Source organism: Arthrobacter sp. JZ12 (genome assembly GCF_035189165.1).
GTDB lineage: Bacteria > Actinomycetota > Actinomycetes > Actinomycetales > Micrococcaceae > Arthrobacter_D.
Genome location: NZ_CP045246.1, coordinates 396,657 through 454,327, shown reverse-complemented (window position 1 = coordinate 454,327; position 57,671 = coordinate 396,657). Strand labels below are relative to the sequence as shown.

Below are 57,671 nucleotides of genomic sequence, written 5' to 3'. Positions count from 1 at the left end.
GAATGGGACCGGGCGTTTCCCCCACGCTATGACCGCCGTAACCCTGTTACCCGCCCCCGAACACGTGTTGGTGTGTGGGGTGGGAAGTCTTGTGGTTACAACTTCGTGGTTATGACTAACCTGTATTCAGTTGTGTGTGGTTCCCCAACTACCTGGGGGTTGTTGGTTGGGAACCGCATAGTGGACGCGTAGCACCCCGTGTTCCCACCAGTGGTGGGGGGGTTTGTGTGGTGTCAAGTTATCGGCGTATTAGTACCGGTCAGCTTCACGAGTCGTTAGTCCTCGCTTCCACATCCGGCCTATCAACCCAGTGGTCTAGCTGGGGGCCTCTCACACCAAATGGTGTATGGAAATCTCATCTTGAAGCAGGCTTCCCGCTTAGATGCTTTCAGCGGTTATCCCATCCGAACGTAGCTAATCAGCGGTGCACTTGGCAGTACAACTGACACACCAGAGGTTCGTCCGTCCCGGTCCTCTCGTACTAAGGACAGCCCTTCTCAAATTTCCTACGCGCGCAGCGGATAGGGACCGAACTGTCTCACGACGTTCTAAACCCAGCTCGCGTACCGCTTTAATGGGCGAACAGCCCAACCCTTGGGACCTACTCCAGCCCCAGGATGCGACGAGCCGACATCGAGGTGCCAAACCATGCCGTCGATATGGACTCTTGGGCAAGATCAGCCTGTTATCCCCGAGGTACCTTTTATCCGTTGAGCGACGGCCATTCCACAATGTGCCGCCGGATCACTAGTCCCGACTTTCGTCCCTGCTTGAGATGTCTCTCTCACAGTCAAGCTCCCTTGTGCACTTACACTCGACACCTGATTGCCAACCAGGCTGAGGGAACCTTTGGGCGCCTCCGTTACTTTTTGGGAGGCAACCGCCCCAGTTAAACTACCCATCAGGCACTGTCCCTGACCCGGATTACGGGCCGAAGTTAGATATCCAGAGTGACCAGAGTGGTATTTCAACGATGACTCCACCCGAACTGGCGTCCGGGCTTCACAGTCTCCCACCTATCCTACACAAGCCACACCGAACACCAATACCAAACTATAGTGAAGGTCTCGGGGTCTTTCCGTCCTGCTGCGCGTAACGAGCATCTTTACTCGTAGTGCAATTTCGCCGAGTTTATGGTTGAGACAGCGGGGAAGTCGTTACTCCATTCGTGCAGGTCGGAACTTACCCGACAAGGAATTTCGCTACCTTAGGATGGTTATAGTTACCACCGCCGTTTACTGGGGCTTAAATTCCCAGCTTCGCCCACAAGGGGCTAACCGGTCCTCTTAACCTTCCAGCACCGGGCAGGAGTCAGTCCGTATACATCGTCTTGCGACTTCGCACGGACCTGTGTTTTTAGTAAACAGTCGCTTCCCCCTGGTCTCTGCGGCCCCGATCCGCCTCCGGACAGCAAGTGTCCATCACGGTTGGGGCCCCCCTTCTCCCGAAGTTACGGGGGCATTTTGCCGAGTTCCTTAACCATAATTCTCTCGATCGCCTTAGTATTCTCTACCTGATCACCTGTGTCGGTTTGGGGTACGGGCAGTTGGAACCTCACGCCGATGCTTTTCTAGGCAGCATAGGATCACCGGATCCCCACCCATGGTGGGGCCCATCGGATCTCAGAGTCGGTATCAAAACCAGGACCACGGATTTGCCTATGATCCCTCCTACATCCTTAGACCGGGACAACCATCGCCCGGCCCGGCTACCTTCCTGCGTCACACCTGTTAATACGTTTACCTCCCAAGATCAGGTCCCACGCTCCCCACCAACACTGGGTCCGAAGACCACTCGATGGTGGTTTGGGTGGTTAGTATCCCTTGTTCAGTAGGGGCGGTTCTTCACCGGTACGGGAATATCAACCCGTTGTCCATCGACTACGCCTGTCGGCCTCGCCTTAGGTCCCGACTTACCCAGGGCAGATTAGCTTGACCCTGGAACCCTTGATCATTCGGCGGACGGGTTTCCCACCCGTCTTTCGCTACTCATGCCTGCATTCTCACTCGTGTAGGCTCCACCACTGGTTTACACCGCAGCTTCACCGCCCACACGACGCTCCCCTACCCATCCACACTCCTGAACCACGAAGGCTAGGAACAAATGTGAATGCCACAACTTCGGCGGTGTACTTGAGCCCCGCTACATTGTCGGCGCGGAATCACTTGACCAGTGAGCTATTACGCACTCTTTCAAGGGTGGCTGCTTCTAAGCCAACCTCCTGGTTGTCTGAGCAACTCCACATCCTTTCCCACTTAGCACACGCTTAGGGGCCTTAGTTGGTGGTCTGGGCTGTTTCCCTCTCGACTATGAAGCTTATCCCCCACAGTCTCACTGCTGCGCTCTGACTTACCGGCATTCGGAGTTTGGCTGACGTCAGTAACCTTGTAGGGCCCATCGGCCATCCAGTAGCTCTACCTCCGGCAAGAAACACGCAACGCTGCACCTAAATGCATTTCGGGGAGAACCAGCTATCACGAAGTTTGATTGGCCTTTCACCCCTACCCACAGCTCATCCCCTCCATTTTCAACTGAAGTGGGTTCGGTCCTCCACGACGTCTTACCGTCGCTTCAACCTGGCCATGGGTAGATCACTTCGCTTCGGGTCTAGATCACGCCACTCACTCGCCCTATTCAGACTCGCTTTCGCTACGGCTACCCCACACGGGTTAACCTCGCGACGTAACACTAACTCGCAGGCTCATTCTTCAAAAGGCACGCCATCACCGGAACAAAGCCGGCTCTGACGGATTGTAGGCACACGGTTTCAGGTACTATTTCACTCCCCTCCCGGGGTACTTTTCACCTTTCCCTCACGGTACTGGTCCGCTATCGGTCATCAGGGAGTATTTAGGCTTACCAGGTGGTCCTGGCAGATTCGCACGGGATTCCTCGGGCCCCGTACTACTTGGGATACATTCCAAGCGGCAGCACGCATTCCGGCTACGGGACTCTCACCCACTCCGGTCGGGCCTTCAAACCCATTCACCTATACGCCTGCACTCACTTCACCAGCCCGGCAGAACTGGCACGGAACGTCCCGCAACCCCAGTGATGCAACGCCCGCCGGCTATCACACACCACTGGTTTAGCCTCATCCGCGTTCGCTCGCCACTACTAACGGAATCACTATTGTTTTCTCTTCCTGTGGGTACTGAGATGTTTCACTTCCCCACGTTCCCTCCACGCACCCTATGTGTTCAGGTACGGGTCACTCAGTCACTCGCACGCTGAGCGGGGTTTCCCCATTCGGACATCCTGGGATCACCGTTCGGTTATCAACTCCCCCAGGCTTATCGCAGATTCCCACGTCCTTCTTCGGCTCCTGATGCCAAGGCATCCACCGTGTGCCCTTAAAAACTTGACGATCACACACAACCAACACACCAACCCCAAAAGGCCGGCACATCAATCGCGTGCACACAAAAATTTAAGATGCTCGCGTCCACTATGCAGTTCTCAAACAACAACCCCAACACACACCCCCACCACCCCAACCAGGGCAACAGGAAGTCATGCGCAGGAAACCAGAAACACCAGAAAAACCACACCCAACCCCACCACAAAAAAGCAGGACCAAAGCATGGGCTCCTGTTGCCTCAGGACCCAACAGTGTGCCAAAAGGAACCCAACCAACACCACCAACACTTTCCACGCACCCACCCCACAAAAAGGGACAGGAACCGTACTCACGCCAACAGCACCAACCAGGCACCAAATCCGTTGATATTCCACCCATGAGCACCCACCGCAGAACAAACGCCTGCGCAATGGGCTTACTCCTGACAACCCCCACCCAACACATAGGAAGGACAGAAAGCTGTAGGCGCTCCTTAGAAAGGAGGTGATCCAGCCGCACCTTCCGGTACGGCTACCTTGTTACGACTTAGTCCCAATCGCCGGTCCCACCTTCGACGGCTCCCTCCCACAAGGGGTTAGGCCACCGGCTTCGGGTGTTACCAACTTTCGTGACTTGACGGGCGGTGTGTACAAGGCCCGGGAACGTATTCACCGCAGCGTTGCTGATCTGCGATTACTAGCGACTCCGACTTCATGAGGTCGAGTTGCAGACCTCAATCCGAACTGAGACCGGCTTTTTGGGATTAGCTCCACCTCACAGCATCGCAACCCTTTGTACCGGCCATTGTAGCATGCGTGAAGCCCAAGACATAAGGGGCATGATGATTTGACGTCGTCCCCACCTTCCTCCGAGTTGACCCCGGCAGTCTCCCATGAGTCCCCGGCATAACCCGCTGGCAACATGGAACGAGGGTTGCGCTCGTTGCGGGACTTAACCCAACATCTCACGACACGAGCTGACGACAACCATGCACCACCTGTAAACCGGCCACAAGTGGCCGACACATCTCTGCGCCGTTCCGGTTCATGTCAAGCCTTGGTAAGGTTCTTCGCGTTGCATCGAATTAATCCGCATGCTCCGCCGCTTGTGCGGGCCCCCGTCAATTCCTTTGAGTTTTAGCCTTGCGGCCGTACTCCCCAGGCGGGGCACTTAATGCGTTAGCTACGGCGCGGAAAACGTGGAATGTCCCCCACACCTAGTGCCCAACGTTTACGGCATGGACTACCAGGGTATCTAATCCTGTTCGCTCCCCATGCTTTCGCTCCTCAGCGTCAGTTAATGCCCAGAGACCTGCCTTCGCCATCGGTGTTCCTCCTGATATCTGCGCATTTCACCGCTACACCAGGAATTCCAGTCTCCCCTACATCACTCAAGTCTGCCCGTACCCACCGCAGATCCGGAGTTAAGCCCCGGACTTTCACGGCAGACGCGACAAACCGCCTACGAGCTCTTTACGCCCAATAATTCCGGATAACGCTTGCGCCCTACGTATTACCGCGGCTGCTGGCACGTAGTTAGCCGGCGCTTCTTCTGCAGGTACCGTCACTTTCGCTTCTTCCCTACTGAAAGAGGTTTACAACCCGAAGGCCTTCATCCCTCACGCGGCGTCGCTGCATCAGGCTTGCGCCCATTGTGCAATATTCCCCACTGCTGCCTCCCGTAGGAGTCTGGGCCGTGTCTCAGTCCCAGTGTGGCCGTCCACCCTCTCAGGCCGGCTACCCGTCGTCGCCTTGGTAGGCCATTACCCCACCAACAAGCTGATAGGCCGCGAGTCCATCCAAAACCACAAAAGCTTTCCACCAACATGGCATGCGCCAGAAGGTCGTATCCAGTATTAGACCCAGTTTCCCAGGCTTATCCCAGAGTCAAGGGCAGGTTACTCACGTGTTACTCACCCGTTCGCCACTAATCCCCCAGCAAGCTGGGGATCATCGTTCGACTTGCATGTGTTAAGCACGCCGCCAGCGTTCATCCTGAGCCAGGATCAAACTCTCCGTAAAAAATACAGACACAACACAAACCCCCGGAAAAAGAAGGCCCATGCTGCACAAAATTCGAAACCAGCTAAAAACCAGCCACCCCACAGGGGCAGGATGACCAGCAATCAACCAATCAAAAAATCGGTATCAACAAACATGGCACACTATTGAGTTCTCAAACAACAGAAGCACCCGGCACCAAACACAACCCTCAAGGCCGCATCATCGCTCCGGAGCAACTTTTCTAACTTACCCGCCAAACCCCACCCCGTCAAATCCGCCCTGCGGCGCTTGCGGTGTGGAACCGGCGATCCCAACCTCATCCAGGCGCAGTCCATGACGGATCAGATCCTGATTTTTGGAGGGAGTGTGTCGCTCAAGCGGAGGCTTTCGGAACCCGGTTGTTTACCTTTGAGTTCCTGTCCCGTCCGCGGCGACTCGAAGAACATTACACGCCTCCCAGCGGCCACGCAAATCGGCCCCCTCCGGGCAGGAAAACCCCCGCAGTTACCGGCCGGCGCGGCCCTGGGAAGGGCCGCTCGAGCACTCCAGGGCCGACCCCACCACACAAGCGATACTGTGATCGTCACCATAGATACACCCACAGATACATCCACCACCAACCCCCGGCACCGGGCCTGCCCCAGGACAAGCCCGGTGCCCAGCGCACCCGGAAAGTGCGGGATGAGTCAGAACGGGCGTCGGATACCCGGCAACCACCCTGTGGTTAATCTCGCACCCTGCTCCACCACGCCGGCAACAACCTTTCAGCGAAGTAGACCCTCCGGATGAGCCTGGAGGCAGCTGCCCCTGTCGCCGGCATCTACCACGCACCAGCCGACAGCGACTCGAACCCACCCCCCTTACGGCCAGGACCGCCTACGCCACCCGAGAACCACGCGCCGCCCGGATGAAACCCTTCCGGCCGACACCAAACCACACCCACCCCACCGGCCACCTCACCGGCACAACCAGGCAAACAACACCAGGCAAACAACCGGGCAGACAACCGGGCAGACAACCAAGCAGACAACCGGGCAGGCAGCACCGGGCAGGCAGCACCGGCTGGAACCACCGGCTGGAACCACCGCAACGCAATCGCAGTACCGGACCGTACCCCCGCCTCCCCGTCGTCCAACCACGCACACCCAGATCAACCCACGCAAACCACACAGTACGAGCAACGACCGAAGGCACCACTCCGCAGCCGGCGAACCCGCGGCTGACCGGTACTGATGGCCCGTGTTGGTGGTGTGGTGGTTAAAGCGGAAAGGGCCTCACCATCATGGTGAGGCCCTTTCCTGTAAATGTTGTCCGGCGGTGTCCTACTCTCCCACACTCTCTCGGGTGCAGTACCATCGGCGCTGTGGGTCTTAGCTTCCGGGTTCGGAATGGGACCGGGCGTTTCCCCCACGCTATGACCGCCGTAACCCTGTTACCCGCCCCTCGAACACGTGTTGGTGTGTGGGGTGGGAAGTCTTGTGGTTACAACTTCGTGGTTATGACTAACCTGTATTCAGTTGTGTGGTTCCCGTGAACCCCTTTTGGGGGCGGTTGTTGGTTGGGAACCGCATAGTGGACGCGTAGCACCCCGTGTTTCCCACCAGGGGTGGGGGGGTTTGTGTGGTGTCAAGTTATCGGCGTATTAGTACCGGTCAGCTTCACGAGTCGTTAGTCCTCGCTTCCACATCCGGCCTATCAACCCAGTGGTCTAGCTGGGGGCCTCTCACACCAAATGGTGTATGGAAATCTCATCTTGAAGCAGGCTTCCCGCTTAGATGCTTTCAGCGGTTATCCCATCCGAACGTAGCTAATCAGCGGTGCACTTGGCAGTACAACTGACACACCAGAGGTTCGTCCGTCCCGGTCCTCTCGTACTAAGGACAGCCCTTCTCAAATTTCCTACGCGCGCAGCGGATAGGGACCGAACTGTCTCACGACGTTCTAAACCCAGCTCGCGTACCGCTTTAATGGGCGAACAGCCCAACCCTTGGGACCTACTCCAGCCCCAGGATGCGACGAGCCGACATCGAGGTGCCAAACCATGCCGTCGATATGGACTCTTGGGCAAGATCAGCCTGTTATCCCCGAGGTACCTTTTATCCGTTGAGCGACGGCCATTCCACAATGTGCCGCCGGATCACTAGTCCCGACTTTCGTCCCTGCTTGAGATGTCTCTCTCACAGTCAAGCTCCCTTGTGCACTTACACTCGACACCTGATTGCCAACCAGGCTGAGGGAACCTTTGGGCGCCTCCGTTACTTTTTGGGAGGCAACCGCCCCAGTTAAACTACCCATCAGGCACTGTCCCTGACCCGGATTACGGGCCGAAGTTAGATATCCAGAGTGACCAGAGTGGTATTTCAACGATGACTCCACCCGAACTGGCGTCCGGGCTTCACAGTCTCCCACCTATCCTACACAAGCCACACCGAACACCAATACCAAACTATAGTGAAGGTCTCGGGGTCTTTCCGTCCTGCTGCGCGTAACGAGCATCTTTACTCGTAGTGCAATTTCGCCGAGTTTATGGTTGAGACAGCGGGGAAGTCGTTACTCCATTCGTGCAGGTCGGAACTTACCCGACAAGGAATTTCGCTACCTTAGGATGGTTATAGTTACCACCGCCGTTTACTGGGGCTTAAATTCCCAGCTTCGCCCACAAGGGGCTAACCGGTCCTCTTAACCTTCCAGCACCGGGCAGGAGTCAGTCCGTATACATCGTCTTGCGACTTCGCACGGACCTGTGTTTTTAGTAAACAGTCGCTTCCCCCTGGTCTCTGCGGCCCCGATCCGCCTCCGGACAGCAAGTGTCCATCACGGTTGGGGCCCCCCTTCTCCCGAAGTTACGGGGGCATTTTGCCGAGTTCCTTAACCATAATTCTCTCGATCGCCTTAGTATTCTCTACCTGATCACCTGTGTCGGTTTGGGGTACGGGCAGTTGGAACCTCACGCCGATGCTTTTCTAGGCAGCATAGGATCACCGGATCCCCACCCATGGTGGGGCCCATCGGATCTCAGAGTCGGTATCAAAACCAGGACCACGGATTTGCCTATGATCCCTCCTACATCCTTAGACCGGGACAACCATCGCCCGGCCCGGCTACCTTCCTGCGTCACACCTGTTAATACGTTTACCTCCCAAGATCAGGTCCCACGCTCCCCACCAACACTGGGTCCGAAGACCACTCGATGGTGGTTTGGGTGGTTAGTATCCCTTGTTCAGTAGGGGCGGTTCTTCACCGGTACGGGAATATCAACCCGTTGTCCATCGACTACGCCTGTCGGCCTCGCCTTAGGTCCCGACTTACCCAGGGCAGATTAGCTTGACCCTGGAACCCTTGATCATTCGGCGGACGGGTTTCCCACCCGTCTTTCGCTACTCATGCCTGCATTCTCACTCGTGTAGGCTCCACCACTGGTTTACACCGCAGCTTCACCGCCCACACGACGCTCCCCTACCCATCCACACTCCTGAACCACGAAGGCTAGGAACAAATGTGAATGCCACAACTTCGGCGGTGTACTTGAGCCCCGCTACATTGTCGGCGCGGAATCACTTGACCAGTGAGCTATTACGCACTCTTTCAAGGGTGGCTGCTTCTAAGCCAACCTCCTGGTTGTCTGAGCAACTCCACATCCTTTCCCACTTAGCACACGCTTAGGGGCCTTAGTTGGTGGTCTGGGCTGTTTCCCTCTCGACTATGAAGCTTATCCCCCACAGTCTCACTGCTGCGCTCTGACTTACCGGCATTCGGAGTTTGGCTGACGTCAGTAACCTTGTAGGGCCCATCGGCCATCCAGTAGCTCTACCTCCGGCAAGAAACACGCAACGCTGCACCTAAATGCATTTCGGGGAGAACCAGCTATCACGAAGTTTGATTGGCCTTTCACCCCTACCCACAGCTCATCCCCTCCATTTTCAACTGAAGTGGGTTCGGTCCTCCACGACGTCTTACCGTCGCTTCAACCTGGCCATGGGTAGATCACTTCGCTTCGGGTCTAGATCACGCCACTCACTCGCCCTATTCAGACTCGCTTTCGCTACGGCTACCCCACACGGGTTAACCTCGCGACGTAACACTAACTCGCAGGCTCATTCTTCAAAAGGCACGCCATCACCGGAACAAAGCCGGCTCTGACGGATTGTAGGCACACGGTTTCAGGTACTATTTCACTCCCCTCCCGGGGTACTTTTCACCTTTCCCTCACGGTACTGGTCCGCTATCGGTCATCAGGGAGTATTTAGGCTTACCAGGTGGTCCTGGCAGATTCGCACGGGATTCCTCGGGCCCCGTACTACTTGGGATACATTCCAAGCGGCAGCACGCATTCCGGCTACGGGACTCTCACCCACTCCGGTCGGGCCTTCAAACCCATTCACCTATACGCCTGCACTCACTTCACCAGCCCGGCAGAACTGGCACGGAACGTCCCGCAACCCCAGTGATGCAACGCCCGCCGGCTATCACACACCACTGGTTTAGCCTCATCCGCGTTCGCTCGCCACTACTAACGGAATCACTATTGTTTTCTCTTCCTGTGGGTACTGAGATGTTTCACTTCCCCACGTTCCCTCCACGCACCCTATGTGTTCAGGTACGGGTCACTCAGTCACTCGCACGCTGAGCGGGGTTTCCCCATTCGGACATCCTGGGATCACCGTTCGGTTATCAACTCCCCCAGGCTTATCGCAGATTCCCACGTCCTTCTTCGGCTCCTGATGCCAAGGCATCCACCGTGTGCCCTTAAAAACTTGACGATCACACACAACCAACACACCAACCCCAAAAGGCCGGCACATCAATCGCGTGCACACAAAAATTTAAGATGCTCGCGTCCACTATGCAGTTCTCAAACAACAACCCCAACACACACCCCCACCACCCCAACCAGGGCAACAGGAAGTCATGCGCAGGAAACCAGAAACACCAGAAAAACCACACCCAACCCCACCACAAAAAAGCAGGACCAAAGCATGGGCTCCTGTTGCCTCAGGACCCAACAGTGTGCCAAAAGGAACCCAACCAACACCACCAACACTTTCCACGCACCCACCCCACAAAAAGGGACAGGAACCGTACTCACGCCAACAGCACCAACCAGGCACCAAATCCGTTGATATTCCACCCATGAGCACCCACCGCAGAACAAACGCCTGCGCAATGGGCTTACTCCTGACAACCCCCACCCAACACATAGGAAGGACAGAAAGCTGTAGGCGCTCCTTAGAAAGGAGGTGATCCAGCCGCACCTTCCGGTACGGCTACCTTGTTACGACTTAGTCCCAATCGCCGGTCCCACCTTCGACGGCTCCCTCCCACAAGGGGTTAGGCCACCGGCTTCGGGTGTTACCAACTTTCGTGACTTGACGGGCGGTGTGTACAAGGCCCGGGAACGTATTCACCGCAGCGTTGCTGATCTGCGATTACTAGCGACTCCGACTTCATGAGGTCGAGTTGCAGACCTCAATCCGAACTGAGACCGGCTTTTTGGGATTAGCTCCACCTCACAGCATCGCAACCCTTTGTACCGGCCATTGTAGCATGCGTGAAGCCCAAGACATAAGGGGCATGATGATTTGACGTCGTCCCCACCTTCCTCCGAGTTGACCCCGGCAGTCTCCCATGAGTCCCCGGCATAACCCGCTGGCAACATGGAACGAGGGTTGCGCTCGTTGCGGGACTTAACCCAACATCTCACGACACGAGCTGACGACAACCATGCACCACCTGTAAACCGGCCACAAGTGGCCGACACATCTCTGCGCCGTTCCGGTTCATGTCAAGCCTTGGTAAGGTTCTTCGCGTTGCATCGAATTAATCCGCATGCTCCGCCGCTTGTGCGGGCCCCCGTCAATTCCTTTGAGTTTTAGCCTTGCGGCCGTACTCCCCAGGCGGGGCACTTAATGCGTTAGCTACGGCGCGGAAAACGTGGAATGTCCCCCACACCTAGTGCCCAACGTTTACGGCATGGACTACCAGGGTATCTAATCCTGTTCGCTCCCCATGCTTTCGCTCCTCAGCGTCAGTTAATGCCCAGAGACCTGCCTTCGCCATCGGTGTTCCTCCTGATATCTGCGCATTTCACCGCTACACCAGGAATTCCAGTCTCCCCTACATCACTCAAGTCTGCCCGTACCCACCGCAGATCCGGAGTTAAGCCCCGGACTTTCACGGCAGACGCGACAAACCGCCTACGAGCTCTTTACGCCCAATAATTCCGGATAACGCTTGCGCCCTACGTATTACCGCGGCTGCTGGCACGTAGTTAGCCGGCGCTTCTTCTGCAGGTACCGTCACTTTCGCTTCTTCCCTACTGAAAGAGGTTTACAACCCGAAGGCCTTCATCCCTCACGCGGCGTCGCTGCATCAGGCTTGCGCCCATTGTGCAATATTCCCCACTGCTGCCTCCCGTAGGAGTCTGGGCCGTGTCTCAGTCCCAGTGTGGCCGTCCACCCTCTCAGGCCGGCTACCCGTCGTCGCCTTGGTAGGCCATTACCCCACCAACAAGCTGATAGGCCGCGAGTCCATCCAAAACCACAAAAGCTTTCCACCAACATGGCATGCGCCAGAAGGTCGTATCCAGTATTAGACCCAGTTTCCCAGGCTTATCCCAGAGTCAAGGGCAGGTTACTCACGTGTTACTCACCCGTTCGCCACTAATCCCCCCAGCAAGCTGGGGATCATCGTTCGACTTGCATGTGTTAAGCACGCCGCCAGCGTTCATCCTGAGCCAGGATCAAACTCTCCGTAAAAAATACAGACACAACACAAACCCCCGGAAAAAGAAGGCCCATGCTGCACAAAATTCGAAACCAGCTAAAAACCAGCCACCCCACAGGGGCAGGATGACCAGCAATCAACCAATCAAAAAATCGGTATCAACAAACATGGCACACTATTGAGTTCTCAAACAACAGAAGCACCCGGCACCAAACACAACCCTCAAGGCCGCATCATCGCTCCGGAGCAACTTTTCTAACTTACCCGCCAAACCCCACCCCGTCAAATCCGCCCTGCGGCGCTTGCGGTGTGGAACCGGCGATCCCAACCTCATCCAGGCGCAGTCCATGACGGATCAGATCCTGATTTTTGGAGGGAGTGTGTCGCTCAAGCGGAGGCTTTCGGAACCCGGTTGTTTACCTTTGAGTTCCTGTCCCGTCCGCGGCGACTCGAAGAACATTACACGCCTCCCAGCGGCCACGCAAATCGGCCCCCTCCGGGCAGGAAAACCCCCGCAGTTACCGGCCGGCGCGGCCCTGGGAAGGGCCGCTCGAGCACTCCAGGGCCGACCCCACCACACAAGCGATACTGTGATCGTCACCATAGATACACCCACAGATACATCCACCACCAACCCCCGGCACCGGGCCTGCCCCAGGACAAGCCCGGTGCCCAGCGCACCCGGAAAGTGCGGGATGAGTCAGAACGGGCGTCGGATACCCGGCAACCACCCTGTGGTTAATCTCGCACCCTGCTCCACCACGCCGGCAACAACCTTTCAGCGAAGTAGACCCTCCGGATGAGCCTGGAGGCAGCTGCCCCTGTCGCCGGCATCTACCACGCACCAGCCGACAGCGACTCGAACCCACCCCCCTTACGGCCAGGACCGCCTACGCCACCCGAGAACCACGCGCCGCCCGGATGAAACCCTTCCGGCCGACACCAAACCACACCCACCCCCACCGGCCACCTCACCGGCACAACCAGGCAAACAACACCAGGCAAACAACCGGGCAGACAACCGGGCAGACAACCAAGCAGACAACCGGGCAGGCAGCACCGGGCAGGCAGCACCGGCTGGAACCACCGGCTGGAACCACCGCAACGCAATCGCAGTACCGGACCGTACCCCCGCCTCCCCGTCGTCCAACCACGCACACCCAGATCAACCCACGCAAACCACACAGTACGAGCAACGACCGAAGGCACCACTCCGCAGCCGGCGAACCCGCGGCTGACCGGTACTGATGGCCCGTGTTGGTGGTGTGGTGGTTAAAGCGGAAAGGGCCTCACCATCATGGTGAGGCCCTTTCCTGTAAATGTTGTCCGGCGGTGTCCTACTCTCCCACACTCTCTCGGGTGCAGTACCATCGGCGCTGTGGGTCTTAGCTTCCGGGTTCGGAATGGGACCGGGCGTTTCCCCCACGCTATGACCGCCGTAACCCTGTTACCCGCCCCTCGAACACGTGTTGGTGTGTGGGGTGGGAAGTCTTGTGGTTACAACTTCGTGGTTATGACTAACCTGTATTCAGTTGTGTGGTTCCCGTGAACCCCTTTTGGGGCGGTTGTTGGTTGGGAACCGCATAGTGGACGCGTAGCACCCCGTGTTTCCCACCAGGGGTGGGGGGGTTTGTGTGGTGTCAAGTTATCGGCGTATTAGTACCGGTCAGCTTCACGAGTCGTTAGTCCTCGCTTCCACATCCGGCCTATCAACCCAGTGGTCTAGCTGGGGGCCTCTCACACCAAATGGTGTATGGAAATCTCATCTTGAAGCAGGCTTCCCGCTTAGATGCTTTCAGCGGTTATCCCATCCGAACGTAGCTAATCAGCGGTGCACTTGGCAGTACAACTGACACACCAGAGGTTCGTCCGTCCCGGTCCTCTCGTACTAAGGACAGCCCTTCTCAAATTTCCTACGCGCGCAGCGGATAGGGACCGAACTGTCTCACGACGTTCTAAACCCAGCTCGCGTACCGCTTTAATGGGCGAACAGCCCAACCCTTGGGACCTACTCCAGCCCCAGGATGCGACGAGCCGACATCGAGGTGCCAAACCATGCCGTCGATATGGACTCTTGGGCAAGATCAGCCTGTTATCCCCGAGGTACCTTTTATCCGTTGAGCGACGGCCATTCCACAATGTGCCGCCGGATCACTAGTCCCGACTTTCGTCCCTGCTTGAGATGTCTCTCTCACAGTCAAGCTCCCTTGTGCACTTACACTCGACACCTGATTGCCAACCAGGCTGAGGGAACCTTTGGGCGCCTCCGTTACTTTTTGGGAGGCAACCGCCCCAGTTAAACTACCCATCAGGCACTGTCCCTGACCCGGATTACGGGCCGAAGTTAGATATCCAGAGTGACCAGAGTGGTATTTCAACGATGACTCCACCCGAACTGGCGTCCGGGCTTCACAGTCTCCCACCTATCCTACACAAGCCACACCGAACACCAATACCAAACTATAGTGAAGGTCTCGGGGTCTTTCCGTCCTGCTGCGCGTAACGAGCATCTTTACTCGTAGTGCAATTTCGCCGAGTTTATGGTTGAGACAGCGGGGAAGTCGTTACTCCATTCGTGCAGGTCGGAACTTACCCGACAAGGAATTTCGCTACCTTAGGATGGTTATAGTTACCACCGCCGTTTACTGGGGCTTAAATTCCCAGCTTCGCCCACAAGGGGCTAACCGGTCCTCTTAACCTTCCAGCACCGGGCAGGAGTCAGTCCGTATACATCGTCTTGCGACTTCGCACGGACCTGTGTTTTTAGTAAACAGTCGCTTCCCCCTGGTCTCTGCGGCCCCGATCCGCCTCCGGACAGCAAGTGTCCATCACGGTTGGGGCCCCCCTTCTCCCGAAGTTACGGGGGCATTTTGCCGAGTTCCTTAACCATAATTCTCTCGATCGCCTTAGTATTCTCTACCTGATCACCTGTGTCGGTTTGGGGTACGGGCAGTTGGAACCTCACGCCGATGCTTTTCTAGGCAGCATAGGATCACCGGATCCCCACCCATGGTGGGGCCCATCGGATCTCAGAGTCGGTATCAAAACCAGGACCACGGATTTGCCTATGATCCCTCCTACATCCTTAGACCGGGACAACCATCGCCCGGCCCGGCTACCTTCCTGCGTCACACCTGTTAATACGTTTACCTCCCAAGATCAGGTCCCACGCTCCCCACCAACACTGGGTCCGAAGACCACTCGATGGTGGTTTGGGTGGTTAGTATCCCTTGTTCAGTAGGGGCGGTTCTTCACCGGTACGGGAATATCAACCCGTTGTCCATCGACTACGCCTGTCGGCCTCGCCTTAGGTCCCGACTTACCCAGGGCAGATTAGCTTGACCCTGGAACCCTTGATCATTCGGCGGACGGGTTTCCCACCCGTCTTTCGCTACTCATGCCTGCATTCTCACTCGTGTAGGCTCCACCACTGGTTTACACCGCAGCTTCACCGCCCACACGACGCTCCCCTACCCATCCACACTCCTGAACCACGAAGGCTAGGAACAAATGTGAATGCCACAACTTCGGCGGTGTACTTGAGCCCCGCTACATTGTCGGCGCGGAATCACTTGACCAGTGAGCTATTACGCACTCTTTCAAGGGTGGCTGCTTCTAAGCCAACCTCCTGGTTGTCTGAGCAACTCCACATCCTTTCCCACTTAGCACACGCTTAGGGGCCTTAGTTGGTGGTCTGGGCTGTTTCCCTCTCGACTATGAAGCTTATCCCCCACAGTCTCACTGCTGCGCTCTGACTTACCGGCATTCGGAGTTTGGCTGACGTCAGTAACCTTGTAGGGCCCATCGGCCATCCAGTAGCTCTACCTCCGGCAAGAAACACGCAACGCTGCACCTAAATGCATTTCGGGGAGAACCAGCTATCACGAAGTTTGATTGGCCTTTCACCCCTACCCACAGCTCATCCCCTCCATTTTCAACTGAAGTGGGTTCGGTCCTCCACGACGTCTTACCGTCGCTTCAACCTGGCCATGGGTAGATCACTTCGCTTCGGGTCTAGATCACGCCACTCACTCGCCCTATTCAGACTCGCTTTCGCTACGGCTACCCCACACGGGTTAACCTCGCGACGTAACACTAACTCGCAGGCTCATTCTTCAAAAGGCACGCCATCACCGGAACAAAGCCGGCTCTGACGGATTGTAGGCACACGGTTTCAGGTACTATTTCACTCCCCTCCCGGGGTACTTTTCACCTTTCCCTCACGGTACTGGTCCGCTATCGGTCATCAGGGAGTATTTAGGCTTACCAGGTGGTCCTGGCAGATTCGCACGGGATTCCTCGGGCCCCGTACTACTTGGGATACATTCCAAGCGGCAGCACGCATTCCGGCTACGGGACTCTCACCCACTCCGGTCGGGCCTTCAAACCCATTCACCTATACGCCTGCACTCACTTCACCAGCCCGGCAGAACTGGCACGGAACGTCCCGCAACCCCAGTGATGCAACGCCCGCCGGCTATCACACACCACTGGTTTAGCCTCATCCGCGTTCGCTCGCCACTACTAACGGAATCACTATTGTTTTCTCTTCCTGTGGGTACTGAGATGTTTCACTTCCCCACGTTCCCTCCACGCACCCTATGTGTTCAGGTACGGGTCACTCAGTCACTCGCACGCTGAGCGGGGTTTCCCCATTCGGACATCCTGGGATCACCGTTCGGTTATCAACTCCCCCAGGCTTATCGCAGATTCCCACGTCCTTCTTCGGCTCCTGATGCCAAGGCATCCACCGTGTGCCCTTAAAAACTTGACGATCACACACAACCAACACACCAACCCCAAAAGGCCGGCACATCAATCGCGTGCACACAAAAATTTAAGATGCTCGCGTCCACTATGCAGTTCTCAAACAACAACCCCAACACACACCCCCACCACCCCAACCAGGGCAACAGGAAGTCATGCGCAGGAAACCAGAAACACCAGAAAAACCACACCCAACCCCACCACAAAAAAGCAGGACCAAAGCATGGGCTCCTGTTGCCTCAGGACCCAACAGTGTGCCAAAAGGAACCCAACCAACACCACCAACACTTTCCACGCACCCACCCCACAAAAAGGGACAGGAACCGTACTCACGCCAACAGCACCAACCAGGCACCAAATCCGTTGATATTCCACCCATGAGCACCCACCGCAGAACAAACGCCTGCGCAATGGGCTTACTCCTGACAACCCCCACCCAACACATAGGAAGGACAGAAAGCTGTAGGCGCTCCTTAGAAAGGAGGTGATCCAGCCGCACCTTCCGGTACGGCTACCTTGTTACGACTTAGTCCCAATCGCCGGTCCCACCTTCGACGGCTCCCTCCCACAAGGGGTTAGGCCACCGGCTTCGGGTGTTACCAACTTTCGTGACTTGACGGGCGGTGTGTACAAGGCCCGGGAACGTATTCACCGCAGCGTTGCTGATCTGCGATTACTAGCGACTCCGACTTCATGAGGTCGAGTTGCAGACCTCAATCCGAACTGAGACCGGCTTTTTGGGATTAGCTCCACCTCACAGCATCGCAACCCTTTGTACCGGCCATTGTAGCATGCGTGAAGCCCAAGACATAAGGGGCATGATGATTTGACGTCGTCCCCACCTTCCTCCGAGTTGACCCCGGCAGTCTCCCATGAGTCCCCGGCATAACCCGCTGGCAACATGGAACGAGGGTTGCGCTCGTTGCGGGACTTAACCCAACATCTCACGACACGAGCTGACGACAACCATGCACCACCTGTAAACCGGCCACAAGTGGCCGACACATCTCTGCGCCGTTCCGGTTCATGTCAAGCCTTGGTAAGGTTCTTCGCGTTGCATCGAATTAATCCGCATGCTCCGCCGCTTGTGCGGGCCCCCGTCAATTCCTTTGAGTTTTAGCCTTGCGGCCGTACTCCCCAGGCGGGGCACTTAATGCGTTAGCTACGGCGCGGAAAACGTGGAATGTCCCCCACACCTAGTGCCCAACGTTTACGGCATGGACTACCAGGGTATCTAATCCTGTTCGCTCCCCATGCTTTCGCTCCTCAGCGTCAGTTAATGCCCAGAGACCTGCCTTCGCCATCGGTGTTCCTCCTGATATCTGCGCATTTCACCGCTACACCAGGAATTCCAGTCTCCCCTACATCACTCAAGTCTGCCCGTACCCACCGCAGATCCGGAGTTAAGCCCCGGACTTTCACGGCAGACGCGACAAACCGCCTACGAGCTCTTTACGCCCAATAATTCCGGATAACGCTTGCGCCCTACGTATTACCGCGGCTGCTGGCACGTAGTTAGCCGGCGCTTCTTCTGCAGGTACCGTCACTTTCGCTTCTTCCCTACTGAAAGAGGTTTACAACCCGAAGGCCTTCATCCCTCACGCGGCGTCGCTGCATCAGGCTTGCGCCCATTGTGCAATATTCCCCACTGCTGCCTCCCGTAGGAGTCTGGGCCGTGTCTCAGTCCCAGTGTGGCCGTCCACCCTCTCAGGCCGGCTACCCGTCGTCGCCTTGGTAGGCCATTACCCCACCAACAAGCTGATAGGCCGCGAGTCCATCCAAAACCACAAAAGCTTTCCACCAACATGGCATGCGCCAGAAGGTCGTATCCAGTATTAGACCCAGTTTCCCAGGCTTATCCCAGAGTCAAGGGCAGGTTACTCACGTGTTACTCACCCGTTCGCCACTAATCCCCCCAGCAAGCTGGGGATCATCGTTCGACTTGCATGTGTTAAGCACGCCGCCAGCGTTCATCCTGAGCCAGGATCAAACTCTCCGTAAAAAATACAGACACAACACAAACCCCCGGAAAAAGAAGGCCCATGCTGCACAAAATTCGAAACCAGCTAAAAACCAGCCACCCCACAGGGGCAGGATGACCAGCAATCAACCAATCAAAAAATCGGTATCAACAAACATGGCACACTATTGAGTTCTCAAACAACAGAAGCACCCGGCACCAAACACAACCCTCAAGGCCGCATCATCGCTCCGGAGCAACTTCTCTAACTTACCCACCAAACCCCACCCCGTCAAATCCGCCCTTCTTCACACAGATCGCGGCGCTCAGAATCACTCTGGCTTCGCGTGTTGTGAATGTCGGCCGGACACAAGGTCTTCGTTGGCGCGGGAATAAACTCTAGCACCCCGACGGCGGATTTGTAAATCCACCGCCGGGGACAGCTTTGCTACCGTCCGGCGCGAGCCGGAACACTCACCCCTGGGCTGGTGTCAGGTACAGGACACCAAGCGGCGGCACCCGCAGGTCGGCATAGGCCGGCAGACCGTTTTGCGCCCCCTCGATAGCCTCAATGGTGCCCACGTTCGCTACCCCTGAACCGCCATACTCCTCGGCGTCGGTGTTGAGCAGTTCCGTCCACTGACCGGCCCAGGGCATCCCAACCCGGTACCCCTCATGAGGCGCCCCCGAGAAGTTAGCGATACAAACAACGGGGTTGCCCTGGGTGTCCCAACGAATGAAGGACAGCGTGTTGCGGGCGCCGTCGTTTTCGTTGATCCATTGGAAACCTGAGGGATCGTTGTCGCGGACGTACAGCGCCGGCGTATTGCGATAAACCGTGTTGAGCTTCCGAACGAGTTCCTGCACTCCCTTGTGAGGGATGGTCTCGGCAACCCACCAGTCCAGGCCGCGTTGTTCGGACCATTCTGATTCCTGGGCGAACTCTGAGCCCATGAAAATCAGCTGCTTGCCGGGGTGCGCCCACTGGAATGCCAGGTAAGCGCGGACGTTCGCAAGCTGTTGCCAACGGTCCCCTGGCATCTTGCGAAGCAGGGAGCCCTTGCCGTGAACAACCTCGTCATGACTGATCGGCAACATGAAGTTCTCGGTATACGCGTACACCATCGAGAACGTGGCTTTGCCGTGGTGGTACATCCGGTTGATCGGGTCTTCGGAGATGTACTGAAGCGAGTCATGCATCCAGCCCATATTCCACTTGATCCCGAAACCCAGGCCACCGTGCGACGTGGGGCGCGTGACGCCGTCGAACGCTGTTGACTCCTCAGCGATCATCACAATCCCAGGCACGCGCTTGTAAGCCGTCGCGTTGACTTCCTGGAGAAATGAGATGGCTTCAAGGTTCTCCCGTCCGCCGTAGCGGTTCGGCTGCCACTGGCCGTCCTGACGTGAGTAGTCGAGGTACAGCATCGATGCCACTGCGTCGACACGCAGGCCGTCGATGTGGAACTCCTCCAACCAGTAGAGGGCGTTGGCAACTAGGAAGTTCCGTACCTCGCGTCGACCGAAATCAAAGATCAGCGTGCCCCAGTCCGGGTGCTCGCCGAGCTGGGGATTACCGTGCTCGTACAGGGTTTCGCCGTCGAAACGGGCCAGCGCCCACTCGTCCTTCGGGAAGTGCGCGGGGACCCAGTCCATGATGACGCCGATGCCGGCCTGGTGCAGCTTGTCCACCAGATACTTGAAATCGTCCGGATGGCCGAAGCGTGACGTTGGTGCGAAGTAGGACGTCACCTGATAACCCCAGGAGCCGCCGAAAGGGTGCTCCGCAACGGGCATGAGTTCGACGTGGGTAAAGCCCTGCCAGGTCACGTACTCCACCAGTTGCTCGGCGAGCTGCCTGTAATTCAGCCCTAGCCGCCAGGAGCCGAGGTGGACCTCGTAGACACTCATCGGCCCGTTGTGCGGGTCCTTTGTCTTGCGCTCCTGCATCCAGGTGTCGTCACCGAAGGAGTAGCGCGACTCAACCACGCGCGACCCTGTGAGCGGCGGAACCTCTGTTCCCCGAGCCATGGGGTCGGCTTTCTCCCGCCATTGCCCATCCCTGCCAAGGATTTCAAACTTGTAGCAGGCTCCTGCTTCGGCGCCGGGCACGAACAGCTCCCAAATACCGGAGCTACCCAGCGAGCGCATGGCATGGACGGAGCCATCCCAGCCGTTGAAATCGGCCTTCACACGCACCGCCTGGGCATTGGGTGCCCATACTGCGAAACTGACGCCCGACACCTCGCCAAGGGCGGAGGCATAACGCCGCACGTGCGCCCCGAGAGCAGTCCACAGCGTCTCGTGCCGGCCTTCGGCGATAAGGTGCATGTCGATTTCGCCGAGCGTTGGCAGGAATCGATACGGGTCGTCCGCTGTCTGCGGCTCGCCCCCGTACGTAACCTCAAGACGGTAGTCGGGTACGTGACCAGCCCGCTCAGCCTCGAGGACTCCCACCCAGACACCGTTGTGTTCATGATTCAACCGCACGCGACCGTTGCCCGTTACGACCGTCACGCTATCGGCGAGCTTGCGGAGAGTACGGATGGTGACGTGGCCATGCTGATCCAGATGCGCACCTAGGACGGCGTGTGGCTGGTAGTACCTGCCCTCGGATACCTGGTGCAGGATGTCATGGTCGACAGGAATCGGGTTGTCCAGCGACTCTCGTGTCTCTTGCTGCTGTGCAGAATCCACGGTTGTTCCTTTCGTCCCGATGGATTGGGCTGACGTGTGCCCCGGCTCTGATCCTCCACCCTTCAGCATCCGGCGGACTGCCGCAACCGGCACGTCCACCCAATCCGGGCGGTTTCTGAGCTCGTACACAACCTCGTAGAGCGCCTTATCGAGCCAGAGAGCGCGGAAGAGTGCACCGTCCCGGTCCACCGCTGTTGCGGCCTCGTTGGAGTACCCCTTGAGGAACGCATCGACCGCTTCGACGGACCATGTCTGCGCGGCTTCTGCGGAAACAGTGGACTCATGCACTCCGATCCCGGCCGCGTACTCCAGCGAACGCACAAGCCCCACTACGTCCCGGATGGGAACGTCCGGGACGCTCCGTTCGGCGGCCGGCCGCAGCGGTTCGCCCTCGAAATCGAGGACCAGCCAGCCGCCGTCGCGCGTTGCAAGAATCTGTCCGAGATGCAGGTCAGCGTGGATCCGCTGCAGTTCAGGGAGGTTATCCAGCCCTTTCACCTCGGTGAGGATTGCGTCGATCTGTCCGTCGTAAGGCCCGACGACGGATCCTGCTTCCCGCCAGGCCCATTCGATACGACCCGCCAGGGAATCCCGGAATTCATCGGTTTCAGAGGCAGTTGCACTGCGGCTGCCGAAGGCCTTGGCCAACTGGAGGTGGATCCGCGCGATAACGCGGCCAAGTTCCGACGCCTCGCCTGTGAAGCTACGACCGGCTTCCAGGGCGCTGACTGCATTTCGCCACGCGTCCCTGCTTCCCGGAATGAACTCGCGGAGGACACTAAGGTGCCCGGTGGTTCGTTCGCTCTGCGACTGCGCGTCACGCCAAGAGCCCATTACCCATCCAAAAGTGTTCGGCACGTCCTTGGAGCCCGCTGCCGTCAGCTTGGCACTGACCTGGACATCCGGGCTCTCTCCCGCTGCCAACACCCGGAAGAACTTCAGGATCATCGGGGTGCCGCCGGCATCGATCACCACCGAAGTGTTCGACTGTTCGCCGCCCAGCACCGAGATGTCGGCCGCGGGCTGCACCGGCGCAGTTGAGCCGAAATCGCCGAGGGCAGTGCCCTCAGCGCCGCCGTCGGCCGTTTTGCCCCCAGTGCGGATGAGCTCGGTCCATGCAGCGATGAACACGGGATCATGGGTGCCGTCGTAGACGTAGCAGGTTCCGAGGTCCGGATGGTTCGCCTCCCCCACGAGCCCTGCCTCTGCTCCCGCCAGCGGCACAGTCCGGAAGGTCAGCGGCACGTTGACGACATCCGTTCGCCGCCCCGATTCAACGGCGACGAGGTAAACCTCCAGACCAACCTCGCCCGCGGGGTCTTCCAGGCTGAATCCGCCGACCTGGCTGATTGTGAGGTCTCTGCCCTTGGCGGGGAACCAGCGCTGAGTGGACATCCAGCCTGTCAGGAGTTCAGAAAGGGATGGCGTCAATGTGCCCATTACTGTACTGCCTCCGAAATCTGTATTACGGGAAGGGCTTCGGTGTGCGGGGACGCAACGTTCGAACTGGCGGACCGCAGCCTCAACCAGTAGAAGTCATGGCTGCCCAGGGTCAGCGTCAGGTCGCCTTCCTCGCCGAAGGCCGGGAACGGAGTTCCGCCGAAGAGATCCCGCAGACCCCGGCCCGAATACTCGGGCAGGTGCAGCCGTGCCGCGACGGGATGCTGGGACAGGTTGAACACGCACAGAATCACTTCGGGCTGTTCACCCTCGGCGTTGCCCTCCGCTACTTCCCGGATGAATGCGAGTACCGGCTCGGCCTCGGTGGGAACGTTGCGGTAGGAACCAAGCCCGAAGGCAGGGTGGGAACGACGGACGGCCAGCATCTGCCGCATCCAGTGGAGCAGCGAACTGGAACTGGCGAGCTGCGCCTCAACGTTCACGTGGTTGTAGTGGTAGACCAGCGACTGGACCACGGGCAGGTACAGCTTTCCGGGGTCTGCTGTTGAAAAACCGGCGTTCCTGTCAGGGTTCCACTGCATGGGGGTTCGCGACGCGTCACGGTCCTCAAGCCAGATGTTGTCGCCCATGCCGATCTCGTCGCCGTAATACAGGAACGGGCTTCCCGGCAGGGACAACAGCAGCGCATGAATGAGCTCGACCTCCGCCCGCGAGTTATCCAGGAGGGGCGACAGGCGACGGCGAATACCGATATTCGCCCGCATCCTCGAGTCCGGCGCGTACCAGCCGAGCATCGCTTCGCGCTCCTCGTTGGTGACCATTTCCAGGGTGAGTTCGTCATGGTTCCGAAGGAACGTGCCCCACTGGGCGCCGGCCGGAATATCCGGAGTTTCGGCCATCGTCTCGATGATAGGTGCGGCCTTCTGGTCGCGCAGGGCATAGAAGAGCCGGGGCATGATCGGGAAGTGGAAGCACATGTGGCATTCCGCGCCGTCTTCGTCACCGAAGTACTCGACGACGTCGTTCGGCATCTGGTTTGCCTCGGCGATGATGACCCTGCCGGGGTAATTCTCGTCCACCATGGCACGCAGGTCCTTCAGGAAATGGTGGGTAGCGGGCAGGTTCTCGCAGTTGGTCCCTTCCTCCTCGAAGAGGTACGGGATGGCGTCGGCGCGGAAGCCGTCAATGCCCTGATCAAGCCAGAACCGAACCACGTCGAAGAGCGCCTCGATCACCTTCGGATTTTCGAAGTTCAGGTCCGGCTGATGGCTGAAGAAGCGGTGCCAGAAGAACTGCCGGCGCACAGGATCGAATGTCCAGTTGGACTCTTCCGTGTCCACGAAGATGATTCGGGCGTCCTGGTACTTCTCGTCAGTGTCGCTCCAGACGTAGAAGTCGCCGTACGGCCCTTCCGGGTCGGTCCGTGACTCCTCGAACCACTGATGCTTGTCGGAGGTGTGGTTCAGCGGAAGGTCGATGATGACCCGTACGCCACGGGCGTGGGCTTCCGCGACCAGCCGCTTGAAGTCGCTTAGGCTGCCGAACTCGTCCAGGACGTCGTAATAGTCCGAGATGTCGTACCCGCCATCGCGCAGCGGGGACTTGAAGAACGGAGGAAGCCAGAGGCAGTCCACACCAAGCCACTGCAGGTAGTCGAGCTTGTCGATGAGCCCGGTGAAGTCGCCGGAGCCGTCACCGTTTGCGTCCGCGAAACCTCGCACCAACACCTCATAGAACACCGCCTTGCGGTACCAGTGAGGGTCGTGTGCAAGGCCTGGAGCATGCAGCTGAAACGGGTTTGCCACTAACGCGTCCTCCTGATGGAAAGGATGTGTGCCGGTTCCACGTGGGCATCCAGCCTTACATAGTTGTGTTCCCCCCATTGCCAGCTCTGGCCGGAGATGAGGTCATCGACCCAGTAGGTGCCGTCCTCATTCCAGTCGCCCTCCCCGAGCCCTAGAGCCTCAAGGTCCAGTGAGACCGTTCCCTCACGGGCACTGTGCGGATCGACGTTTACGACGACGATCAGCGTGTCCTTGCCCTGGCCATCCTCGCCGAGGCCCTCCTTGTGCTTGGAGAAGACGATGGTGGCCGGGTCGGTACACCGATGGATCGTGAGGTTCTCCAGGTCGCCCAGGGCGGGATGGGAGCGACGGATCTCGTTGAGCCGGGTAAGGAACGGAGCAAGGCTGCGGCCCTGCGCTTCCGCGGCCTCGTAGTCCCGCGGCCGGTACTCGAACTTCTCGTTGTCGATGTACTCCTCGGCGCCCGGGCGCGCGACGTGCTCGTACAGTTCATAACCCGAATAGACGCCCCAGAGCGGACTCGCCATAGCGGCGAGTACGGCGCGGATCTTGAACGCTGCGGGTCCGCCGTACTGCAGGTACTCCGTGAGGATGTCAGGTGTGTTCACGAAGAAGTTGGGACGGAAGAACGCGGCCGTCTCATGGCTGACCTCCGTAAAGTACTGCTCCAGCTCTTCCTTGGTGTTTCGCCAGGTGAAGTAGGTGTAGGACTGCTGGAAGCCTGCCCGACCGAGCGCATGCATCATGGCCGGCCGGGTGAAGGCCTCGGCGAGGAAAACGACGTCGGGGTGGTCCTTGTTCACCTGGGCGATGAGCCACTCCCAGAACTGCACCGGCTTGGTGTGCGGGTTGTCCACGCGGAAGATCCGAACTCCGTGGCTGACCCACAGGAGGACGATCCGCAGAACTTCGTTGTAGATGCCGTCGGGATCGTTATCAAAGTTGATCGGGTAGATGTCCTGGTACTTCTTCGGCGGGTTCTCGGCGTACGCGATCGATCCGTCTACGCGCGTGGTGAACCATTCGGGGTGCTCGGTAACCCAGGGATGGTCCGGGGACGCCTGCAGCGCCAGGTCCAGTGCCACCTCGAGGTTGAGCTCGTTTGCCCGCTGTACGAATGCGTCGAAGTCATCGAAGGTTCCGAGGTCTGGATGGATGGCGTCGTGTCCGCCCTCCGGTGCACCGATCGCCCACGGGGATCCCGGATCTCCCGGACCAGCGGTCAGCGTGTTGTTGGGTCCCTTGCGGTGCGTACGTCCGATGGGATGGATAGGAGGAAGGTATACGACGTCGAACCCCATCCGTGCGACGGCCGGCAGCCGCTCGGCTGCGGTTCGGAAATTGCCCGAGGTCCATTGCGCGGTGGAATGATCGTAGGACGCGCCCTCCGAGCGGGGGAAGAATTCGTACCAGGACCCTCTTCCCGCGGCCTCGCGCTCTACAAGAATGGGGTACTCGCGCGAGGCCGTAACCAGGGCCCGCAAGGGTTCCCGCTCGATCGCCGCGCGGATCTCATGCGAGTGTCCGGCAGCAAGCCGTTCGTCGATCGACAGCTCGGTGTTTTTCAAGCGGCCTGCGGTTGCCATGAACAGGTCCCGTTCGTGGTCGGGACGCGCGTCCGCGTGGCGGGAGAACAACGCGGCACCCTCGTCGAGCATCAGTTCGACGTCGACACCGGCCGCAATCTTGACGGTGGCATTGTGGTGCCAGGTTTCATAGAGGTCGCCCCAGCCTTCAATAGTGAAGGAGTGGAGTCCTACCTCTGCGGGACGGAGCCTGCCCTCATAGCGGTCGGTTCCAAGCCCTACCGGCACCAGCCGTACGCGCTGCACCTCGGTTCCCGAGGGGTCGAACAGCACTGCTGAGACGCCCAGCTGGTCGTGTCCCTCCCTGAACACAGTGGCCCCAACGGTGATGTCCGATCCCGGTATGGCTTTGGAGGGGAACAATCCGCCCTCGATCACCGGTGACACCTTGGTGATGGGTATTCGCCCGAACCGCAATTCTTCGCCCATGGATACGCCTGCCCTTGTACGTGTCGCCTCGCTCGAAGTGGTCACAGACTAGACGTTATCCATTATTCGGCTGAATTGCTAAGGCGACTTCCTAAACGGCTGAAGTGTTGCGCGTCACGCTGCAAGCGTTTACAAACAGGACGCCGCTTTCCCTGCCTCAGCTCCCGAATGTGCGCTAACCTACCCATCGTGAAGGCAATCCGTAGGTTTACTGTCCGTACCGTTCTTCCACCGAGCATCGCTCCCTTAGGCAAGCTGGCAGGCAACCTGCGCTGGTCCTGGCATCTACCCACCGCGCGTCTCTTCCATGACATCAATCCGGAGGCGTGGAAGGCCAGCGGCCATGACCCTGTCCAGTTCCTAGGCTCAGTGACGCGTGAGCAGTTGCACCGCATTGCGGAGAACCAGGATCTGGTTGCCCGGATCAATGAGCTCGGCGAGGACCTCGAGCGATACCTCTCGGAGCCGCGCTGGTACCAGTCGCTCGGCGAAGATGCTCCGCGATCGATCGCCTACTTCTCGCCCGAGTACGGCATCAGCGCTGTGCTACCCCAGTACTCCGGCGGTCTCGGCATTCTTGCCGGCGACCATCTGAAGGCCGCTTCGGACCTTGGCGTTCCGCTGGTCGGCGTCGGCCTGCTGTACCAGGCCGGTTATTTCAAGCAGTCCCTTTCACGTGATGCTTGGCAGCAGGAAACCTACCCGGTCCTCGATCCCGACGGCCTCCCGCTCACCCAGTTGCGTGAGGAAGACGGAACCGCGGCAACTGTCGTTCTTCCTCTCCCCAACGGACGGGAATTGCGCGCGCATATCTGGCGCGCCGACGTCGGACGCGTACCGCTTCTGCTGCTCGATTCAAACGTGCCCGGCAACGACGAGGCCGCGCGTAATGTGACGGACCGCCTGTACGGCGGCGGCGGTGACCAGCGCCTGCAGCAGGAACTGCTGCTGGGAATGGGCGGTGTCAAGGCACTACGCATCTTCGAGCGCCTGACAGGCCATCCCGCTCCTGAGGTGTTCCACACCAACGAGGGTCACGCGGGCTTCCTCGGCATTGAACGCATCCGGGAACTGATGGACCCTTCGAACGAACAGCCGATGTCCTGGGAGGAAGCCCTCACCGCCGGCCGCTCCTCAACGGTCTTCACCACCCACACGCCGGTTCCCGCAGGAATCGACCGATTCGAGCGCGCCCAGATCCAGCACTTCTTCGATGCCGGTCTGGCGCCGTCCGTTCCCACAGAGCGGGTCCTTGACCTCGGTGCCGAGAACTACGACGGCGGCGACCACAGCAAGTTCAACATGGCGGTGATGGGGCTCCGACTGGCACAGCGTGCCAACGGCGTGGCGAAGCTGCACGGAGAGGTGTCCCGCGAGATGTTCTCCGGCCTGTGGCCGGGCTTCGACGCACGCGAGGTGCCCATCATGTCGGTCACGAACGGTGTGCACGTCCCCACCTGGGTGGACCCGCTGATCGCGGATTTCGCCAAGGAGAGCTTCGGCGCCGAGTCCGTGCTCGATCCGCAGTGGGCGAGGGTGTACGACGTCGAGGACGCCGATATCTGGCGCCTCCGCCGCGTCATGCGGTCCAACCTGATCGACGACGTCCGGGCCCGGCTACGGGCCTCCTGGAAGATGCGCGGCGCGGCCGATGCCGAACTGGCGTGGACGGACAACGTGCTCGATCCCGATGTACTGACCATCGGCTTCGCACGTCGCGTTCCCACCTACAAACGCCTCACGCTTATGCTGCGCGATGCCGAGCGTCTGAAGGCGCTGCTCCTGCACCCCACGAACCCGATCCAGCTCGTGATCGCCGGCAAGTCGCACCCCGCCGATGAGCAGGGGAAGCGGATGATCCAGGATCTGGTGCGCTTCACGGACGATCCGGAGGTTCGCCACCGTATTGTCTTCCTGCCCAACTACGACATCGCTATGGCCCGGACGCTCTTCCCCGGCTGCGATGTATGGCTCAACAACCCCCTGCGTCCCCTCGAGGCCTGTGGAACTTCCGGCATGAAGTCGGCAATCAACGGGGGCCTGAACCTGTCTGTGCTGGACGGCTGGTGGGATGAAATGTACGACGGCGACAACGGCTGGGCGATTCCCACGGCCAACAACGGCGCGTCAGCTGACGAGCGCGACGACATCGAAGCTGCCGCACTTTACGACCTGATCGAAGAGCAGGTTGCGCCGCTGTTTTACAGCACTGTCCGACCGGCATCGGTGGGCGCGGCAGGCCCGTCCCAGCCATCCTCCGACGGGGTCCCCCACCAGTGGGTCGCCATGATCAAGCACACGATGGCGAACCTGGGGCCGGCCGTTTCCGCCGAGCGCATGCTGCAGGATTACGTCGGCCAGCTGTACCAGCCTGCCTGCCGTTCCGGGCGTGCAGCCGCTCGGGAGGGCTACACCTCCGCGAGGCAGACCGCCTCGTGGCGTTCACGGATCAAGGACGGCTGGTCGGCTGTACAGGTGGAGCACGTCGACTCCCTCGGCGTCTCTGAGGACCCGCAGATCGGTGATTCTCTGACTGTGAACGCCTACGTCTCACTGGGGAGCCTCAGCCCCGAGGACGTTCACGTCGAAGTGGTCTACGGCCGCGCCCTGGAGAATGATGACCTGAATGAGGTCGCTGTCGCAGATCTCAAGGTCTCGGAGGACCTGGGCCGCGGGCGTTACCTGTTCAGCGGCGGGATCGTCATCGACCACTCCGGATCCTTCGGCTACACCGTTCGAGTGCTGCCAAGGCACGAAAGCCTGGCCACCAAGGCGGAACTAGGCCTGGTGGTCAACGCCTAGGCGCGGTAGACCGTCACGGAATTCGACGCCGCGGTGTCCGCTTCTCCAGCACGGAGGCGGGTACCGCGGCGTTCGGCATTGTCCTCCGCCGTGGTGAATCGGAGATCGAATGTCTGATCCGGGCCGGCGAGCACATCAAACTGCCGAAGCGCCTCAGGCCTGGGCAACGTGATTGGACGGTTCTCAAGGTGTCCGTTGATGACCACCAGCCCGTTCAACCCGCCTTCAGGTGAACCGAGCAACAGCTGCACAAGCCGGCAGTCCGGATTGGACCACTGGTCGCGGGACATCGGCTCGCCGTCGGCATTGAACCACAGGAGGTAGGACAGCTCCTCGCGCGCCGGATAGCCGGGCGGCTGCTCTGTGAGGAATTCCCGGCGGATGCGCAGCAGGGCCCGCGTGGTGTCCAGCATGGTAGTCGCGGCGTCGTCGTGATTCCAGTGCACCCAAGCCAGCTCATTGTCCTGGCAGTACGCGTTATTGTTGCCCAGCTGTGTCCGGCCGAATTCGTCGCCGGCCGTGATCATCGGGACACCCAGCGCCAGCAACTGGGTCGCCATCAGGTTGCGGGCCGTTTGGGAGCGGGCGGCGAGAATGGATTCCTTCTCCGTAGGCCCTTCGACACCGTGGTTGTAGCTGCGGTTGTCATTGTGACCGTCGCGGTTGGCTTCGCCGTTCGCTTCGTTGTGCTTCCGGTTGTAGGCGGTCAGGTCCGCCAGCGTGAAACCATCGTGTGAAGTCACGTAGTTGATTGAGGAAATGGCGCTTCGTCCCGAGCGGGCGAAGACCTCAGCCGAGCCGGCAAGGCTGCTCGCAAGGCGCGCGATCGTTCCCGCCCGCCGTCCGTCAGCCAGCGCGGCCTGGTCTGCGAGCCAGAAATCACGGGCGGTGTCTCGGAAGCGGTCGTTCCAGTCTGCCCAGCCCTGCGGGAAGTTGCCGGTCTGCCATCCGTTGTGCCCCACGTCCCACGGCTCGGCAATGAGCTTCACTCCGCGAAGAACGGTATCTGCGCCGATGGCTACCAAGAGCGGATGACGCGGCGTGAACTGATGGTTCTCGTCACGGCACAGAGCCACGGCGAGGTCGAACCGAAAACCGTCGATTCCGAACTCGTCCACCCAGTAGCGGAGAGAATCGAGCGCGAACTGGATCACGCGGGGCTCGGCGAAATTGACCGTATTCCCGCAACCGGTGGTGTCGAGGTACCTGCCGTCGTCGTGATGGCGGTAGTACTTCATCTCGCTCAGTCCACGCCAGCAAAGAGCGGGACCGCCCTGCGGGCCCTCCGCGGTGTGGTTGTAGACCACGTCCAGCAGTACTTCGATACCGGCCTCATGCAGGGCTTTCACCGTGTTCTTGACTTCGTCCTGCACAGCTTTGGGCCCGGCCTTCCGCGCTGCAGCGGTGGCGTACTCGGGGTGGGGTGCGAAGAAGCCGAGCGTGTTGTAGCCCCAGTAGTTTGTCAGGCCCAGGGGACCGAGGTGTGGCTCGTCAATATGGAAGTGGATGGGTAGCAGTTCGACTGCTGTGATCCCGAGGTCCGTGAAGTGCCCGATCATGGCGGGATGGGCGAGCCCGGCGTACGTTCCACGCAACTCCTCCGGAACATCCGGGTGAAGCTGGGTCAGCCCCTTCACATGGGTTTCGTAGATGACCGTGTCCCGCCAGCGCGTGGAAGGGCGCCGGGATGATCCCCAGTCGAAGTCGGCAGCGACGAGCACCGAAAAGTACACCGGGTTGCCTTCGACGTGCACCGTGCTGATTGACCGGCCATAAGGATCCAACAGGAGCTGAGCAGTACCCGGCTTACCCGGCGCTGCAACCTCGGCGGGCCAGAATCCGTACTTGGCGGATTCCGCAAGCCCGTCCACCAGGCCGTGGTGGACGCCGTCCGTAAGCTCCGGAAGGACGATGGAGCGCCACTTTCTTCGACGGTCCTGGTAGTGCAGTGCCACTGCGTCGAGGTCTGGCGCGTACACCGCTACGTTGTACTGACCTTCTGCGCCCCCCTCAAGCGGACGCACCCCCAGTGGGAAGGCTTGCGATAGTTGAGGGAGACCGGTGGACAGGGTCATGAGACTTATTCGATTCTCAGCGGACTTCGGTTGCCCGCTGGCGCGAGATCTCGTAGAGACTGATGCCCACGGCCATCGATGCGTTCAGCGATTCCATGGCGGAATCGATCGGGATGGAAACGATCTGATCGCAGTTCTCCCCCACCAGCCGCGACAGTCCCTTCCCTTCGGATCCGACAACCAGGCATACGGGCTCCGTGCCCAGCGTGAGTTCCGGAAGCGAGGTGTCGCCGTCGCCGTCAAGCCCGAGGACGAAGATCCCCATCTCCTTGAAGGCCTTGAGCGTGCTGTTGAGGTTGCCGACGCGCGCGACGGGGACGCGCACTGCAGCACCAGCACTGGTCTTCCACGCCGACGCCGTGACTCCGACAGAGCGGCGTTCGGGGACGATCACGCCGTGACCGCTGAAAGCCGAGACCGACCGGATTATGGCGCCCAAATTCCGCGGGTCGGTGATGCCGTCCAGAGCGACAAACAACGGGGCCTGGCTGATGTGGCCCTTCCTCCACTTGTCGACGGCGTCGCTGGCGAGGTCCAGTCCGTCGGCGTACTCGTACGGCGGGATCTGCAACATCAGTCCCTGGTGGACGGACCCGTCCGCCATACGGTCCAGCTCGGGCTTACCCGTCTCCATCAGCGGAATGCCCCGCTCATTGGCAATTCGGAGCGATTCGCGAACGCGGTCATCGACATCGATACGGATGGCCACGTGAAGTGCTTTTGCGGGAATTCCGGCGCGAAGGGCCTCGACGACGGCGTTGCGCCCCGTTACGTATTCCTCGCCCGGCTTTGCCTTGGACCGCGCAGCGCCGGCTCGTCCGGCCAGCCGCTTTGCGGCTGAACGTTCCGCAAGCTGCTTGCTCTTGTAGGCCTTGTGGTACGGACGGTCCTCCGCCTTGGGTGTGGGGCCCTTGCCCTCAAGGGCTTTGCGCCCGTGTCCGCCTGTGCCGGTGGTGGGTCCCTTCTTGCTCTTGCGGATAGCACCAGGACGTCCGTGGTTGGCCATGGGGAAACACCTTCAGCTAGAGGACTTGCGTGAGTCCAGTTTACGCGGGCGTGGTGCCCTCGATTTCCGTGCCGGTCCCGGCACCGGCTTCAGTCCCGTGCCAGCGTCCAGCGTGCGCCTTCCGCTGAATCCTCGACGACGACGCCGGCCCCGGCCAGCACGTCCCGGATTGCGTCGGCCCTTGCCCAGTCCTTTGCGGCACGGGCTTCTGCGCGCTCGTTGAGCTGCGAGCGGATCAGGAAATCCAGGGCCGCGTGCTCCGGCCCGTCAATGCCGGTCCCCCTGTCAGCGGTGTCGTCCAGGCCCAGGGCAGCCGTCATGGCACGGACTGCTGCAGCGGCGCGGGCGGCGCCGTCGTCGTCGTTCGCCGCCAGGGCAGAATTGCCCGCCCGCACCGTCTCGTGAAGGGAAGCCAGCGCCCTTGGGACATTGAGGTCGTCATCCATCGCAGTGGCGAAAGCCTCCGGAAGGTTTTCCCAGCTCACCTTCGCGCCGGCAGGCTCAGCCTTCTCAAGGAAACCGTCGATGCGTTCGACGGCGGCAGCAGCCTCCTGCAGGGAGGTGGGCCGGTAGTCGAGCACGGAGCGGTAATGCGCCTGGCCGAGGTAGTACCGCACCACCCGGGGGCTGGCGAGCTGCAGCATCTCGGCCGGGCTGATGGTGTTGCCCACCGACTTGGACATCTTCTCGCCCTCGTAGGTAACCATGCCGTTATGCATCCAGAACCGGGCGAACGGGTGGCCGGCCGCCTGCGACTGGGCCATCTCGTTTTCGTGGTGGGGGAAGCGGAGGTCGAGGCCGCCGCCGTGGATGTCGAATTCGGTCCCGAGGTACTTGGTGACCATCGCCGAACACTCGAGGTGCCAGCCCGGACGTCCGGGCCCCCACGGACTCGGCCAGGCGGCGGTAGCGGGCTCGCCCTCTTTCCAGCCCTTCCAAAGGGCGAAGTCGCGCGGATCCCGCTTCCGGCTGACGAACTGGGCTTCGACGTCGGGGGCTGCCTGCATGTCGTCGATGCTTTGGCGGGTGAGGCTGCCGTAGGCGGGCCAGGAGCGTACATCGAAGTACACGTCTCCCGAGCCGTCAGGGGCTGCGTAGGCGTGGCCGCGGTCGATGAGTTGCTGGATGAGTTGGTGCATCTCGGGGATGTGCCCGGTAGCCCGCGGTTCATAGGTGGGCCGCTGCACACCCAGGGTGTCGTAGGCCTTAAGGAACTCCTGCTCGTAGCGGTAGGCCAGCGCCCACCAGGGTTCATTAGGCACCGCGTCGGCGTCATCCAACTGCCCCTCGAAGGATGCCTGGGACTTGGCGAGGATCTTGTCATCGATGTCGGTCACGTTGCGGACTACGGTGACGTCGAAGCCGCGGACCCTGAGCCAGCGTGTGAGCTGGTCGAATGCGATGGCCGAGCGGACATGCCCCACGTGCGGCATCCCCTGCACCGTGGCGCCGCAGTAGTAGACCCGCGCGTGTCCAGCCTGCACGGGAGTGAACTCACGGACTTCGGCCGTGGCGGTGTCATAGAATCTCAGGCTCACCGATCCAGCGTACCCAATGCATGCTGGGCGCCACGTCTCTATGCGTGGGGAGGGGGAATCAGTGCGTTCGGTTCTCCACAGGTACGACGACGGCGGTTGCGATCGCCGCGATTCCTTCCCCCCTGCCCGTGAAGCCCAGACCGTCGCTGGTGGTCGCCGATACCGTTACGGGAGCCTCTACCGCTTCGGTCAATACTGCCTCCGCCTCTGCCCGGCGCGAGGAGAACCGCGGCCGGTTGCCCACAAGCTGCACCGCCACATTCCCGATCTCGTACCCCGCCTCGCGGACAATGCGCGCTGCTTCAGTCAGCAGCGTGATGCCCGAGGCGCCGGCATACTCGGGGCGGTCCGTACCAAAGTTGCTGCCGAGGTCGCCGGTGCCCGACGCGGAAAAGAGGGCATCGGCCGCCGCATGCGCCACCGCATCGCCGTCGGAGTGCCCCGCCAGTCCTCGCTCTCCCGGCCATTCCAGCCCGGCGAGCCACAGCACACGCGCCTGATCATCAGCGGCGAAGGCATGCACGTCCACGCCGATGCCCGTGCGTGGGAAGTTGCGCAAAAACGAGCTGGTCATTTGGCTGCATCCTCTGCTGGTTCCTGTGCTGGATTGCCTGCTTGCACTGCCTCAGCCTGCACTTCCTGTGCCTGCCGGACGAGGGCCTCGGCGAGCATCAGGTCGTGAGGCATGGTCACCTTGAATGCGAGCGGATCACCCTCGGTGACCGTTACCGGAATGCCCATTGACTCGACCAGCATTGCGTCGTCGGTAATCACGCCATACCTGTCCTGCTCGGCGTGGGCGCGGCGCAGCGTCTGCGCATCAAAACCCTGTGGAGTCTGGATAGCTCGCAACGACGCACGGTCCGGTGTTGCCGTCACCCTGTTTCCCTCCACGACCTTGATGGTGTCGGAGACCGGAATTGCGGGTACGACGGCGGCTGCCCCCTCTGCCACGGTTCGCGCCACCGCCTGGAACACGGACGGCGGAGTAAGCGCCCGGGCGGCGTCGTGAACAAGCGCGATGTCCACGTGGTCCGGCAGTGCGTCTAGACCGGCGTGCACGGATTCCGGCCGGCTTGCGCCGCCGTCGACCGCTTCGACCCGCTGATACCGCGCAGGCCCGGCCGCCAGGATGGCGCGCAGCTCAGTATCACCACGAGGTACTACAACGCGAACATGCTCGGCTGCCCCAGAGGCGAGCAGACCATCGAGGGCATGTTCCAGCAGAGTACGACCCGCACAGCGGACGAGCGCCTTCGGAATGCCGCGGCCAAGGCGCTCACCGGCTCCCGCGGCAACAACGATGACACCAACGCGTGAAGGATCTACAGACACAGCATCACCCTACGTGAAGCTGCCTGCCGCCAAACTCACGCGACCACTTCCGGAAGCCGAGCACTTCCTGGCCCGAAAAAGGAAAAGGACCGCTGTTTGCGGTCCTTTTGCTTCCTACGAGGCGAGTACCTCGTCGAGTACGGTGGCTGCCTTTTCCTCGTCTGTCTTCTCAGCGAGAGCGAGTTCCGAGATAAGGATCTGACGCGCCTTGGCAAGCATGCGCTTCTCTCCGGCGGACAACCCGCGGTCGTGATCCCTGCGCCACAGGTCCCGAACCACTTCGGCTACCTTGATGACGTCACCGGAAGCAAGCTTTTCCAGGTTGGCCTTGTAGCGGCGCGACCAGTTGGTGGGCTCTTCGGTGAATTCGGCCCGGAGAACGTCGAATACGTGCTCAAGGCCCTCCTTGCCCACAACATCGCGTACCCCAACGAGGTCAACGTTCTCTGCTGGCACTTCAATGGTCAGATCACCCTGAGCCACCTTGAGCTTGAGATACATCTTCTCTTCGCCCTTGATAACGCGCATCTTGATCTCTTCGATCTTGGCTGCGCCGTGGTGAGGGTAAACAACTGTTTCGCCGACCTCAAAAACCATGTGGATATTCCCCTTTCCCGCAGACGAGTTTATCACGAAAACGACACGCCCATTACGCGTTTTCGCAGGTCAGCGGGCCGAACGCCGATCAATTGGCTATCATTCCGCTCTTGACGCAGGGTGAATTTGATGCTTCGCGCGGGTGTGGGGCGCGTTACGAAGTCCGTTAAACGGCCTGGATGCCGATAGGCTTGTGCTCGGCGATGTGCTTGGGTCCCATGACTAGGTGCCCGGCTCCGCTACCGAAGACCAGCTATCACCAGACCAGCTACCCCAGGAGTCATTGCCGTGAAGAGTGCCCCGAAGAACCGAGTACAGCTGGCAGTAGCCGGAACTGCTGTGCTGGCCCTCCTTGGAGCAACCGGCTGCTCAGCGACAAGCCTGCAGGCCACCACCCTTGAGTACTCCGCCTCCGACGGGATCGTGGAGCAGGTCGGGCCGGTACTGCTGCGCAACATCCTTATCGTCACCTCCGACGAGGGCGAGCCGGGCGCACTCCTAGGCACGCTCTTCAACGAATCCGACTCCCCTGTTCAGGTGACCATCAGCGGGGAGAACGAGGACGCGCAGATCACCATCGACGCGAATGACAAGTACGTCTTCGAAGAGGAGACGGGCGACGACAGCACGCTGGCTGGAATCAGCGAGATCCCCGGCTCACTCGTGGACCTCGAGTTCAGCGTGAACTCAGAGAACGCCACCTTCCGAGTGCCTGTGCTGGACGGAACCCTCGAGGAGTACCGCGAGTACGTTCCCGGCGGCTTCACCCCCGAGCCTTCACCTTCGCCCTCGCCCTCGGAAGGGGCAGGCGCGGAAGAAGCTGGGCACTAACAAGACCAACGCATGAGAAAGGCCGCCGCGCAGGTTCCAAAACCAGTGCGGCGGCCTTTTGCTTACCCCGGCGGCCCCTCGCTTACCCCTATCAGGGGCCGCCTGTCAGGGCTCGTACTTGTACCCAAGCCCGCGCACGGTCACGAGGTGCCGCGGCGCCGAGGGGTCCGGCTCGATCTTTCCGCGCAGGCGCTTCACGTGAACATCAAGCGTCTTGGTGTCGCCGACATAGTCCGATCCCCAAACCCTGTCGATGAGCTGCCCGCGGGTGAGGACTCGGCCCGAGTTGCGCAGCAGCATCTCCAGCAGTTCGAACTCCTTGAGCGGAAGCGAAACCTGCTCACCGTTGACACTCACCACATGGCGTTCGACGTCCATACGGACCGGACCAGCCGCTACCGTGCTTGAGACCAGTTCTTCCGGTTCGCCCTGCCTGCGGAGGACAGCGCGTACGCGGGCCACGAGCTCCCTTGAGGAGTACGGTTTGGTCACGTAGTCATCGGCGCCGAGCTCGAGGCCCACCACCTTGTCGATCTCCGAATCCTTCGCCGTCAGCATGATCACCGGCACCGCGGAACGCTGACGCAACTGCCGGCACACCTCGGTTCCCGAAAGACCGGGCAACTGTAGATCGAGCAGCACCAGGTCGGCGCCCGCGCGGTCGAACTCCGTGAGCGCATCAAGACCGTTATCGACGACGACGGCGTCAAACCCCTCCTTGCCCAGCAAGTAGGACAGGGGGTCGCTGAAAGACTCCTCGTCCTCAACGATAAGGATTCGACTCACGCTTTCACTCCTTGCTCCTGGGACCTGCAGCCCCTCATTAACTTCGAGCACTCTCGTGCCTCCTGGCCCCGTGGGCCGACTTCTCGACATTTCCGGCGGGCTCAACGGGCACGTCCTCTTCAGCGGCTTCCATTTCGGGAAGCCGGACCGTGAACGTGCTGCCCTGGCCGTGCTGCGACCACACCGTCACCTCACCGCCGTGGTTGGAGACCACGTGCTTCACAATGCTCAAGCCGAGCCCGGTGCCGCCGGTCTGCCGGGAACGGGCGGCGTCGATGCGATAGAAACGCTCGAAAATGCGCTCCTGTTCCTCCGGCGTGATTCCCAGGCCCTGGTCGGTCACCGAAATCTGCGCGAGTCCGTCCCGTGAGCGCAACCCCACGCCCACCCGCGTGCCCTCCGGCGAGTAGCGGATGGCGTTGTCGATCAGGTTCCGGAACGCGGTCATCAGGAGGTCGGCGTCGCCGTAGACCGGCGTCTCGATCTTGCCCCCGACCACGATCTCGATGCGCTTGCTTTCAGCCGGCAACTTGTTGCGGTCCACCGCCTCGGCGATGACGGCGTTGATGTCGACCGGCTTCCCGCGCTGTACGACGTCGGTTCCCTGCAGCCGCGAAAGCTCGATGATGTCCTGGACCAGGGCGGAGAGGCGTGCTGACTCCTTATGCATGCGTTGCGCGAACCGGCGGACAGCCACTTCGTCGGAAGCAGCGTCGTCGAGCGCTTCGGCGAGCAGCGAGATGGCGCCGACCGGGGTTTTCAGTTCGTGTGAGACGTTGGCGACGAAGTCGTTGCGGATCTCCTCGGTGCGGGTGATCTCGGTGCGGTCGTCCGCGAGGATCAGGATGTACTCTTCGCCGAGGGCGGCCACCCGGGCCTGCACAATGATGGTTCCCTGCCCTAGCGGACCGCGCGGCAACTCCAACTGGTGTTCCTCAATGACACCGTCCCTGCGGACACGTGCAGTCAGTTCGAGGAGTTCGCGGTGCACAACGGTGTGGCCCCGAACAAGGCCGAAAGCGTAGGCGGCAGGGCTGGCGCGGACAACGCCGTCGATCCCGTCCACAATGACGTAGGCGCGTCCGACGACGGACAGCACGTCAGCGGCCCCCTTCGGCAGAATGGGCTCATCTGCATCCAGCCGCGCGCGGTGCTGAGCCTCGCTGGCGCGAAACGCCAGCATCCCGGCGACGCCGATTGCGAGGCCGATCAGGCCCGCGATGAGGGTCAGCAGTACAGGATCCACGAATCTAGCTTAGGCCGTGGTTTCGGCGCCCCCCGTTGATCCGGTGGCAATGGACCAGTGGTTCAACTAACGTTCACCTAAAGATGCGTAACAGTTAAGGGCCAACTGAAAACGTGCTGAGCAGGACTGCGCATCTGCGCCCGCTCAGCACCTCATAGGGAAAGGACGCCCACGTGCGTAAGGTTTTTCAGGCGGAGCTTCACCACATCGGTGAAGAGCTCATCGAGATTTCCAAGCTGGTCTCGGAGGCTATGCAGAAGGCGTCCAACGCTTTCGAAGCTGCAGACACCGAGCTTGCCCAGGAGGTCATCGCCGCCGACGCCCGCATCGACTTCCTGCAGAACGACTTGGATGAGCGCGCCATCGACGTACTCGCCCTGCAGGGTCCGGTAGCCAGCGACCTCCGCATGATCGTGGGAGCCCTTCGCATGAGCGCGTCGCTCGAGCGCATGGGAGACCTCGCCCGCCACATCGCCCAGCTTGCCCGCCTCCGTTTCCCGGACAACGTGGTTCCCGAGGGGATCCGCCCTACGTTCCAGGAGATGGCTCAACTGGACATTGCAATCGCCAACAAGGTGACGGAGCTCCTCGAAACCCGGAACCTCCAGCTGAGCAACGAGATCTACGCTCATAACGCGCGGATCAATGAACTGCACGCGGGAGTGTTCAAGTCGGTGGCAGCTGCGGACTGGAACGCCTCAGCCCCTACCACCGTCGATGTCACCCTTGCGAGCCGCTACTTCGAGCGCTTCGCTGACCATGGAGTATCGGTGGCACGCAAGGTCACCTACCTCGTGACCGGTGAGTGGCAGCCCAGCGCGCCCCTCAACTGACACCGGGCAGGCAACTGATCCGCGGGTTCCCCGCAAATAACGACGGCGGCCGGCTCCCCTTCCCGGGACGCCGGCCGCCGTCGTCGTTCTTGAGTGCTAGCTCCTGCTTGTCAGTGCTTGGCAGTGCTTGCCTTGCCTTGGTTTGCCACTGCCTGGATGGCCGCAGCGGCGGCCTCGGCATCGAGATAAGTGCCACCGGCCTTGACGGGCTTGAGGTCCTCGTCCAGTTCGTACACCAGCGGGATGCCGGTGGGGATGTTGAGGGAGGCGATGTCGGCATCGCTGATGCCGTCCAGGTGCTTGACCAGCGCGCGCAGGGAGTTACCGTGCGCGGCGATCAGGACAGTCTTGCCTGCCCGGATATCTGCGCTGATGTCCGATTCCCAGTACGGCAGGAAGCGCTCGAGGACATCCTTGAGGCATTCGGTGCGAGGGATGTTTTCGCCCAGGTCTGCGTAGCGGGGATCGTTGGCCTGTGAGTACTCGCTTGAGTCGTCGAGCGGCGGCGGCGGGGTGTCGTAGGAACGGCGCCACTCCATGAACTGCTCTTCGCCGAACTCTGCGAGGGTCTGCGCCTTGTCCTTGCCCTGCAGGGCGCCGTAGTGGCGTTCGTTCAGGCGCCAGTTGCGCTTCACGTCGATCCAGCTCCGGTCGGCTGCCTCAAGCGCCAGGTTCGCGGTGACGATGGCCCGCTTCTGGCGTGAGGTGTACACGATGTCGGGGAGGACATCGTGCTCAACCAGGAGCTCACCGCCCCGCACGGCTTCCTTGCGGCCGAGTTCGGTCAGCGCCACGTCAACCCAGCCCGTGAACAGGTTCTTTTCGTTCCACTCGCTTTGGCCATGGCGAAGCAGGATCAGTTTGTGAGAAGTCATGGCTTTAGTCTGCCGTATCCGAACGTCCCGGGGCACACGTGTTGGAGATTGGGACGCTTCGTTACCCGCGGCAGGCGGCATACGGCAGACTGAAACAGTGCCTGGAGGAAGAACCGCGAAGCCGGTGGGAGCAATCACCCGCGGTACCACCAACCCCAACAGGCTCCGGCGGATGGACCGTTGGCTAGTTGGGCCGCAACGGTGGCGCATCCGATCCGCTTCCGACCCTCTCGTGGTGGACCTGGGTTACGGCGCGATGCCGGTGACCGCCGTCGAGCTGTTCACCCGCCTGCGGAAGGTTCGCGGCGACGTCGAGGTGGTGGGCGTCGAGATCGACCCCGCCCGCGTCAGCGCCGCTCGCCCGCTCGAGCGCCCGAGGCTGCGGTTTGTCCAGGGCGGGTTCGAGTTGCCGCTTGAGGGGCGGCGCCCCGTCGTCGTGCGTGCGTTCAATGTCCTGCGCCAGTACGGCGAGGACGAGTACCAGGCCCACTGGGACCGGGTGCGCAGTCGTCTGGCTCCGGACGGACTTTTCATCGACGGCACCTGCGACGAGATAGGCCGGCGGGCAACCTGGGCAGCGATCGATGCCGACGGCCCGCTGTCTTTGAGTATCTCGCTGCGATTCGGGGCGTTCGACCTTCCCTCGGATGTGGCTGAGCGCCTGCCGAAAGCGCTGATCCACCGCAACGTGCCGGGTGAGCGTGTGTTCGACTACCTGCAGAGCCTCGACCGGTGCTGGCTCGACGCCGCGCCGTTGGGATCCTTCGGGAACCGCCAGCGCTGGCTGGGGATGTGTGCGGCGATGGTTGCGGCGGGCTGGCCAATCCTTGACGGACCGTCGCGGTGGCGCCTGGGCGAGATTACCGTCGCCTGGCCGGCCGTAGCGCCGGGCTAGCGATCACCGCGCCGGGCCAGGGAATCACCAGGGGCCGTAGGGGCCGCCGCTCCCCTGAACTTCACTGACGGCAGGCTTGACGTCGGCGAGATACACCGAGGCCGCGATGATGGCTGCGAGCTGTAGGAGGCCGAACAGGCCCACGCCGCCAGCCCAGGCAGTCAGCGCACCGACGGCAGCCGCACCGCCGGTCATGCCCAGCCAGAAACCCTTGGTGCGCTTAAACGTTGCTTCGAAGGACGCAGGATTGCGCCGGGCGCAGTCTGAAAGCGCCCACAGTTCAATGCCCAGCGCGAGCAGGGCAAGACCCTTGTACAGCCAGAACTCGGTGAACAGCACAATCTCCACTGCTCAAGCCTAACGGCTAGCGGCCCACTGACGTGAGTGCCTGGTCGAGGTCTGCCCACAGATCCTCGACATTCTCGATTCCGACAGAAAGGCGGACGAGCGCCTCCGGGACTGTGAGCGGCTCGCCGGGCTGGCGCCGTCGTCGTTCAATGAGTGACTCAACCCCTCCCAGCGAGGTGGCCGGCAGCCAGATCCGGACGGCCGCAACGAGCGCGTCGGCAGCTTCCCGCCCACCGGCGGTCTCGATGCTGATAATTCCGCCATATCCCTTGAGCTGGGCTGTGGCCCGCTCATGTCCGGGATCCTCGGGGAGGCCCGGATAGCGCACGAGCTCCACTGCAGGGTGTGCCTGCAGGCGGCGTGCGAGCTCCAGGGCGTTGGACTGGCTGCGCTCCATCCGCAGGGCTAGGGTGCGCAGGCCGCGCAGCGCCAGCCAGACCTCGAACGGCCCGGCGATCGCTCCATGCAGGGTGCGGTGGGTGGTGAGCTTTGTGCGCAGCTCGGCGTCGGAGGTTACCAGCGCGCCAAGAACGACGTCGGAATGGCCGGCCAGGTATTTGGTCACCGAGTGGAGTACGACGTCGGCACCGTAGTCTAGCGGCCGGCACACCAGCGGGGTGTTGAAGGTGTTGTCGACGACGACGACGGCTCCGGCGGCGTGCGCCGCGTCGGCGAGGACGGCCGTCTCGGCCACCTCGAGCATGGGATTGGTGGGGCTTTCGAGCCAGAGCATGCTGGCGCCATTGAGCTGCGCAAGCACCTGAGCGGTGTCCGCGATGTCCACTTGCCGAACCGAGAACCGTCCGCGGGCTTCCTCTGCGAGCGCGAGCGAGACGGACCCACCGTAGGCGTGGCGTGGGATAACGACGACGCCGCCCGTGGGCACGAGCGACAGTGCGGCCGCTGCTGCCCCCAGTCCGGAGGCGAAAGCCAGCGCCGGCAGGGATGCGCCCTCGAGCTGGCCGAGCGCCTCCTCGAAGGGGTCCCAGGTGGGGTTGGACATCCGGGCGTAGATGCGGTCGGCACTCGTGGGGGCCACCGTCTCATGGAAGGTGGAGGAGAGGACGATCGGTGCATTGACCGGAGAATCGTGCTCCCGAGGCGGGCGGCCGGCGGCCACGGTCAGCGTGTCGGGGGCAAGGTGGGCGGAGTGTCCGCTCAGGTCGGTCATGGAATTAGGGTACGGCGCGTGCATCCCGGAATCAGAACCGTGACTGCACTGTCCCCTGCCGTCCGCCGCACTGTCCACTGAGCCGTCCACATCGGGTAAGCCCCGGAGCGGAGTGTCAGCGGGAGTCGGTAGGCTGATCCAGTGACCAACACTCCCCGCCAGTCCCCAGGGTTCTTCATTGCCTTTGAGGGTGGAGACAGCGCCGGCAAGTCAACGCAGGCGGGGCGGCTGGCAAGGGAGCTTGAGTCCCAGGGCCACACGGTGGTACGCACCCGTGAGCCCGGCGGCACCGAGATCGGCGAGAAGCTGCGCTCGCTGGTGCTGGAGCACGGACACGGACACATCGATGCGCGAACTGAGGCCCTGATCTTCGCGGCCTCGCGCGCTGCCCACGTCCATCAGGTGATCCTGCCCGCGCTGGAGCGTGGCGACGTCGTCATCTGCGACCGCTACATCGATTCCTCTGTGGCCTACCAGGGCGTAGGGCGTGGCCTCGGTGCGGCCAGTGTTCTGGACATCAATCTTTGGGCAGTCGAGGGGCTCCGGCCGGATCTGACCGTGCTGCTGGACGTGGATCCCTTCGAGGGCCGCGGCCGCAGGACCTCCACAGCCGAGGCGGAGGACCGGATGGAATCCGAGCCCGACTCCTTCCATGAGCAAATCCGCGCGGCGTTCCGGGAGCGCGCGGCGTCGGATCCTTCCCAGTACCTGGTGCTCGATGCATCCGAACCCGTGGACCTTCTGGCTGCAGCGATCGCGGGTGCGGTGAAGGAACGCCTGGCATGAGCGTCTGGACTTTCCTTACCGGCCAGGCGGCGGCGGTTGAACAGCTGCGCCGCGCCGCCACAGCCGAACAGCCGAGCCACGCCTGGCTCTTCACCGGACCGCCGGGGTCCGGGCGCTCCAACGCGGCGCGCGCCTTCGCCGCCGCTCTGCTGTGCGACCGCGAGGACCGAGCCGAACGCGGCTGCGGGACGTGCAAGTCCTGTACGACGGCGCTGGCCGGGTCGCATGCGGACATCACCAATGTGACAACCGAGAAAGTCACGATCAGCATTGACGAGGCTCGGGAGCTGGTGCGGAAGGCACAGGACAAACCTGCGACCGGCCGCTGGCGCGTCATCATCGTCGAGGACGCCGACCGGATGCAGGAGCGCAGCACCAACGTGCTGCTCAAGGCGATCGAGGAGCCGCCGCCGCGCACCGTCTGGCTGCTCTGTGCGCCAAGCCCTGGGGACGTGTTGGTGACTATCCGCTCGCGGTGCCGCTCCGTCAGCCTTCGCCTTCCCCCGGTCGAGGCCGTCACGGACCTGCTCGTGCAACGCGACGGAATCGATCCGATTGTCGCCGAGGCCGCCGCGCGCGCTGCCCAGAGCCACATCGGCGTGGCGAAGCGCCTTGCCACCGATCAGGAGGCCAGGGAGCGCAGGAACCAGATTGTTCGACTGCCTCTCAATCTTCGCAACGTTGCCGGAGCGATGCGCGCTGCAGCAGACCTTGTGAAGCTCGCAGAAGCGGAAGCGCAGAGTTCCTTCGAACAGCGCGACGCCGAAGAGAAGGCCGCCCTGCTGGTCTCCCTCGGCGCGCCCGAGTCCGGCACCCTCCCGCCGGCCATCCGCGCCCAGGTGAAAAGACTCGAAGAAGAGCAGAGCCGTCGGGCCAAGAGGTCGAAGAACGACTACTTCGATCGTGCGCTCACCGATCTCACTTCGTTCTACCGGGACGTGCTCATGCTGCAGCTCGGCGCCTCGGGGCATCTGGTCAATGAACCGCTGCGGCCTGAACTCGAGCGGTACGCAGAGCACGGCACTCCCGAGCAGACACTGGACCGTATTGAAGCCATCAACAAAGTGCGCACGCGGATCGTTGGATCCAATGTTGCCCCTTTGCTGGCCATTGAAGCGATGGCCGTGAGCCTGCTGCCCGAAAAGGACTACTCTTCGTGACTGCATCTTCCCCCGGACGCCTCCGCGCCCCGCGCGGGGTGGTCGCCGCCGCCGTCGTCGGTTTGCTGCTGTCCGGCTGCGTGCCGGGCGGAGCGGACACCGGCACGGCTACCGCTCCACCTGAGGCTATCGGTGAAGTGCCTCAGAACCTCCGCGAGTTCTACGAGCAGGAAGTCACCTGGGAGGAATGCGAGGACGGCTTCACCTGCGCCAACGTTGAGGTGCCGCTGGATTACAACGACCCGGGCCGGGAGTCGATCGAGATTGCCGCCGTCCGGTTGGAGTCCTCGGGTGACGCTCAGGGTTCCCTGCTGGTGAATCCCGGCGGCCCCGGCGTGTCGGGCTACGACCTGGTCCAGTTGGGATCCCAGAAGTTCAGCGGCCTGCTCCGTCAGTCCTACGATCTGGTCGGCTTCGATCCCCGGGGGGTGCAGCGATCGGCGCCCGTGGAGTGCCTGACGGATGAGGAGCGCGACAAGGCGCGCGAAGAAACGTTCCCGCCGGACGCCACGGACGCTGAAGCGCTCGAAATCCTCGAGGCGGATTCCGCGGAGTTCGCCCAGCTGTGCGCTGAGCGGACCGGCGAAGTGCTCGCCTACGTGGACACCGTCAGCGCAACGAAAGACCTCGATATCCTCCGCGCACTGGTGGGTGACGAGAAGCTGAACTACATGGGCTTCTCCTACGGAACCATGCTGGGAGCAACGTATGCCGGCCTCTTCCCCGAGAAGGTGGGACGCTTCGTGCTCGACGGCGCAATGGATCCGTCCCTCAGCGCCGCGGAGATCACGGAAGGCCAGGTGCGCGGCTTCGATGCGGCGCTGCGCAGCTACGTCGCCGACTGCCAGACAAGCAGCGAGTGTCCCCTGCCGGGAGACGTGGAGGAGGGCGTCGCCGTCGTCGACGAACTGTTCGAGTCGGTGGAAGAGAGCCCCATGACCGCCAATGACGGCCGGCTCGTGACGGTAGGCACGCTATTCCAGGGATTCGTGTATCCGCTGTACGAGAGCAAGAGCTGGCCTGCGCTCACCGGCGCACTTACCCGGGTGCTGCAGGGCGATCCAAGCGACATTCTCCGGATCGCTGATCTCAGCGCCGGACGCGAGCAGGACGGAACCTACTCCAACAACTCATCGGCAGCCTTCACCGCCATCAACTGCCTGGACTACCCGATGTCCGCGGAACCCGCGGAGATGGACCAACAGGCGGCAGAGCTGGAGAAGCTGTCCCCGGTGTTCGGCGAGTACCTGAGCTACGGAGCAGTGTCCTGCGAGAACTGGCCGCATAAGCCGGTCCATGAGCCTGCACCCGTGAGCGCTCCGGGCGCGCCGCCCATCCTCGTGATCGGAACAACCGGCGACCCGGCTACTCCTTACGAATGGTCGGTGGCCCTGGCTGAGCAGCTCGAATCGGCCGTCCACGTCACCTGGGAGGGAGAAGGCCACACGGCCTATGGCCGCGCCGGCTCCTGCATCGACAACATCGTGGATGGCTTCCTGGTGGAGGGCACAATGCCCGACGACGGCGCGCGCTGCTGATTTTGACCGCTGAGCTCAGGCTCTTATACAGTTGTGCCTTGTGGAATGAGGCCCGATCACGGGAATCACCCGCAACCAGCCTCCTTAGCTCAGTCGGTAGAGCGTCTCACTCGTAATGAGAAGGTCGCCAGTTCGATTCTGGCAGGAGGCTCCGCGAAGCCCCTCGGAACCGTTGAGTTACCGGGGGTTTTTCATATCGCCCATCATGCAGGCCCGCCGTTCGGGTATCTCATACTCCCCCTCTTTCCCTTGAAGGCCGTCACTTTTTCGTCACCTCAAGCAACGCCACCACGATCGCGCACCAGCGGTGCTACCGGTCGCAAGGCCGCAAGCCCCAAGACGGTGGACAACTACGCGCGCTTCTACCGCAATTATGTGCGTCCCCGCTGGGGAGCGACGGTTCTCACCAACGTGTCCTATGACGACACCGCGTCCTGGATCTCTCAGCTTAAAGGGCGAGACGGTCGAGCAGCCGGCGTCACGACGCGCCGCGAGGTCGCACTGTTATTCGGGCGACTAATGGGTTTCGCCGTGAAGCGCAGACTGCTGCCAACCAATCCCACCAAGGATCCGACTGGCAGTACCGATTACGTACCGGGAAAGCAAAAATTGCGAGAGCATGTCTACCTAACCATGCCGCAGTTGGTATCGCTCGCCCTCGCATCCGGTAAGCATTCCTTGTTCATAATGCTCGCTGGAACATGCGGGCTTCGATGGGGTGAGATCACTGCGCTCGTTGCCGAAGACGTGCGAATAGGAGATCGTCCTTCCATCGCTATCACGAAGGCATATGTAGAGGTTGGAGGAAAGCTACTTCTTGGACCCACGAAAGGTGGGGAGAAGCGAGTGGTTCCCGTTCCTCGGATACTCGCCGATCGAGTTGCAGAACTGGTTTCCACCCGCTCCCCCGGCCAGCGACTGTTCAGCAGTCCGCAAGGCTCGGTGATGCGGAATAACACTTGGACTCGACGGCACTACGCCCGTGCCATCGCTACCGTAACCGAAGCTGATCCCACCTTCCCCCGTCCAACTTTCCACGACCTGCGCCACACTGCGGTGAGTCTAGCCATCAGTGCTGGTGCCAACGTGAAGGTCGTTCAACGAATAGCTGGCCATGCCTCCGCAACCATGACGCTCGACACCTACGCTGGGCTTTTTGATGACGACCTGCACGATAGCGCGAGCCGCCTGAATGACACCATCACACTTAACGGGTGGGCTTGAGAGACCCGAGCAAGATCCACAGTTGAGGCGAGAAGGTGAGCTTGAGCCACCTTCTACGACTTACCCACGCGTTTGCACCAGTCGGGGGCGCTAGCCCTTAAGCAAGTCGCCTTACTCCAATGACCCAAATTTTTCAGCGCCACGGCTAAGCTTCTTGGCTTCGCGGGAATGAACGGCGAACAACATCAGAAAGGAGAAAATCACAAGTCCAAGGAAGGCGTACATGGCTGCGACTTCGTTGAACTCAATAAGTCCCGAGACATGATTACGATCGCCCCGATACACGCGGTGAACACAAACAACCACAGCCGTGAGCCCAAATCCCGTTAGAACCCATCTGACGAGGACGATGACCCGTCGCAACCATAACCTCATCGACGAGAGATCGACGAAGGCGGCTTCCACATTGATGAGAACCACAAATACAGGTATGACCTGAGCAAGTAGAGACGCTACCTCGACGTTCATGCGTGAGAGCCGATGTCGCGACGGGCTAAGCGACGTTCGCGAGCGGCAGCCAGCCTGGCAGGACTTTGGTAGACCTCGTTGAGTATCTCGTCCATAAGAGTCAGCACTTCCGCCGAGTCCTCCTCTACAACCGGTATGTCCAAGTCGCCGTGCGCCATGTCGTTGCCGAAGTGGCGAATCTCATGCGCTTCCTCTTTGACATGCTCACGGATGAACTCCCGCGCGCGAAGTTCCTCAATCTTCGGCTGGAGGCCGCGCACACCGATCCCCTTGTCCTTGGCTGTGGCCTCAATAACTGTGCGAGCCATCAGGATGGCCGACATGTAGTTCCCGATGCTGTGTCCACGGTGAGCTTCACCAGCCGCTTTGGCAATGGCTTGCGGAACATCTGCAGGGGCTTGTCCCTCAACGTACTGGGGTGCCCATACATCGGGCTTCTGCGTAATCCAGAAATCGCTCATGTTCACGGCGTCTTGACCACCTGGGCGCTGAAGGTAGGAACCTGAACCGATGCTCAACCGTCGGCATTCATCGCATCGGAACACGCCCTCGACGATATAACTTTCCGGGGTAGCCGTAATCTGAGCCGTCCCGTACGGTGTCATATGCGTGAAAGTGCCACACCATCCGCACTTATTCGTAGCCACTGAATCCCCCGTTACTACTCTTCGGTACTTGTCCCCACGCCCGCGCAATTGATTCGCTGCCGAGAAAGCCAGTCTAACGGCGGGAACGGCTCCTGCTGAGCTCGTCCAGAACCAAGGCTCGAGCTGTGACATTCCCTGTCATAGGAGTCAGTTCCAAAGGTGCTATGTCACTTTTTCGTCACTTCTGCGGGGAAATCCCCAGAGCTCACCGAGGGAAACAACCTCACTCGTAATGAGAAGGTCGCCAGTTCGATTCTGGCAGGAGGCTCTTTTTGTGCCCGGGATCTGGTGCCCGCACTGGCCGGTCCACTCTAGGCGCGTCTTCTCGCGATCCTCTTGCCCACGAGCACGGCCACCCCGGCTGCTGCTACCCATGGTCCGCCGACGATCAGGGGATCAATCCACTGGTGGTTGATGTCGGACCTCCCGACCCCGAACCGGGACGCAAGCCCGCGCCGCCGCGGCTCCGACAGGATGCCTGTCTCTGTGATCGGGTTGTCCGGTTTCGTTGACGCGAAGGATCGGAGGTGGCTCTCCCACGCATCGACCCGGTCCCCGAGGATGAGCAGGAGCCAGTGCGCGGCGCGTCCCTCGCTGAATGATGAGTAGGCATATCGCCGGATCATCCCTGACGCGCCCTTGAGCGGCACCGAGGTACCGAACACCGGCGGAACAGCTTCGTGCTCAATCGACCGTTCCCGGTTCTCACGTCCGGGCTGCGGTTCCGGCACGTCCCAGTGGGCGCCGGTAGCCGCCGGATCGAACCGCTCCCGCGGGAACGACGGCCGGTCGGCGGGGTCAAGATCTGCCCCCCATCCGGGAATGCGGGCCTTCAATTCTTCCCGCGTTTCACCGTTCTTCTGCTTGTTCGCGACGTAGGGCGTTGAATGCACGGCTCCTCCTAGGTCCCGCTCGGCACGATCAGCGGCTTGATGCAGTTATCCAGCTTGGCCGAGAAGATGTGATACCCCTCGGCGATATGCTCCAGCGGTATTCGATGGGTGACAATCTCATTGGGCTTCAGATACCCGTTCCGGATGTGCTCCAGCAACCGCGGCCACTGACGCTTCACCGGACACTGGTTCATCCGAAGCGTCAGCCCCTTATTCACCGCGTCTCCGAACTTGACCGCGCTGAAGATCGGGCCGTAGGCGCCCACCACTGAGACGGTCCCGCCCTTCCGGACCGAATCAATCGCCCAGTTCAGCGCGATGGGCGAACCTCCCTGGAGCTTAAGCTTTGTTCCGGTGACGTGCTGCAGGAAATTGCCGTCGGCCTCGGCTCCGACCGCATCGATCACGACGTCGGCCCCGAGGTAGTCAGTGGCCTTCTTCATCTCCACCACGATGTCGTTGTACTCGTTGAAGTTGTATGTCTCCGCGTGTGCGAAGGTCCGCGCCTTCTCCAACCGGTACTCCAGTTGGTCCACAACCAGAACCCTGCCCGCCCCCATCAGCCACGCCGACTTCGCCGCGTAGAGGCCAACCGGCCCGGCACCGAAGACGACGACGGTGTCCCCCTCGACAATGTCACCCAACTGCGCGCCGAAGTAGCCGGTGGCCAGTGCGTCCGTCATAAGGAGGGCATCTTCCTCATCGAGCCAGTCCGGAATGAGAGAGGGCCCCACGTCCGCGAAAGGCACACGCACGAACTCAGCCTGACCGCCGTCGTACCCTCCGGTGGTGTGCGAGTAGCCATAGATCCCGCCCACTGCCGTCGCGTTCGGGTTGACGTTGTGACAGTTCGAGTAGAGCCCGCGCGCACAGAAGTAGCAGGATCCGCAGTAGACGTTGAACGGCACCATCACCCGATCCCCCGGGTTCAGGCTGCGGACGGAACTGCCGACTTCTTCCACAACGCCGATGAATTCGTGCCCGAAAGTGGTTCCTACGCGGGTGTCCGGAATCATGCCGTGGTAGAGGTGCAGGTCGGAGCCGCAGATGGCCGCCCTGGTTACCCGAACGATGGCATCGTTCGGGTGCTCGATCCTGGGAATGTCCTTTTCCTCGACGCGGACCTTGTACGGTCCCCGGTACACCATTGCTCGCATCGCTGCCTCACTGTGGGCTACCTGTCCGAAATAGTAAGCATACTGTCGAACAGCCCCGGTGGATAGCGGAACCGTTTTGGATCATCAGCGGACCGGTCTGACCCGCAGCCAGCGGAAGCTGCGCGGATCCAGTTGCACCCCTCCCCCAATCCGCTCGGGGGCTCCGGTCAGCAAATTCTCCGCGGCACCATCGAAACCCGACAGCGTTTCTGCGGAAATCACCTGCTGCGTATCGGCGAAGTTGGCGAGGACCAGCACCACGGAATCATGCGAGGGCCGCTGGTAGCCCAGCACATGGCGGTTGTGCGTTTCGAAGCCCACGAGGTGGGTGCCGGCGAACTCGGGCGTGGCCGACCGCACCTCGATCATGCGCTTCAGGCCGGCAAAGACCCTGCCCTGCGGCGTCCGCGGATCGGAGCGTTGGGCGTACGACTCGACCGGATAGTTCGGCCGGTGCACCCACCGGCTGTCGAACTCGTGGCCGGGTTCGTCGGCATACGTGTAGTCGTTGCTCTGTGCGACCTCGTCACCCAGGTAGATCAAGGGGACCCCGCCCGTACTGAGGATGATGGAGTGGGCAAGGAGGATGCGCTCCACCGCCGCGGAAGGCTCCTGTTCCAGCCCAAGGAGTGACGCCGTCGTTCCGGAGATCCTGCAGTCACCGGTCTTCGGGTTGTCCTGGAACGGCACTCCGTGGGCAAAGCTGCCCGGGAAGCGATTCACGTAGAAGGAGTTCAGGAAGCGCCTGTGTCCGAAGCCGTTGATGCCGAGCTCTGCGGCGTCTTCGTCGGCGAAGGTCCAGCCGATGTCATCGTGGCTGCGCACGTAGTTGACCCAGGAGGTGCCTCCCGGGAGGTTGTGCCGTCGTCGTAGCGCCTGTGACAGGAGGGATACGTCCCGGGTGGCCATGGACTCCCAGATCAGCGCCATCTGGAGGGGGTTGTAGGACAGCTGGCACTCCCCCGGGTCGATGTACTCGGCAACCTGGTCGGGGTGCACGATAGCCTCGGATTTGAAGAGCAGGGAGGGTGCTGCGAGCCTGCAGACGGCGTTAAATGCCTTCAGCAGCAGGTGGGCCTGCGGCAGATTCTCGCAGGCGGTTCCGAGCTGCTTCCAGATGAACGCGACGGCATCCATGCGGAGGATGCTGATGCCCTGGTTGGCCAGGAACAGCATCTCCTCCGCCATGGCGCGGAAGACTTCCGGGTTGGAGTAGTTCAGGTCCCACTGGAAGGTGTGGAAGGTGGCCCAGACCCAGCGTCCGTCGTCGAGCTGGACGAACGAACCGGGATGGTCCTCCGGGAAAATCTCACGCACGTTGGCTTCGAACGCATCGGGCATGGTGCGGTCAGGGAAGATCCAGTAGTAGCCGCTGTGGCGCTGGTCCCCCTGAGCTGCCTTGACAGCCCACTCGTGTTCATTGGAGGTGTGGTTGAAGATGAAGTCCACCACGAGGCTGATGCCCTCGCTTCGCAGCTCCGCGGCCAATTCCCGGAGCTGCTCCATGGTGCCCAGCTTCGGATTGACCTCGCGGTAGCTCGAGACCGCATAACCGCCGTCGGACAGCGGTTCCGGCGCCAGGAACAGCGGCATCAGGTGGAGGTAGGTGAGCCCCAGCTCCTTGAAGTACGGGATGCGTTCCCGTACCCCGTCGAGGTTCCCGGCGTACCTGTCCACGTAGCAGACGCCGCCGAGCATGTCATTGCCGAGGAACCACGCGCCCTGGCGTTCCCTTTCGGCGTCGAGTTCCTTCAACTCGGCCGAGCGTGCAGCCCATGACCGCGCGGCAAGCAGCACCAGCTGCGTGAGTTCGTCCAGGCAATCGGCGCGGTCGCCGTACAGCTCCTCAAACAACCGGTGCAGTGTGGGGAAATGCTCGTCGAACCGCCGGTTGAAGTCGGACCAGTCGATTCCCTCGGATCCGCTACCGCTCCGCACTGCCTCCCGGATACTGCTGCTAGCGCCGTCCAGGTTGTGCAGATCAGTCATGGGTCCTCCAGCCGCCAGGTTTCGACCCCATCCTGCCAGACGGGAATGGCTACGTGACCGGCAGCACGCAGGAAGGCGCCACGAAGTCCAGGGATGTTACGTGCTCGGCAGACCCTGCCGGCGTCATCCTTAGCAGGTCCAGCGTGGACGAGTACTGGTTCGCGACCAGCACGAGATCCCCTGATCCACGGTTGTCCGGCACCACCGCGAAGTGACGCGGCCAGGAACCGCCAACGTGGGTGTCAGACAGATGGGACAGCGACTGATCCTCTTCGACCGCGAACACCGACAGCACGTCCGGACCACGGGACGCCACATACAGGAGGCTGCGGGTACCTTCGGAAACTCCCATCGCCAGGTGCGATGGCTGGCAGGGCTCTCCCTGCGGCACATCCTGTGCCAGCGCCCGCCGGCCCGCATGTAAAACTTCCCTTCCGTCCGCCGAGAGCACATGCAGCCGTGCGTCTAGTTCGCCGACAACGACGACGGCGCCACCCGGCAGGGTGGCCATGTGGCGTGGTCCTGTGCCCGCCGGCAACACTGCAGCAATCCCGTCGGCACCGGCGGAGGTGATCCGGCGCAGCTGATCGGTGCCCAAGTCACTCACCCAGACCGAGCCGCCACCGACGTCGTGCACATAGTGGGCGTGCGGGCCTTCCTGGCGCTCGCTATTGGGGCCCGAACCTGCGTGACGGTGCACGTCGGGATCACCGGTCGGGACGCCGTCGTCGTCCAGTTTGAAGCGGGTGACAACGCCGTCACCGTAGTTGGCCACCCACAGCGCATCAGCCGTTGCACGCAGGTGACAGGGGAAGGACCCGCCGGTCGGCGCCGTGAGCAGGTGTTCCAGGGCGCCGTTCGCGATGTTGAAGGCCGACACGCTGCCCTCGTCGCTCTCGGCCACGGCGTAAAGCACCGGCTTCGAAGGGTGCCGTGCAACGAAGGAGGGAACCGGCGTCGTAATGACCTGCCGCTTGCCGGTGAGTTGCTCGCTCCGAACATCGAGCGTCACCCGCCAGATTCCCTCGCCCGAGCCCGGCTCGCTGCCCTCTGCCTGATAACCGCCGATCCAGAAGTCGACTGAATCCTTCAGGTCCCCGCTGTCTCCGCTCATGCAGAACATTGTGCCCATATAAGGCTGTGCCCGGAAAAAGCAACGCACCGCATGCGCTGAATCCAACGCATGCGGTGCATGTACTTCCGGATGGGGCTTCCGGCTTATGCGAAGTCCGCGGTAGCGGGGTTCGCACCGATACGGCCTGCCTCGCCCTTGTCCAGCGCGTTGATGGCCTGGATGTCCTCATCGGTAAGGGTTACGTCGAGCGCGCCCCAGTTCTCGATGATTCGGGACTCGGTCACGGACTTGGGAATGACCACGCTGCCGAGGGCAAGGTGCCAGGCCAGGACAACCTGTGCCGGGGTGGCGTTGCGCTTCTCGGCGATGTCAGCCAGCACAGGGTCGTCGAGGAGGCCCTTGCCGGAGCCGAGAGGTGACCAGGACTCGTGGAGGATTCCCTTCTCGGCTTCGAAGGCGCGGAGTTCTGCCTGGTTCAGGTACGGGTGGGTTTCCACCTGGTTGATCGCGGGCACAACCCCGGTCTCGTCGATGATTTCCTGCAGAGCCTCGACGGTGAAGTTCGAGACGCCGATGGAACGGACCCGTCCGCGCTTCTGCAGTTCGATGAGGGCCTTCCAGGTGTCCACGTACTTGCCGCGCTTGGGCTGAAGCCAGTGGATCAGGTAGAGATCCAGGGTCTCGAGGCCGAGCCGTTCCATCGAGCCCTCGAAGGCTTCCAGCGTGCTCTCGTAGCCCTGATCGGCGTTCCACAGCTTGGTGGTGATGAACAGCTCGTCGTCCGTCAGCCCGGAAGCGGCGATCGCACGGCCCACACCTGCCTCATTGCCGTAGATCTTGGCGGTGTCGATGTGGCGGTAGCCCGCCTTGAAGGCGCGCCCGACGACGTCTTCCGCCGTTGCGTCGTCAACCTGCCACACGCCGTAGCCCAGTTGCGGGATGGTGCGGCCGTCGTTGAACGTCAGGTTTGGTGAGGTACTCATGTATCCCTTTCACATGCCGGATTGTTGTCCGTTGGTGGCAACTGGGCGTTGCACCGATGTATTCCGCTAGCTGGCCCCGGAGAGCAAACGTTCGGCCTCGACCACGTCTTCAGCAACCACTTCAGCCCGTCGGCGCACGTTTTCGAGTCCGGCTGACGCGATGCCCCAGCGTTCGCCGTCCAGGCGCGCCATGGCCGCAGCCTCCGCAGTTGTTGCCACAGCATTGCCTGCCCGGGACAGCGAGCGGTGGACCTGGAGCAGCGCCCCCGGAATGTCGAGCCCGTCGCTGGGTGACTGCGCCTGTGCGGCCACACACACTGCCCGAACGCGGGGCAGGAGCTGGGCCAGTTCGTTGGCGAGGGACGCGAGCTCGTTGTACACGTCGTCGTCGTCCACGCCCTCCAGGATCTGGTGGTAGCGGTCAAGGCCGCGCCGGAACCGGTCGTGCGCGCGGCGCCATACGCCGGTGCCCAACTCAGCGTCATCCCTGCGGCCCTGACGGGCCGCGGCGAAGAAAGCCACCGGATCCTAGAGGTACTGGCCGGGGCCGTGCGTATCCGGCCTCTTCTCAGGACCGGGGCGGGGACCGGCAGAGCGCCGCGGCTCGCCGTCCTCTCCCACCACAACACCGGGAGCGATCACGGTTCCGGGAGGCAGCTGCTTCAGCTGGAGCTGTGCCGCGAGCTGCTGGTTGACCATCTGCTGTGCGGCAAGCGCGGTCTGGATTCCGTGGAAGAGTCCCTCGAGCCAGCCGACCAGCTGTGCCTGCGCCACCCTCAGCTCAGCATCGGTGGGGACGGAATCATCGGTGAAGGGCAGATTGATTCGGTGAAGTTCCTCAACCAGCTCCGGCGCCAGTCCGTCCTCGAGCTCGTGCACGGACCGCTCGTGGATTTCGGCGAGGCGCGTCCGCCCGGCGTCGTCGAGTGGAGCGCTCCGTACCTCCTCCAGCAGCTGCTTGAGCATGGTGCCGATGCGCATGACCTTGGCGGGCTCGTCCACAAGTTCGGTGAGCTTCGCCGGGCCCTTTTGGCCACGGGGGCTTCCGCCGTCGTCGTCCCTTTCGGGGAGGCCGCGACCGGCGTCGAGCTTGCCGAGGAGAACAGGGCTCTCCTGATTATGTTTTGCCGCCTGCTCAGGCGTGAGGGTTGGATGCTCAGGCTGCTGTTCGGTCATACGTTTATGCTCTCACGGTGGATTGCGGGCGCAGGGTCAGCTGCCTCCGTCTTCCAGTTCTTCCTGCCTGCCCTTGTGGTACTCACCCGCCGGGCTTACCCCGGGTACCTGCTGGCCGGCGTTTAGCTGCCCGGAAGTGTAGCGGTCGTTGCTGAATTCAGGGCCGCCGTCGTTCTGTTCCTGGGGGATGTTGACGTCCTGCTGGAGGTGCTGGTCCTCGGACACTGCCTCCGGCGTGGGTTCGCCGATGTCTTCGCGAAGGTGTTCTGGGAGGTTCTCGGTCATCCACTTAGCAAACCACGGGATGATCGGTGGCCGCTAGGAGGTTGGGTGCGGATCAGGCGGCTTCGAACGTGTCGAACCCGCCTGATCCGCATGGAAGTGCCGGAGCCTGGACTAGCAGCAGCGGCCCTCGGGATTGGAGTCCTGGCGGTCCGTCTTGTCCCGCCAGAACTGCCGCTCGGTCATGGGTGGCTCTCCACTGTGCGTGGTTGCGTGATGGTCAAGATACTGCTGGTAGGCGTTCTCGCCCATCACTCCCTTGAAGAGCCAGATCAGCTCCTTGACGCTCATCAGTGACCTGCCCGTGCCGGCTTCTTGTCGTGCGGCAGTTCAGCCCACCGCGCTTCGAGCTCCTTTTCGGCCGGCGTCGGAATGAGGCCGGAAGGCGCGTAGGTGCGCGAAGGCACCGCCGGGTCCTCCATGCTGCGTCCTCCACCCGTCCGGTAGGCCTTGATGGTGGCCAGAATCGCCGTGGTAATCACGATGATGGACAGCACCACGAACACGATGGACAACGTTCCCTGGATGAACGTATTTCGGATCACCGCTTCCATTGCCTGGACCGTTGGGGCGTTGCCGAAGCTCTGCTCCCCGGCCGCGAGCGCGTTCCGGAACGCGAAGTGGTTGGCCCAGTAACCCACCGCCGGTACCGGCGAAAAGATCTTGAGGAACGACGCCGTGATGGTCACCACTGCGGCGAACGCCAAGGGCAGTGCCGGGATCCACAGATACTTGAACGCACCCTTCTTCGCACAGATCGCCATGCAGACGGCCAGCGCGATTGCGGCAAGCAGCTGGTTCGCGATGCCGAACAGCGGGAACAGGGTATTGATGCCGCCGAGCGGATCAGTGACGCCCATGATCAGGATCGCTCCCCAGCCCGCCACCATGATGGCTGTACAGAGCCAGGCGCCCACCCGCCATGAAGTGTCCTTGAAGCGGGGGACGAAATTGCCGATGCTGTCCTGCAGCATGAAGCGCGCAACGCGCGTTCCGGCGTCGACCGCGGTCAGGATGAACAGGGCTTCGAACATGATCGCGAAGTGGTACCAGAACGCCATCATGCCTGCGCCGCCGACGAGTCCCTGCATGATTTGTGCGATGCCGACGGCGAGGGTCGGGGCACCGCCGGTACGGGAGACGATGGACTCCTCGCCGACGTTCTCGGCGAGGGTGCTGAGGGCCTCGGGTGTGAGGTTCACGCCCGTGAGTCCAAGACCGTTGACGAACGCGACTGCGCCCTC

The 57,671-nt window shown here is 61.4% G+C and carries 34 protein-coding genes, 1 tRNA gene and 9 rRNA genes (2 of these 44 cut by a window edge); 9 read left to right on the top strand and 35 right to left on the bottom strand.

Annotated elements, in window-relative coordinates:
• The 12 genes from rrf (GC088_RS02195) to GC088_RS02140 form a co-directional block, all read right to left on the bottom strand.
• A 5S ribosomal RNA gene (gene rrf, locus GC088_RS02195) occupies positions 1-40 on the bottom strand (it extends 77 nt beyond the left edge of the window).
• Between the two features lie 189 nt (positions 41-229).
• Positions 230-3,367 (bottom strand): 23S ribosomal RNA (locus GC088_RS02190).
• A gap of 470 nt (positions 3,368-3,837) precedes the next feature.
• A 16S ribosomal RNA gene (locus GC088_RS02185) occupies positions 3,838-5,361 on the bottom strand.
• A 1,291-nt stretch (positions 5,362-6,652) separates the two neighbouring features.
• Positions 6,653-6,769: ribosomal RNA gene (rrf, locus tag GC088_RS02180) — 5S ribosomal RNA — on the bottom strand.
• 196 nt (positions 6,770-6,965) lie between these two features.
• Positions 6,966-10,103 (bottom strand): 23S ribosomal RNA (locus GC088_RS02175).
• 470 nt (positions 10,104-10,573) lie between these two features.
• Positions 10,574-12,098: ribosomal RNA gene (locus GC088_RS02170) — 16S ribosomal RNA — on the bottom strand.
• 1,292 nt (positions 12,099-13,390) lie between these two features.
• Positions 13,391-13,507 (bottom strand): 5S ribosomal RNA (gene rrf, locus GC088_RS02165).
• 195 nt (positions 13,508-13,702) lie between these two features.
• A 23S ribosomal RNA gene (locus tag GC088_RS02160) occupies positions 13,703-16,840 on the bottom strand.
• A 470-nt stretch (positions 16,841-17,310) separates the two neighbouring features.
• Positions 17,311-18,835 (bottom strand): 16S ribosomal RNA (locus tag GC088_RS02155).
• Together the 16S, 23S and 5S rRNA genes form the textbook arrangement of a ribosomal RNA operon.
• A gap of 432 nt (positions 18,836-19,267) precedes the next feature.
• A complete protein-coding gene (gene glgB / locus GC088_RS02150) occupies positions 19,268-22,885 on the bottom strand; it encodes a 1,4-alpha-glucan branching protein GlgB (protein ID WP_323960275.1) in 3,618 nt (1,205 codons plus the stop codon).
• A 44-nt stretch (positions 22,886-22,929) separates the two neighbouring features.
• Positions 22,930-24,696, bottom strand: coding sequence for a maltose alpha-D-glucosyltransferase (gene treS, locus GC088_RS02145; protein WP_323960274.1), 1,767 nt, complete (start codon positions 24,694-24,696; stop codon positions 22,930-22,932).
• Positions 24,696-26,711 (bottom strand): alpha-1,4-glucan--maltose-1-phosphate maltosyltransferase, encoded by a 2,016-nt coding sequence (locus GC088_RS02140; RefSeq protein ID WP_323961881.1) that lies wholly within the window; start codon positions 26,709-26,711, stop codon positions 24,696-24,698. Before GC088_RS02140 ends, treS begins: the two co-directional genes overlap by 1 nt.
• 189 nt (positions 26,712-26,900) lie before the next feature.
• Between GC088_RS02140 and glgP the strand changes: the two genes are divergently transcribed.
• Positions 26,901-29,513 (top strand): alpha-glucan family phosphorylase, encoded by a 2,613-nt coding sequence (gene glgP, locus GC088_RS02135; RefSeq protein ID WP_323960273.1) that lies wholly within the window; start codon positions 26,901-26,903, stop codon positions 29,511-29,513.
• On the opposite strand, the gene glgX is transcribed toward glgP, so the two are convergent.
• The 6 genes from glgX to GC088_RS02105 form a co-directional block, all read right to left on the bottom strand.
• A complete protein-coding gene (gene glgX / locus GC088_RS02130) occupies positions 29,510-31,588 on the bottom strand; it encodes a glycogen debranching protein GlgX (protein ID WP_323960272.1) in 2,079 nt (692 codons plus the stop codon). The two genes, glgP and glgX, sit on opposite strands and share 4 nt — an antisense overlap.
• A 16-nt stretch (positions 31,589-31,604) precedes the next feature.
• Complete coding sequence (rlmB, locus tag GC088_RS02125) at positions 31,605-32,594, bottom strand: 23S rRNA (guanosine(2251)-2'-O)-methyltransferase RlmB (RefSeq protein WP_323960271.1); 990 nt, start codon at positions 32,592-32,594, stop codon at positions 31,605-31,607.
• A gap of 89 nt (positions 32,595-32,683) precedes the next feature.
• Positions 32,684-34,132, bottom strand: coding sequence for a cysteine--tRNA ligase (cysS, locus tag GC088_RS02120; protein WP_323960270.1), 1,449 nt, complete (start codon positions 34,130-34,132; stop codon positions 32,684-32,686).
• Between the two features lie 58 nt (positions 34,133-34,190).
• On the bottom strand, positions 34,191-34,706 hold the full coding sequence (gene ispF / locus GC088_RS02115) for a 2-C-methyl-D-erythritol 2,4-cyclodiphosphate synthase (protein WP_323960269.1): 516 nt from the start codon (positions 34,704-34,706) through the stop codon (positions 34,191-34,193).
• On the bottom strand, positions 34,703-35,467 hold the full coding sequence (gene ispD, locus GC088_RS02110) for a 2-C-methyl-D-erythritol 4-phosphate cytidylyltransferase (RefSeq protein WP_323960268.1): 765 nt from the start codon (positions 35,465-35,467) through the stop codon (positions 34,703-34,705). The genes ispF and ispD overlap by 4 nt, the downstream gene beginning before the upstream one ends.
• 114 nt (positions 35,468-35,581) lie before the next feature.
• Positions 35,582-36,064: a CarD family transcriptional regulator gene (locus GC088_RS02105; protein WP_056546372.1), complete on the bottom strand. Its 483-nt coding sequence runs from the start codon at positions 36,062-36,064 to the stop codon at positions 35,582-35,584.
• A gap of 288 nt (positions 36,065-36,352) precedes the next feature.
• Between GC088_RS02105 and GC088_RS02100 the strand changes: the two genes are divergently transcribed.
• The gene (locus tag GC088_RS02100; RefSeq protein WP_323960267.1) at positions 36,353-36,895 is read left to right on the top strand and encodes a hypothetical protein; all 543 of its coding nucleotides are present in this window, start codon (positions 36,353-36,355) and stop codon (positions 36,893-36,895) included.
• Between the two features lie 105 nt (positions 36,896-37,000).
• On the opposite strand, the gene GC088_RS02095 is transcribed toward GC088_RS02100, so the two are convergent.
• Together GC088_RS02095 and GC088_RS02090 are read right to left on the bottom strand one after the other, a co-directional pair.
• Positions 37,001-37,681 carry a winged helix-turn-helix domain-containing protein gene (locus tag GC088_RS02095; protein WP_323960266.1) on the bottom strand — a complete coding sequence of 227 codons (681 nt, stop codon included), beginning with the start codon at positions 37,679-37,681 and terminating at the stop codon, positions 37,001-37,003.
• A 37-nt stretch (positions 37,682-37,718) separates the two neighbouring features.
• The gene (locus GC088_RS02090; RefSeq protein WP_323960265.1) at positions 37,719-38,927 is read right to left on the bottom strand and encodes a sensor histidine kinase; all 1,209 of its coding nucleotides are present in this window, start codon (positions 38,925-38,927) and stop codon (positions 37,719-37,721) included.
• A 173-nt stretch (positions 38,928-39,100) separates the two neighbouring features.
• Here GC088_RS02090 and phoU point away from each other — a divergent pair, with 173 nt between their 5' ends.
• Positions 39,101-39,760, top strand: coding sequence for a phosphate signaling complex protein PhoU (phoU, locus tag GC088_RS02085; protein ID WP_323960264.1), 660 nt, complete (start codon positions 39,101-39,103; stop codon positions 39,758-39,760).
• Between the two features lie 110 nt (positions 39,761-39,870).
• On the opposite strand, the gene GC088_RS02080 is transcribed toward phoU, so the two are convergent.
• Positions 39,871-40,635 (bottom strand): phosphoglyceromutase, encoded by a 765-nt coding sequence (locus GC088_RS02080; RefSeq protein ID WP_323960263.1) that lies wholly within the window; start codon positions 40,633-40,635, stop codon positions 39,871-39,873.
• Between the two features lie 97 nt (positions 40,636-40,732).
• Here GC088_RS02080 and GC088_RS02075 point away from each other — a divergent pair, with 97 nt between their 5' ends.
• On the top strand, positions 40,733-41,530 hold the full coding sequence (locus tag GC088_RS02075; RefSeq protein ID WP_416377486.1) for a class I SAM-dependent methyltransferase: 798 nt from the start codon (positions 40,733-40,735) through the stop codon (positions 41,528-41,530).
• Between the two features lie 24 nt (positions 41,531-41,554).
• Here GC088_RS02075 and GC088_RS02070 read toward each other — a convergent pair whose 3' ends face one another.
• Entirely contained in the window at positions 41,555-41,878 is a 324-nt protein-coding gene (locus tag GC088_RS02070) for a DUF2516 family protein (RefSeq protein WP_323960262.1), read from the bottom strand.
• A 16-nt stretch (positions 41,879-41,894) separates the two neighbouring features.
• Positions 41,895-43,049, bottom strand: a complete 1,155-nt coding sequence (locus tag GC088_RS02065) for a trans-sulfuration enzyme family protein (protein ID WP_323960261.1) — start codon at positions 43,047-43,049, stop codon at positions 41,895-41,897.
• Between the two features lie 141 nt (positions 43,050-43,190).
• On the opposite strand from GC088_RS02065, the gene tmk reads away from it, so the two are divergent.
• The 5 genes from tmk to GC088_RS02040 all read left to right on the top strand — a co-directional run bounded on the left by tmk (position 43,191) and on the right by GC088_RS02040 (position 47,757).
• Positions 43,191-43,835 carry a dTMP kinase gene (gene tmk, locus GC088_RS02060; protein WP_323960260.1) on the top strand — a complete coding sequence of 215 codons (645 nt, stop codon included), beginning with the start codon at positions 43,191-43,193 and terminating at the stop codon, positions 43,833-43,835.
• Entirely contained in the window at positions 43,832-44,995 is a 1,164-nt protein-coding gene (locus GC088_RS02055) for a DNA polymerase III subunit delta' (RefSeq protein ID WP_323960259.1), read from the top strand. The genes tmk and GC088_RS02055 overlap by 4 nt, the downstream gene beginning before the upstream one ends.
• A complete protein-coding gene (locus GC088_RS02050; RefSeq protein WP_323960258.1) occupies positions 44,992-46,533 on the top strand; it encodes an alpha/beta hydrolase in 1,542 nt (513 codons plus the stop codon). The genes GC088_RS02055 and GC088_RS02050 overlap by 4 nt, the downstream gene beginning before the upstream one ends.
• Positions 46,534-46,611: 78 nt before the next feature.
• Positions 46,612-46,684 (top strand) — tRNA-Thr (locus GC088_RS02045).
• 98 nt (positions 46,685-46,782) lie between these two features.
• A complete protein-coding gene (locus GC088_RS02040; RefSeq protein WP_323960257.1) occupies positions 46,783-47,757 on the top strand; it encodes a tyrosine-type recombinase/integrase in 975 nt (324 codons plus the stop codon).
• Positions 47,758-47,868: 111 nt separating this feature from the next.
• On the opposite strand, the gene GC088_RS02035 is transcribed toward GC088_RS02040, so the two are convergent.
• The 12 genes from GC088_RS02035 to GC088_RS01980 all read right to left on the bottom strand — a co-directional run.
• Positions 47,869-48,225, bottom strand: a complete 357-nt coding sequence (locus tag GC088_RS02035) for a hypothetical protein (protein WP_323960256.1) — start codon at positions 48,223-48,225, stop codon at positions 47,869-47,871.
• Positions 48,222-48,686: a DUF4145 domain-containing protein gene (locus GC088_RS02030; RefSeq protein ID WP_323960255.1), complete on the bottom strand. Its 465-nt coding sequence runs from the start codon at positions 48,684-48,686 to the stop codon at positions 48,222-48,224. The genes GC088_RS02035 and GC088_RS02030 overlap by 4 nt, the downstream gene beginning before the upstream one ends.
• 497 nt (positions 48,687-49,183) lie before the next feature.
• Positions 49,184-49,765: a hypothetical protein gene (locus GC088_RS02025; RefSeq protein ID WP_323960254.1), complete on the bottom strand. Its 582-nt coding sequence runs from the start codon at positions 49,763-49,765 to the stop codon at positions 49,184-49,186.
• An 8-nt stretch (positions 49,766-49,773) separates the two neighbouring features.
• Complete coding sequence (locus GC088_RS02020) at positions 49,774-50,922, bottom strand: zinc-dependent alcohol dehydrogenase (RefSeq protein ID WP_323960253.1); 1,149 nt, start codon at positions 50,920-50,922, stop codon at positions 49,774-49,776.
• A gap of 84 nt (positions 50,923-51,006) precedes the next feature.
• Positions 51,007-52,911, bottom strand: coding sequence for an amylosucrase (locus GC088_RS02015; RefSeq protein ID WP_323960252.1), 1,905 nt, complete (start codon positions 52,909-52,911; stop codon positions 51,007-51,009).
• A gap of 49 nt (positions 52,912-52,960) precedes the next feature.
• The gene (locus tag GC088_RS02010) at positions 52,961-54,025 is read right to left on the bottom strand and encodes a lactonase family protein (RefSeq protein ID WP_323960251.1); all 1,065 of its coding nucleotides are present in this window, start codon (positions 54,023-54,025) and stop codon (positions 52,961-52,963) included.
• Between the two features lie 104 nt (positions 54,026-54,129).
• The gene (locus GC088_RS02005; protein ID WP_323960250.1) at positions 54,130-54,969 is read right to left on the bottom strand and encodes an aldo/keto reductase; all 840 of its coding nucleotides are present in this window, start codon (positions 54,967-54,969) and stop codon (positions 54,130-54,132) included.
• A gap of 66 nt (positions 54,970-55,035) precedes the next feature.
• A complete protein-coding gene (locus GC088_RS02000; RefSeq protein WP_323960249.1) occupies positions 55,036-55,491 on the bottom strand; it encodes a hypothetical protein in 456 nt (151 codons plus the stop codon).
• 6 nt (positions 55,492-55,497) lie between these two features.
• Positions 55,498-56,145: a bacterial proteasome activator family protein gene (locus GC088_RS01995; protein WP_323960248.1), complete on the bottom strand. Its 648-nt coding sequence runs from the start codon at positions 56,143-56,145 to the stop codon at positions 55,498-55,500.
• Positions 56,146-56,181: 36 nt separating this feature from the next.
• Positions 56,182-56,430 carry a hypothetical protein gene (locus GC088_RS01990; protein WP_323960247.1) on the bottom strand — a complete coding sequence of 83 codons (249 nt, stop codon included), beginning with the start codon at positions 56,428-56,430 and terminating at the stop codon, positions 56,182-56,184.
• Positions 56,431-56,541: 111 nt separating this feature from the next.
• Entirely contained in the window at positions 56,542-56,718 is a 177-nt protein-coding gene (locus GC088_RS01985) for a YbdD/YjiX family protein (protein ID WP_323960246.1), read from the bottom strand.
• Positions 56,718-57,671: the final stretch of a carbon starvation CstA family protein gene (locus GC088_RS01980; RefSeq protein ID WP_323960245.1), read on the bottom strand. The gene runs 1,344 nt beyond the window's last position; the window shows 954 of its 2,298 coding nt (coding positions 1,345-2,298); the start codon falls outside the window, past its right edge; the stop codon is at positions 56,718-56,720. The genes GC088_RS01985 and GC088_RS01980 overlap by 1 nt, the downstream gene beginning before the upstream one ends.

Coding starts and splice junctions, on each gene's coding strand:
- GC088_RS02080 (WP_323960263.1), bottom strand. CDS start 40,635: ATGACTTCTCACAAACTGATCCTGCTTCGCCATGGCCAAAGCGAGTGG.
- GC088_RS02065 (WP_323960261.1), bottom strand. CDS start 43,049: ATGACCGACCTGAGCGGACACTCCGCCCACCTTGCCCCCGACACGCTG.
- GC088_RS02140 (WP_323961881.1), bottom strand. CDS start 26,711: ATGGGCGAAGAATTGCGGTTCGGGCGAATACCCATCACCAAGGTGTCA.
- GC088_RS02035 (WP_323960256.1), bottom strand. CDS start 48,225: ATGAACGTCGAGGTAGCGTCTCTACTTGCTCAGGTCATACCTGTATTT.
- glgB (WP_323960275.1), bottom strand. CDS start 22,885: ATGTCCACTCAGCGCTGGTTCCCCGCCAAGGGCAGAGACCTCACAATC.
- GC088_RS02010 (WP_323960251.1), bottom strand. CDS start 54,025: ATGAGCGGAGACAGCGGGGACCTGAAGGATTCAGTCGACTTCTGGATC.
- GC088_RS01995 (WP_323960248.1), bottom strand. CDS start 56,145: ATGACCGAACAGCAGCCTGAGCATCCAACCCTCACGCCTGAGCAGGCG.
- GC088_RS02015 (WP_323960252.1), bottom strand. CDS start 52,911: ATGACTGATCTGCACAACCTGGACGGCGCTAGCAGCAGTATCCGGGAG.
- glgX (WP_323960272.1), bottom strand. CDS start 31,588: ATGACCCTGTCCACCGGTCTCCCTCAACTATCGCAAGCCTTCCCACTG.
- ispF (WP_323960269.1), bottom strand. CDS start 34,706: ATGACCAGCTCGTTTTTGCGCAACTTCCCACGCACGGGCATCGGCGTG.
- GC088_RS02005 (WP_323960250.1), bottom strand. CDS start 54,969: ATGAGTACCTCACCAAACCTGACGTTCAACGACGGCCGCACCATCCCG.
- GC088_RS02055 (WP_323960259.1), top strand. CDS start 43,832: ATGAGCGTCTGGACTTTCCTTACCGGCCAGGCGGCGGCGGTTGAACAG.
- GC088_RS02105 (WP_056546372.1), bottom strand. CDS start 36,064: ATGGTTTTTGAGGTCGGCGAAACAGTTGTTTACCCTCACCACGGCGCA.
- GC088_RS02020 (WP_323960253.1), bottom strand. CDS start 50,922: ATGCGAGCAATGGTGTACCGGGGACCGTACAAGGTCCGCGTCGAGGAA.
- rlmB (WP_323960271.1), bottom strand. CDS start 32,594: ATGGCCAACCACGGACGTCCTGGTGCTATCCGCAAGAGCAAGAAGGGA.
- GC088_RS02030 (WP_323960255.1), bottom strand. CDS start 48,686: ATGAGCGATTTCTGGATTACGCAGAAGCCCGATGTATGGGCACCCCAG.
- GC088_RS01990 (WP_323960247.1), bottom strand. CDS start 56,430: ATGACCGAGAACCTCCCAGAACACCTTCGCGAAGACATCGGCGAACCC.
- GC088_RS01985 (WP_323960246.1), bottom strand. CDS start 56,718: ATGAGCGTCAAGGAGCTGATCTGGCTCTTCAAGGGAGTGATGGGCGAG.